This is a genomic window from Bacillus sp. 9.4 (assembly GCF_055486415.1).
This window is the reverse complement of the sequence record NZ_JBVFMU010000003.1, coordinates 682,769-740,439: the sequence shown is the minus strand read 5'-3', so window position 1 is coordinate 740,439 and position 57,671 is coordinate 682,769. Positions and strand designations below refer to the sequence as shown.

General features: G+C 45.6%; 56 protein-coding genes and 3 pseudogenes (2 of these 59 running past the window's edge). 38 read left to right on the top strand and 21 right to left on the bottom strand.

The genetic code is table 11. The annotated features are described in order from the left end of the window. On the top strand, window positions 1-188 hold the 3' end of the coding sequence (locus tag ACZ07B_RS15770; protein WP_015250981.1) for a YwhD family protein. Its footprint begins 331 nt before the window's first position; only the last 188 of its 519 coding nucleotides appear in the window; the start codon falls outside the window, past its left edge; its stop codon occupies window positions 186-188. A 292-nt stretch (window positions 189-480) separates the two neighbouring features. Here the strand turns inward: ACZ07B_RS15770 and ACZ07B_RS15765 are convergent, their stop codons facing one another. Next, window positions 481-2,556 (bottom strand): transglycosylase domain-containing protein, encoded by a 2,076-nt coding sequence (locus ACZ07B_RS15765; RefSeq protein WP_464877400.1) that lies wholly within the window; start codon window positions 2,554-2,556, stop codon window positions 481-483. Between the two features lie 201 nt (window positions 2,557-2,757). Here ACZ07B_RS15765 and speE point away from each other — a divergent pair, with 201 nt between their 5' ends. Together speE and speB are read left to right on the top strand one after the other, a co-directional pair. Further along, a complete protein-coding gene (gene speE, locus ACZ07B_RS15760) occupies window positions 2,758-3,588 on the top strand; it encodes a spermidine synthase (RefSeq protein WP_003227543.1) in 831 nt (276 codons plus the stop codon). Between the two features lie 60 nt (window positions 3,589-3,648). Next, on the top strand, window positions 3,649-4,521 hold the full coding sequence (gene speB, locus ACZ07B_RS15755) for an agmatinase (protein WP_185184053.1): 873 nt from the start codon (window positions 3,649-3,651) through the stop codon (window positions 4,519-4,521). 31 nt (window positions 4,522-4,552) lie between these two features. On the opposite strand, the pseudogene ACZ07B_RS15750 reads toward speB, so the two are convergent. The 3 genes and pseudogenes from ACZ07B_RS15750 to rapF all read right to left on the bottom strand — a co-directional run bounded on the left by ACZ07B_RS15750 (window position 4,553) and on the right by rapF (window position 6,365). After that, window positions 4,553-5,002 (bottom strand): annotated as a pseudogene (locus ACZ07B_RS15750) (YbaK/EbsC family protein). Between the two features lie 114 nt (window positions 5,003-5,116). After that, a complete protein-coding gene (gene phrF, locus ACZ07B_RS15745; RefSeq protein ID WP_009968329.1) occupies window positions 5,117-5,236 on the bottom strand; it encodes a phosphatase RapF inhibitor PhrF in 120 nt (39 codons plus the stop codon). Beyond that, complete coding sequence (rapF, locus tag ACZ07B_RS15740; RefSeq protein ID WP_464877399.1) at window positions 5,220-6,365, bottom strand: response regulator aspartate phosphatase RapF; 1,146 nt, start codon at window positions 6,363-6,365, stop codon at window positions 5,220-5,222. Before rapF ends, phrF begins: the two co-directional genes overlap by 17 nt. Before the next feature lie 2 nt (window positions 6,366-6,367). Here rapF and ACZ07B_RS15735 point away from each other — a divergent pair. The 3 genes and pseudogenes from ACZ07B_RS15735 (at window position 6,368) to ACZ07B_RS15725 (ending at window position 9,366) form a co-directional block, all read left to right on the top strand. Beyond that, window positions 6,368-6,598 (top strand): annotated as a pseudogene (locus ACZ07B_RS15735) (hypothetical protein). Further along, a complete protein-coding gene (locus ACZ07B_RS15730) occupies window positions 6,595-7,950 on the top strand; it encodes a YncE family protein (protein WP_217020049.1) in 1,356 nt (451 codons plus the stop codon). Before ACZ07B_RS15735 ends, ACZ07B_RS15730 begins: the two are co-directional and overlap by 4 nt. Before the next feature lie 39 nt (window positions 7,951-7,989). Continuing rightward, a complete protein-coding gene (locus ACZ07B_RS15725; RefSeq protein WP_464877398.1) occupies window positions 7,990-9,366 on the top strand; it encodes a YncE family protein in 1,377 nt (458 codons plus the stop codon). 5 nt (window positions 9,367-9,371) lie between these two features. Here ACZ07B_RS15725 and albG read toward each other — a convergent pair whose 3' ends face one another. From albG to sboA, 9 genes are read right to left on the bottom strand one after another with little or no spacing between them, the layout of a single operon-like run. Then, complete coding sequence (gene albG, locus ACZ07B_RS15720; RefSeq protein ID WP_217020052.1) at window positions 9,372-10,073, bottom strand: antilisterial bacteriocin subtilosin biosynthesis protein AlbG; 702 nt, start codon at window positions 10,071-10,073, stop codon at window positions 9,372-9,374. After that, on the bottom strand, window positions 10,070-11,350 hold the full coding sequence (locus ACZ07B_RS15715) for a M16 family metallopeptidase (RefSeq protein ID WP_464877397.1): 1,281 nt from the start codon (window positions 11,348-11,350) through the stop codon (window positions 10,070-10,072). Before ACZ07B_RS15715 ends, albG begins: the two co-directional genes overlap by 4 nt. A gap of 4 nt (window positions 11,351-11,354) precedes the next feature. Further along, window positions 11,355-12,515: an antilisterial bacteriocin subtilosin biosynthesis protein AlbE gene (gene albE / locus ACZ07B_RS15710; protein ID WP_464877410.1), complete on the bottom strand. Its 1,161-nt coding sequence runs from the start codon at window positions 12,513-12,515 to the stop codon at window positions 11,355-11,357. Further along, window positions 12,505-13,815 carry an antilisterial bacteriocin subtilosin biosynthesis protein AlbD gene (gene albD, locus ACZ07B_RS15705; RefSeq protein WP_128738344.1) on the bottom strand — a complete coding sequence of 437 codons (1,311 nt, stop codon included), beginning with the start codon at window positions 13,813-13,815 and terminating at the stop codon, window positions 12,505-12,507. Before albD ends, albE begins: the two co-directional genes overlap by 11 nt. Next, on the bottom strand, window positions 13,808-14,527 hold the full coding sequence (locus ACZ07B_RS15700; RefSeq protein ID WP_015250992.1) for an ATP-binding cassette domain-containing protein: 720 nt from the start codon (window positions 14,525-14,527) through the stop codon (window positions 13,808-13,810). Before ACZ07B_RS15700 ends, albD begins: the two co-directional genes overlap by 8 nt. After that, complete coding sequence (gene albB, locus ACZ07B_RS15695; protein WP_003222006.1) at window positions 14,524-14,685, bottom strand: antilisterial bacteriocin subtilosin biosynthesis protein AlbB; 162 nt, start codon at window positions 14,683-14,685, stop codon at window positions 14,524-14,526. Before albB ends, ACZ07B_RS15700 begins: the two co-directional genes overlap by 4 nt. Window positions 14,686-14,697: 12 nt before the next feature. After that, window positions 14,698-16,044: a subtilosin maturase AlbA gene (gene albA, locus ACZ07B_RS15690; protein WP_464877396.1), complete on the bottom strand. Its 1,347-nt coding sequence runs from the start codon at window positions 16,042-16,044 to the stop codon at window positions 14,698-14,700. Window positions 16,045-16,068: 24 nt separating this feature from the next. Beyond that, window positions 16,069-16,221 (bottom strand): bacteriocin-like protein SboX, encoded by a 153-nt coding sequence (gene sboX / locus ACZ07B_RS15685; RefSeq protein WP_010886632.1) that lies wholly within the window; start codon window positions 16,219-16,221, stop codon window positions 16,069-16,071. Continuing rightward, the gene (gene sboA / locus ACZ07B_RS15680; RefSeq protein ID WP_003222002.1) at window positions 16,178-16,309 is read right to left on the bottom strand and encodes a subtilosin A; all 132 of its coding nucleotides are present in this window, start codon (window positions 16,307-16,309) and stop codon (window positions 16,178-16,180) included. The genes sboX and sboA overlap by 44 nt, the downstream gene beginning before the upstream one ends. A 312-nt stretch (window positions 16,310-16,621) precedes the next feature. Between sboA and ACZ07B_RS15675 the strand changes: the two genes are divergently transcribed. The 4 genes from ACZ07B_RS15675 (at window position 16,622) to fnr (ending at window position 20,855) form a co-directional block, all read left to right on the top strand. Then, on the top strand, window positions 16,622-17,050 hold the full coding sequence (locus tag ACZ07B_RS15675; protein ID WP_003243604.1) for a YwiB family protein: 429 nt from the start codon (window positions 16,622-16,624) through the stop codon (window positions 17,048-17,050). Further along, window positions 17,047-18,717, top strand: coding sequence for an arginine--tRNA ligase (gene argS, locus ACZ07B_RS15670; RefSeq protein ID WP_277736772.1), 1,671 nt, complete (start codon window positions 17,047-17,049; stop codon window positions 18,715-18,717). The genes ACZ07B_RS15675 and argS overlap by 4 nt, the downstream gene beginning before the upstream one ends. 135 nt (window positions 18,718-18,852) lie before the next feature. Continuing rightward, window positions 18,853-20,040, top strand: coding sequence for a nitrate transporter NarK (gene narK / locus ACZ07B_RS15665; protein WP_010886631.1), 1,188 nt, complete (start codon window positions 18,853-18,855; stop codon window positions 20,038-20,040). 98 nt (window positions 20,041-20,138) lie between these two features. Beyond that, entirely contained in the window at window positions 20,139-20,855 is a 717-nt protein-coding gene (fnr, locus tag ACZ07B_RS15660; protein ID WP_014481215.1) for a fumarate/nitrate reduction transcriptional regulator Fnr, read from the top strand. Window positions 20,856-20,885: 30 nt separating this feature from the next. Here the strand turns inward: fnr and ACZ07B_RS15655 are convergent, their stop codons facing one another. Beyond that, window positions 20,886-21,605 (bottom strand): YwiC-like family protein, encoded by a 720-nt coding sequence (locus ACZ07B_RS15655; RefSeq protein ID WP_014481214.1) that lies wholly within the window; start codon window positions 21,603-21,605, stop codon window positions 20,886-20,888. Between the two features lie 143 nt (window positions 21,606-21,748). Between ACZ07B_RS15655 and arfM the strand changes: the two genes are divergently transcribed. From arfM to ACZ07B_RS15610, 9 genes and pseudogenes are all read left to right on the top strand, one after another. Further along, window positions 21,749-22,225: a Crp/Fnr family transcriptional regulator ArfM gene (gene arfM / locus ACZ07B_RS15650; RefSeq protein ID WP_464877395.1), complete on the top strand. Its 477-nt coding sequence runs from the start codon at window positions 21,749-21,751 to the stop codon at window positions 22,223-22,225. Window positions 22,226-22,443: 218 nt separating this feature from the next. Beyond that, complete coding sequence (locus ACZ07B_RS15645; protein WP_464877394.1) at window positions 22,444-26,130, top strand: nitrate reductase subunit alpha; 3,687 nt, start codon at window positions 22,444-22,446, stop codon at window positions 26,128-26,130. Next, on the top strand, window positions 26,120-27,583 hold the full coding sequence (narH, locus tag ACZ07B_RS15640; protein ID WP_014481212.1) for a nitrate reductase subunit beta: 1,464 nt from the start codon (window positions 26,120-26,122) through the stop codon (window positions 27,581-27,583). The genes ACZ07B_RS15645 and narH overlap by 11 nt, the downstream gene beginning before the upstream one ends. A gap of 25 nt (window positions 27,584-27,608) precedes the next feature. Next, complete coding sequence (gene narJ / locus ACZ07B_RS15635; RefSeq protein WP_087614769.1) at window positions 27,609-28,163, top strand: nitrate reductase molybdenum cofactor assembly chaperone; 555 nt, start codon at window positions 27,609-27,611, stop codon at window positions 28,161-28,163. Then, window positions 28,160-28,831, top strand: a complete 672-nt coding sequence (gene narI / locus ACZ07B_RS15630; RefSeq protein WP_024571808.1) for a respiratory nitrate reductase subunit gamma — start codon at window positions 28,160-28,162, stop codon at window positions 28,829-28,831. The genes narJ and narI overlap by 4 nt, the downstream gene beginning before the upstream one ends. Before the next feature lie 143 nt (window positions 28,832-28,974). Continuing rightward, window positions 28,975-29,206 (top strand): annotated as a pseudogene (locus ACZ07B_RS15625) (YitT family protein); the annotation flags it as partial. A 104-nt stretch (window positions 29,207-29,310) separates the two neighbouring features. Next, window positions 29,311-30,813, top strand: coding sequence for a cardiolipin synthase (gene cls, locus ACZ07B_RS15620; protein ID WP_003227591.1), 1,503 nt, complete (start codon window positions 29,311-29,313; stop codon window positions 30,811-30,813). Between the two features lie 88 nt (window positions 30,814-30,901). Continuing rightward, the gene (locus ACZ07B_RS15615; protein ID WP_076457463.1) at window positions 30,902-32,629 is read left to right on the top strand and encodes an ABC transporter ATP-binding protein; all 1,728 of its coding nucleotides are present in this window, start codon (window positions 30,902-30,904) and stop codon (window positions 32,627-32,629) included. A 9-nt stretch (window positions 32,630-32,638) separates the two neighbouring features. Beyond that, window positions 32,639-33,163, top strand: coding sequence for a dihydrofolate reductase family protein (locus tag ACZ07B_RS15610; protein ID WP_024571805.1), 525 nt, complete (start codon window positions 32,639-32,641; stop codon window positions 33,161-33,163). Window positions 33,164-33,204: 41 nt separating this feature from the next. Here the strand turns inward: ACZ07B_RS15610 and ACZ07B_RS15605 are convergent, their stop codons facing one another. From ACZ07B_RS15605 to cls (ACZ07B_RS15595), 3 genes are all read right to left on the bottom strand, one after another. Next, window positions 33,205-33,477, bottom strand: coding sequence for a hypothetical protein (locus ACZ07B_RS15605; RefSeq protein ID WP_003227597.1), 273 nt, complete (start codon window positions 33,475-33,477; stop codon window positions 33,205-33,207). 80 nt (window positions 33,478-33,557) lie between these two features. Continuing rightward, window positions 33,558-34,520: a UV DNA damage repair endonuclease UvsE gene (gene uvsE, locus ACZ07B_RS15600; RefSeq protein ID WP_017696270.1), complete on the bottom strand. Its 963-nt coding sequence runs from the start codon at window positions 34,518-34,520 to the stop codon at window positions 33,558-33,560. Between the two features lie 12 nt (window positions 34,521-34,532). Then, window positions 34,533-35,729: a cardiolipin synthase gene (gene cls, locus ACZ07B_RS15595; RefSeq protein WP_134154683.1), complete on the bottom strand. Its 1,197-nt coding sequence runs from the start codon at window positions 35,727-35,729 to the stop codon at window positions 34,533-34,535. A 154-nt stretch (window positions 35,730-35,883) separates the two neighbouring features. Between cls (ACZ07B_RS15595) and ACZ07B_RS15590 the strand changes: the two genes are divergently transcribed. The 4 genes from ACZ07B_RS15590 (at window position 35,884) to pyrG (ending at window position 41,690) form a co-directional block, all read left to right on the top strand. After that, entirely contained in the window at window positions 35,884-38,001 is a 2,118-nt protein-coding gene (locus ACZ07B_RS15590) for a heterodisulfide reductase-related iron-sulfur binding cluster (RefSeq protein ID WP_464877393.1), read from the top strand. Further along, window positions 37,998-39,137 (top strand): acyl-CoA dehydrogenase AcdA, encoded by a 1,140-nt coding sequence (acdA, locus tag ACZ07B_RS15585; protein ID WP_464877392.1) that lies wholly within the window; start codon window positions 37,998-38,000, stop codon window positions 39,135-39,137. Before ACZ07B_RS15590 ends, acdA begins: the two co-directional genes overlap by 4 nt. 182 nt (window positions 39,138-39,319) lie before the next feature. Then, window positions 39,320-39,841 carry a DNA-directed RNA polymerase subunit delta gene (rpoE, locus tag ACZ07B_RS15580; protein WP_014665742.1) on the top strand — a complete coding sequence of 174 codons (522 nt, stop codon included), beginning with the start codon at window positions 39,320-39,322 and terminating at the stop codon, window positions 39,839-39,841. A gap of 241 nt (window positions 39,842-40,082) precedes the next feature. Further along, the gene (gene pyrG / locus ACZ07B_RS15575) at window positions 40,083-41,690 is read left to right on the top strand and encodes a glutamine hydrolyzing CTP synthase (RefSeq protein WP_003227612.1); all 1,608 of its coding nucleotides are present in this window, start codon (window positions 40,083-40,085) and stop codon (window positions 41,688-41,690) included. A gap of 81 nt (window positions 41,691-41,771) precedes the next feature. Here pyrG and ACZ07B_RS15570 read toward each other — a convergent pair whose 3' ends face one another. Then, window positions 41,772-42,293, bottom strand: coding sequence for a DUF2529 domain-containing protein (locus tag ACZ07B_RS15570; RefSeq protein ID WP_464877391.1), 522 nt, complete (start codon window positions 42,291-42,293; stop codon window positions 41,772-41,774). Between the two features lie 165 nt (window positions 42,294-42,458). On the opposite strand from ACZ07B_RS15570, the gene spo0F reads away from it, so the two are divergent. From spo0F to ACZ07B_RS15515, 11 genes are all read left to right on the top strand, one after another. Continuing rightward, window positions 42,459-42,833, top strand: coding sequence for a sporulation initiation phosphotransferase Spo0F (gene spo0F / locus ACZ07B_RS15565; RefSeq protein ID WP_003227621.1), 375 nt, complete (start codon window positions 42,459-42,461; stop codon window positions 42,831-42,833). Window positions 42,834-43,013: 180 nt separating this feature from the next. Continuing rightward, window positions 43,014-43,871 carry a class II fructose-bisphosphate aldolase gene (locus ACZ07B_RS15560; RefSeq protein WP_003243339.1) on the top strand — a complete coding sequence of 286 codons (858 nt, stop codon included), beginning with the start codon at window positions 43,014-43,016 and terminating at the stop codon, window positions 43,869-43,871. Between the two features lie 119 nt (window positions 43,872-43,990). Continuing rightward, window positions 43,991-44,629 (top strand): fructose-6-phosphate aldolase, encoded by a 639-nt coding sequence (gene fsa / locus ACZ07B_RS15555; protein ID WP_003227626.1) that lies wholly within the window; start codon window positions 43,991-43,993, stop codon window positions 44,627-44,629. Window positions 44,630-45,007: 378 nt separating this feature from the next. Then, window positions 45,008-46,297: a UDP-N-acetylglucosamine 1-carboxyvinyltransferase gene (locus ACZ07B_RS15550; RefSeq protein ID WP_003227628.1), complete on the top strand. Its 1,290-nt coding sequence runs from the start codon at window positions 45,008-45,010 to the stop codon at window positions 46,295-46,297. A gap of 30 nt (window positions 46,298-46,327) precedes the next feature. Further along, window positions 46,328-47,293, top strand: a complete 966-nt coding sequence (gene glpX, locus ACZ07B_RS15545) for a class II fructose-bisphosphatase (RefSeq protein ID WP_003242962.1) — start codon at window positions 46,328-46,330, stop codon at window positions 47,291-47,293. A gap of 214 nt (window positions 47,294-47,507) precedes the next feature. Beyond that, complete coding sequence (locus ACZ07B_RS15540; RefSeq protein WP_003227632.1) at window positions 47,508-47,669, top strand: hypothetical protein; 162 nt, start codon at window positions 47,508-47,510, stop codon at window positions 47,667-47,669. Between the two features lie 30 nt (window positions 47,670-47,699). Continuing rightward, window positions 47,700-48,983, top strand: coding sequence for a transcription termination factor Rho (gene rho, locus ACZ07B_RS15535; protein ID WP_003221939.1), 1,284 nt, complete (start codon window positions 47,700-47,702; stop codon window positions 48,981-48,983). 118 nt (window positions 48,984-49,101) lie between these two features. After that, the gene (rpmE, locus tag ACZ07B_RS15530; RefSeq protein ID WP_003151132.1) at window positions 49,102-49,302 is read left to right on the top strand and encodes a 50S ribosomal protein L31; all 201 of its coding nucleotides are present in this window, start codon (window positions 49,102-49,104) and stop codon (window positions 49,300-49,302) included. An 88-nt stretch (window positions 49,303-49,390) separates the two neighbouring features. After that, window positions 49,391-49,978 (top strand): thymidine kinase, encoded by a 588-nt coding sequence (locus tag ACZ07B_RS15525; RefSeq protein WP_024572668.1) that lies wholly within the window; start codon window positions 49,391-49,393, stop codon window positions 49,976-49,978. A 289-nt stretch (window positions 49,979-50,267) separates the two neighbouring features. Continuing rightward, entirely contained in the window at window positions 50,268-51,965 is a 1,698-nt protein-coding gene (gene malS, locus ACZ07B_RS15520) for an oxaloacetate-decarboxylating malate dehydrogenase (RefSeq protein ID WP_003244309.1), read from the top strand. An 81-nt stretch (window positions 51,966-52,046) separates the two neighbouring features. Continuing rightward, a complete protein-coding gene (locus tag ACZ07B_RS15515) occupies window positions 52,047-53,006 on the top strand; it encodes an AEC family transporter (protein WP_003242497.1) in 960 nt (319 codons plus the stop codon). Window positions 53,007-53,038: 32 nt separating this feature from the next. Here the strand turns inward: ACZ07B_RS15515 and racA are convergent, their stop codons facing one another. Both racA and gloA2 read right to left on the bottom strand, forming a co-directional pair. Further along, window positions 53,039-53,593, bottom strand: coding sequence for a chromosome-anchoring protein RacA (gene racA / locus ACZ07B_RS15510; RefSeq protein WP_015251007.1), 555 nt, complete (start codon window positions 53,591-53,593; stop codon window positions 53,039-53,041). A gap of 121 nt (window positions 53,594-53,714) precedes the next feature. Further along, window positions 53,715-54,101 (bottom strand): SMU1112c/YaeR family gloxylase I-like metalloprotein, encoded by a 387-nt coding sequence (gloA2, locus tag ACZ07B_RS15505; RefSeq protein ID WP_003227644.1) that lies wholly within the window; start codon window positions 54,099-54,101, stop codon window positions 53,715-53,717. A 125-nt stretch (window positions 54,102-54,226) separates the two neighbouring features. Here gloA2 and prfA point away from each other — a divergent pair, with 125 nt between their 5' ends. From prfA to ACZ07B_RS15490, 3 genes are read left to right on the top strand one after another with little or no spacing between them, the layout of a single operon-like run. Then, window positions 54,227-55,297 (top strand): peptide chain release factor 1, encoded by a 1,071-nt coding sequence (gene prfA / locus ACZ07B_RS15500; RefSeq protein WP_003227645.1) that lies wholly within the window; start codon window positions 54,227-54,229, stop codon window positions 55,295-55,297. Window position 55,298: 1 nt separating this feature from the next. Further along, window positions 55,299-56,165: a peptide chain release factor N(5)-glutamine methyltransferase gene (gene prmC, locus ACZ07B_RS15495; RefSeq protein WP_153255443.1), complete on the top strand. Its 867-nt coding sequence runs from the start codon at window positions 55,299-55,301 to the stop codon at window positions 56,163-56,165. A gap of 59 nt (window positions 56,166-56,224) precedes the next feature. Continuing rightward, the gene (locus tag ACZ07B_RS15490) at window positions 56,225-56,512 is read left to right on the top strand and encodes a DUF5316 family protein (RefSeq protein ID WP_003244050.1); all 288 of its coding nucleotides are present in this window, start codon (window positions 56,225-56,227) and stop codon (window positions 56,510-56,512) included. A 16-nt stretch (window positions 56,513-56,528) separates the two neighbouring features. Here ACZ07B_RS15490 and ACZ07B_RS15485 read toward each other — a convergent pair whose 3' ends face one another. Further along, a complete protein-coding gene (locus ACZ07B_RS15485; RefSeq protein WP_014478265.1) occupies window positions 56,529-56,891 on the bottom strand; it encodes a UPF0715 family protein in 363 nt (120 codons plus the stop codon). 140 nt (window positions 56,892-57,031) lie between these two features. Between ACZ07B_RS15485 and spoIIR the strand changes: the two genes are divergently transcribed. Next, a protein-coding gene (gene spoIIR / locus ACZ07B_RS15480) for a stage II sporulation protein R (protein ID WP_003227654.1) crosses the window boundary here: on the top strand, window positions 57,032-57,671 show its 5' portion. It continues 35 nt past the right edge of the window; the window shows 640 of its 675 coding nt (coding positions 1-640); its start codon is at window positions 57,032-57,034; the stop codon falls past the right edge of the window.

Sequence of the window (57,671 nt, the reverse complement as noted above, 5' to 3'; positions counted from 1 at the left end):
GAGGCTACAAGTCGCTGCCTGAGCATGTGAATTTGATGGATAAATCCATGAAACGGAAAATCATCGTTGATAAAATGGACGACAGCTCGAAGCGTGTACTAGGCGAATTTCTGAAAAAGCATGATCAGGGCCTATGGGACCGTTCCTCAGATGAATTAAAAACAAGCCTGCTTCCGGAAGATAATTAATTTGTGAATTTTCTGTGAACTTTTAAAGTATTTGAGATATTTTTCGTAAACATTGAGTAAACTGGTGATACAGAAATAGGACATGGAAAATCCCGAGCCGAAACAAGACTCGGGGTTTTTCATTTTTAGGGGGATATGAGTCGGCGACTGGGAGATGAAAGCCGGCGTCGAAGAAATGAGAAATTCACCACTTTATCCCAAAACTGATTGTTCAGCTCGATTGTCTAACATTCTTCCATCGATTATGAAGGAACCATACGAATAACCCGGCCTCCGAGGAGCCGGGTTATTTTCAATGATGTCGCCCCAGCCATTTGTCCCACCATTTTTTCTCGGAAGCGGGATTTTCTTTGGATGGAAGCCGGTCTTTTGTTTGTTTTGCTGGTTCTGCCCCGTAGCACACGTTTGCTGGTTCTGTCCCTTTCACAAAATATGTGTAATGCTTAGCGGCGCAGCCGGGACCTGATGAGTAGCCTGTTTCCGGATCAATGTACACACCGGTTACGCCTTTTGGCGGCTTGAACGCGGTTTCTGGTTCGCCTTTGAGCGCGTCCTCCATGAAGTCCGCCCAAATGGTTTTAGCATAGCCTTTTTCTTCGACCGAGTCGATGGTGCTGTTTTTGTCATAGCCGGTCCAAACCCCTGCGGCCAGCTTCGGATTGAAGCCGATCATCCAGCTGTCTGCGCTGGTGGTTCCTGATTTTCCGGCATACGTTCTTGTCAGGCGGTTGGCTATCGTTCGCCCCGTAACCGACGTATATCCATTTAAATCGGTATCAAACATACCTGTCATCATACTCGCTGTGACAAAAGCGGCTTTTTCATCAAGCACCTGTTTATGCTGATTCGGGTTTTCGTACAGCACGTGGCCGGCTGCGTCCGTTACTCTTGAAATAAAAGTCGGTTCGATTTTCTTTCCGCCATTTGCGAGCATGGCATAGGCGTTGACCATCTCAATCGGACGTACGGGTTCGGTGCCGAGTGCCAGGGACGGCAGTGCTTGAAGATGGGCGGTAATGCCGAATTCCTTTGCCGTCTTTACAAGTTTGTTCGTGCCGAGAAAAAGATGTGTTTTCACAGCGTAAATATTGTCGGAAAGCGCCAGCGCCTGCAGAAGCGTAATCGGCTTGTTGGCATAGTATCCGTTATAGTTGCTTGGAGAATAGGTTTCTCCCTTTGCATCAATTTGAAACTCGGTTTCTTCGCTTTTCATCAAAGTGACTGGCGTAAATCCGCTCTGAATCGCTTTATAGTACAGCAACGGCTTGATCGTCGAAGCAGGCTGGCGCTTCGCCTGTGTCGTCCGGTCAAACGGGCTTTTTTGATAATCCCTGCCGCCGACAAGGGCGAGAACGTTTCCGGTGCGGGGATCAATGGCTGAAAACCCGACTTGAATGTCAGATCCCGCGTTAACCGTTTCGGTAATGGTCTCCTCGGCGATGCGCTGCATCCGTTTATCTACCGTTGTATAGACGTTTAACCCGCTCGTTTCAATTTGCTCCCGTGTCATGCCGAGCTTTTTCTCCAGCTCTCTCATCGCATTGTCGTAGAAATAAGGAGCCTTTCTCTTGGAAACTTGTTTATTCAAAGCCTGATAGGAAAGAGGTTCCTTGATCAATTCATCCGCTTTCTTTTGGCTGATCATCTGCTGCTTTTCCATCATCCGCACGATCGTTTTCTGGCGTTCCTTGGCCTTCGTCTCATTGACATACGGTGAATAGCCGGAAGGGCCTTTCGGGATTCCTGCCAAAAGCGCCGCCTCCGCATCCGTCAGGTTTTTGGCATGCTTGCCGAAATACAGGCGGGAAGCTGCTTCAATGCCGTAGGCGCCGTGGCCGTAGTAAATCGTATTTAAATAGCCTTCTAATATCTCGTCCTTAGAATAGTTTTGTTCCAGACGGATCGTGTAGAACGCCTCATTCCATTTCCGTTTCCACGTTTTGTCGTGTTCAAGGTATAAATTTCTGGCATATTGCTGGGTGATGGTGCTTGCACCCTGAACCTTGGCAAATGCTTTCAGGTCAGCAAGCGCCGCGCCGGCCATGCGTTTATAATCAAAGCCGTGATGATCGTAGAAATTCTGGTCTTCAATCGCCACTGTCGCTTTTACGATCGTCGGATTCATGTCCTTTAAGGGGACCCAATAGCGCTTTTCGCCGTAGTTCGTTTCCCCGAGCTTTGAGCCGTCACTCGCATACAAAATCGTGGATTGCGGCACTTGCACCGAGGGAGCGCCCTGGTATTTGGCTATCAAAATGACAGTCATAAACACGGCAGCTGCCGCCAAGGCCGCAAAAGCCCCTAAAAAGATAAAGGCGCGAACGGTTTTCAGCGTCAGTCTCAGCCGTTTATTTGTCATTGCATCCACAACGGGTTCCCCCTTTTTTTATGTTTCTACTATTATGAGAAAAAAAGATCGTTTTTAAACATCACAGAACAGGACGCATCTTTACTTTTTCCCCGCCATCCTCTATACTTTTTCCTTAGGTGAAAATGAGATTTCAACCGAGAATAAAAGCTGATAAGACGCTTACAATAAATGAATACAGCCTCGAAAGGGAGATGACAATTGAGCGAACTTTGGTACACAGAGAAGCAGACGAAAAACTTTGGCATTACGATGAAGGTTAACAAGACGTTACATACAGAACAAACGGAGTTTCAGCATTTAGAAATGGTGGAAACAGAAGAGTTCGGCAACATGCTGTTTTTAGACGGCATGGTGATGACATCTGAAAAAGACGAATTCGTTTATCACGAAATGGTGGCGCATGTGCCATTATTTACGCACCCAAATCCGGAGCACGTTCTTGTAGTCGGCGGCGGTGATGGCGGCGTTATCAGAGAAATCCTGAAGCACCCAAGCGTGAAAAAAGCGACACTTGTAGATATTGACGGCAAGGTTATCGAATACTCTAAAAAGTTCCTTCCTTCTATCGCAGGCAAACTGGATGATCCGCGCGTTGACGTGCAGGTAGATGACGGATTTATGCACATTGCAAAATCTGAAAATCAATACGACGTCATCATGGTAGATTCAACTGAACCAGTCGGACCGGCTGTAAACCTGTTTACAAAAGGATTCTACGCAGGAATCGCAAAAGCGCTGAAAGAAGACGGTATTTTCGTTGCGCAGACGGACAACCCATGGTTTACACCGGAATTAATCACAAATGTACAGCGCGACGTGAAGGAAATCTTCCCGATTACGAAGCTGTATACGGCGAACATTCCGACATATCCAAGCGGTTTGTGGACATTTACAATTGGCTCGAAAAAATATGATCCGCTTGCAGTGGAAGACAGCCGTTTCTTCGATATTGAGACGAAATATTACACAAAAGATATTCATAAAGCGGCATTTGTTCTGCCGAAATTTGTGAGTGACCTGATTAAATAATGAAGGTATGGCGCAGGAGCGAATCTTGCGCTTTTTTACAGGAAAGCGAGGGTATTATAGATGAGATTTGATGAAGCTTATTCAGGAAAAGTATTTATCGCGAGCCGTCCCGAGTGGGAAGAGGCGGACGCCATTCTTTACGGCATGCCAATGGACTGGACAGTCAGCTATCGCCCGGGCTCACGCTTTGGCCCAAGCAGAATCCGTGAGGTATCAATCGGCCTTGAAGAATACAGCCCGTATTTAGACCGTGATCTGGCCGACCTGAACTTCTTTGACGCGGGCGACATTCCGCTGCCGTTCGGAAATCCGCAGAGAAGCCTTGATATGATTGAGGAATACGTGGACAGCATTTTAGAAAAAGGGAAGTTCCCGATGGGTATGGGCGGGGAGCACCTCGTGTCATGGCCTGTCATTAAAGCGATGTACAAGAAATACCCAGACCTTGCGATTATCCATTTTGACGCACATACAGATCTTCGTGTTGATTATGAGGGAGAACCGCTTTCTCACTCCACGCCGATCCGTAAGGCGGCAGAATTGATCGGACCGCACAATGTGTATTCATTCGGAATCCGTTCCGGCATGAAAGAAGAGTTTGAATGGGCGAAGGAAAACGGCATGCACATCTCAAAATTTGAAGTGCTTGAACCGCTGAAAGAGGTGCTTCCGAAGCTGGCGGGCCGTCCGGTTTATGTCACAATTGACATTGACGTATTAGACCCTGCACACGCACCGGGTACAGGAACGGTTGACGCCGGCGGCATCACGTCTAAAGAACTGCTTGCATCCGTCCATGAAATCGCGAGTTCAGAGGTAAACGTAAAGGGCGCTGACTTAGTGGAAGTCGCGCCGGTATACGACCACTCAGAGCAAACGGCAAACACAGCCAGCAAAATCATCCGTGAGATGCTGCTTGGTTTTGTGAAATAAGTAAACATCCAGACGATGTCTGGATGTTTTTTTATTCCCAGTCTTTACAAACATCAATCCATGCTTTTAAGAAAGAAAATTCGGATAATTCTCCTCAATAGCGGAGTTTCTGCTGCCGCAGCGAGGAAAACAGTCTCAAACCGTTTCAGCGATACATCAAGATAAACCTCAGGATCATGAGCCAATCCAAATGGGCAAACTCCTCCAATTTCATGGCCTGTCTGCTCCAGTACCTCATTAGGAGAGAGCATTCTTGCTTTAAAGCCAAATGTTTGCCTGGACTTTTTGTTGTCGATCTTGGCATCGCCGGCTGCCACAATCAGAATCGCCTGATCTCCTTCCCCTCTGAAGGACAGGGTCTTGGCGATTCTAGTCGGGCTTACGCCGATCGTCTCAGCTGTCTGTTCAACACTGTCGCGCTCGACGTTTCGAACTCCGTCACATCATTTTCTCGATTCCACTGTGTAAAGTGGGTTCTCACACTTTACAGAGACATGCTGCATTTCCACTCTCTTCAAGATTATTGAAAAAAATTATAGCATGAATTGGGAGATTGGGTAAAGAGGGGACAAAAAAAACCGCCGATGGACGGCGGTTAAATCATTCCTCGTTGTGCAACTTCAATTTGGTGTGTAGGTGCATTTGCAATAGTTGTTGCCACGAACACAGTGCTTAGAGCCAGACAAGAGAGTAATAGTTTAGACTTCAATTTCATACAAACTCACTCCTCCTTGAATAAGTTGCCTTACTTGTTCCACCTTCAAAAAATAAGCAGAAGCTTTTTGAAAATTTTTACGTTCATGATAATATTTTGCCACATCAATAGCGAAATCTTCAAGATCAGCATACAACATTTTACTTTCGAGAAAATCAAAAAATCCTTGAATTGCTTCTTCATCCGGGCCTGATAAGTATAAAGATTTCAAAAATTCAAACTCTGATAAATATATTACATCTCTGGCCTTTTGTGAATAAGCCATTCCCTTACTATGATATTCATGAGCTTTATCCATTTTTCCTAATTTATAATGGATCTGTGTAATTAAAAAATACGCTTGAGGTAAGGAAGGAAGAATATTTGATTCTTCAAAAACAGCTATTGCTCTTTTGAAATAAGTTATGGCATCCTCATATTGGCTTTGGCTGTTTTTACAAAGCCCGATATTGTACAAAGTTCTTCCCATTAATTGGGGCTGCTTTTCAGCTTCTGCCATAGAATAAGCTTTTTGAAAATGTGAGACGGCATCCTCATACTGTTTTAAATCTAAAAAATTGGTGGCAAATAAAGAATGACACTGCAGCAATCTTATATTATAAGCTTCATGTTCTTTGTATATTTCATATGCTTGCCGTGCATAGTCCATTGAAAAATACGTTTGTTTCATATAGTAATAAGATTCAGACATCTTAAAGAAAAACTCAGCTTTCTCTATCCGATCCTTAACGAATATCAGCTTGCTTTCGGCCTTTTTGAAAAATTTAATAGCCGACAGATATTCCCGCTGATCCAGCTCATACATGCCTCTGAAGAAATTAAAATAGTACTCAAGCAGACCAGTTAAACGAGCCTGTTTTTTATCAATCTCAAGCAGCAGATCAGACAGTCTCGGCTGTTCCTCAATCCTCATTTTTTCTAACGGTTCAAGGTACTCAAGCATTAGGTTGTGCCGAAACTCCATCAGTGAATAGTACAAATGAAGGTCTTGATCTTCTTCCATTTGATCCAGCTCTTGCTTGATTTCTCGTCGCAAATATTCTGCATCGGGTATGCTGAATCGGCGTATGTACATATACCATTCGTTAATCTTTTCTCCGATGGAAGAAGAAGATATGACACCTGTCACGTTTGCAAATCCCTCCCTTCATAATTCTATATATGTCATATTTTATCATCAACATTCTTGTGAGAAGCGCAAAAAAACCGCAATTTTTTCTTTCGTTACACCGCATGTTTGGAGATATATTTTCAAAAAGAAGCTTTTACCCTCAGTAATTTGTACAAGCAAACACGTTACTCTTCCATATTCTGTTATATCTGCGTGAGCAGTGTATGTCTGAAAAGGAAGTGAAGGAATGAGAAAAAATAAGCTTTCCTTTAAAGAAAAAGCAGGAGCAGAACAAGAAGAGTGCTTATGTTTTTGTGAGGGAGAAGCAAGCCGAGAAGCCATGTTTCAAGCGCCGATTGAATTACCTGAAGGATTTGTCGTTGATCCGGCTGAAGCTGTTGCAAACGTGACGTGGAATGCAGACAGCCTTTCTTGTGTCAGTGACCGTTGCTTAATTCAAACGGGGCCAGAGCCTGATGAGGTCGGTGTTCAATTTGCAGTGCGCCTGCAGGGAACCGTTACGCTACTCGTCAGTGTCTCACCTGTGCGAAATCAATATGGACAAGGGGACGGGGCTGTTTCCGTCATTCACAATGCAGAAATCGATCAAGTCGTCTATTATTCCGATGAACCGGATGATTGCCCGGATATCAGTGACATCACGATTGAGAACCTTGTTGTTGTTCCGCCGTTTTACGGTAGTCCTTTATCGGTGATGGGGACGATTGTGCTTGTACCGGAGCCGGAACCCGTCTACGCGTTTACAGCGAATCCAAATGATCAATCAGTTTCTGTGATTGATACAAACACCCATACTGTTGTGACAACGATTGCTCTTCCGTACAATCCGGCAGGTATTGAAATTACGCCAGATAAAAGCGCTGTGTTTGTCTTACATCCCAACAATAATGTGATTTCTGTCATCGATTATGACACATTAACAGTGACAGCAACTATATTGCTGGATCAGCCGCCTCGATTGATTAGATTTATCCCTAATCATGAGTTTGCTTATGTTTTCACCGGTACTGCGGTTTCTGTGATTGGAATTGATACGTTAACTGTGGATAGGTCGATTCCTGTGGAAGGGTATGATGTTGCAATCGATCCCAATGGGTTATTCGCCTATGTTCTAAATTTTGGTATAGTGCAAAAAGTGGACCTAACTACCGGTGAAGTCACAGGAACAATTGAACGAGATCTTATCGTATCATCCATAGAAACAGATTCTCTGGAGAGGTATGCGTATGTGTTAGAACAAGAATTCTTATTCAATTATTTGACGGTTATTGATTTAAATACGTTTACGATCAGCAATACCCAAGAACTGGAGCCTGACGGCCAATATGTAATGTTTACGAGTGGATCAGAGGTGTATTTATATGACAGCTTCACTGGCAATTTGTATTCTGTCAGTCCGAATGGAGCAGGCGTTATAGGAAATGTTCCGCAGTCGGCAAGAGACTTTGCGTTTACCCCGAATGGCGAGTTTCTGTATGCAACTCATGTCCTAGAACAGAGCATCACTGTTTACAACACGGATGATTACTCCGTGGAGACTGTCATATCTCTTGGGGTTTCACCGGGAGCTATTGCGATTTAATCAACTATGTGTGGTGCATTTCTAAAAGGACGTGAAATCATGAAAAAGAATGATCTTTCTGCTTTACAGGAAAATTGTTTCTGTTTTTGTGATGAGGAAATTAGCCGGGAAGCGCCGTTTCAAGTGCCGATAGATATCCCTGAGGGCTTCAAGGTTGATTCGGCCGAAGCGTCAGCGGCTGTTACATGGAGTACAGACAATTTGTCCTGTATCAGTGAGCCTTGCTTAATCCAGACTGGGCCGGAACCAGAAGATATCGGTGTTCGATATGCCGTGAGAGTACAAGGGACCATTACGCTTCTTGTCAGTGTGTCGCCTGTGCGAAATCAATATGGACAAGGAGACGGGGCTGTTTCTGTGATTCATACTGAAGAGATTGATCAAGTTGTTTATTATGCAGCACAGTCTGGCCGCTGTCCTGATTTTAGTCAAATGACAGTGGAAGATCTTCTCATTGTGCCGCCTTTCTACGGCAGTCCGCTCACGGTGGACGGGATACTTGTTTTACCGCCATCGCCAGACCCTCAATCGTATGTGTTTACTGCCAATACTGGAGACAGCACGGTTTCGGTCATTGATGCAGATTTAAACACTATTGTAAAAACAATCCCGTTTTCTGCTGTCCCAACTAATCTAGGCGTTACTTTTGATAAAGCATTCACGTATATCCTCCATGGAAATACCAACCTTGTCTCAGTGATTGATAATAAAACATTAACCATCATAAATACCATTACTGTTGGAGGAGGGCCGAGAAAGATCGAATTTGATCCAACAGATGAGTTTGCATACGTGATGGCCGCCGGATCTATATATGTGATTAACACGGCCTCTCAATCGGTCATTGATGTCATTCCGATACCCGGCGCTTTAGACTTTGCTCTTGATCCGAATGGACAGTATGTCTATACCGCTAATGGAAGCAGTTGGTCGGTTGATAAATATGATGTAAATACTGGGCAGTTGGTAGAAAGTATCATAGATTCATTTGAATTTCCCAGTTTAATTGCAACTCCTTACGCTGGAAATTTTGCGTACGTGTTGAATGGTGAGCTGTGGCCGAAAGGTGTAACGGAGATTAGTTTGTCACCATTAAGCAGGGGAGGGGACTTCAGCCGTTTATTTGAAACGCTGAGGACGATTGTATTTTCTCTCGATAGCACTAGAGCTTATTTTCTAGAGCCATATAGTGAACCGTTTCTCATTAATAACTTATACGTAGTTAATACGGCCAGACAGAGGATCATTGCAAACGTGTCTCTCCCCGGCGCTTTTGACCTCGCCGTAACGCCGGACAAACAGTATATTTATGCGGCACAGCCCAACGACAATGCTGTGACCGTGTACCGCACAAGTGATTATACAGCCGTGACGGTGATTCCGGTTGGCGCGGGTCCGTCTGCGATTGCGATGTAGCTATTTTATAGATCAAGAGAAGCGGTGCTGCGATAAGAGAATCGTTTATAAATAAATGATCCGATTTGCTGAATGGCAGCCAGGATAATCAGAAACAGCAGTTCACTTATAGAGAAACTGAGCATCCACCAAATCCCGGCTGCTGCCAGCGCTCCCGCAAACACTTTTCTGAACAGGCTGCCGTGCCGGAAAAGCTGCCGCAAATAAGTTCGCATGCAAAACAATAAATACAGGATCAGTAGCATCGCAAGTCCCATTGAAAGGGCAGGGGGCGTGTGAAGGCGGAAAGGGACGGCTTTAACGATTTCGAACATGCAGCCGAATATGATGACTTGGCACAACACGGCAGCCATCACGTATGTTTGGCGGACGTTTTTATAGCTGTCACGCAGCGATTTGACGTCTTCTGCATATCGGCTGCACAAGTTGTGTTGCTGAAAGTCACAGCAGCTTTGATGAGACTGTGTGAGTTTCTGAAAAGCTGCTGTCATGTTTTTCACGGATTGGGTGACATAATGAAGATAGAGAAAAGCAGGCAGAATCAGGAGGGCAGCGGTACAAGCCAGCAGCCCGAGCCGCACAGCGTCATTGTTGATCATCTGTACATATTGGGCGGCGGCTTCGGCCACGGCCTGAACCCAGCCGAAGGAATAAGCCGCCATACCTATAAGCAGCAATAAAAGGGTAAAGACAGTGTTTTTTTTCATTGTCTGATCGCCTCTTTCTGAGAAACGTGAATGATCGCTTTGTTAGAAGATGCCATTGCATCAATGAGAGACAAGAAAACCTGCGTATCCATATCTTGAATGATGTGGTACATGTCAAGAAACGAGCAATCGCACCTGTCATACTCGGCTGCCCACTCGAAGCATTTACGCACATAATCGCTGTCATAAATGATCGCGTCTGTCAAAGAGTCCTTGCCGTATTGAAGCCAGGCGGCAACCTGTTCTTTCTTCTGTGTAACATAGTATGAAGCCACATCGATATAAGCTGAAGAATGGGTCCCTTGACTGTGAAGGATCAAGAAACCGCCATCCTCATATATATAAGTCTCGGCTGACAAGCGATCGATTTCCAGACGGTACGTTTGCTGAATCTCTTGAAAAAACGGTGAATCTAATTGAAATAGAATACGAGACGCGATATCCCAATAAAGCTTTATCGTCAACAGATCGTTTTGCCCGGGAAGTGCGCCGATCTGTAATCCGGTCCAGGTATCTTCCATCCGCTCCTCATCACCCAGCACCATTTTTTGTGAGAGGGCTGGAGGGCATGCCGGGATGATTTTTCTTTCAGTATGATAATCCGGACGCTTTTCCAGCTGGAGGTGAGGAGGCAAAAGCGTTTCTGTATTTTCTGAGCCCCCAATCAAAAACAGCGTCATCCGATGGGCTTGGTAGGCAGCCTTATAGGCTTTTTGTAAATCACTGATGTCCAGCGCCTCAATATCTTCGATTCTGCCTGCGGGGAAAACGGCAGCTGGTGAGGAGGGAGAAAGCATGCTGATCAGCTGATAATGATATGAGAGCTGATGGTTAAGGTGTGCTGTTTGAATTTCGCTTGTAATCACAGCTTTTTCCTGAGCGACAATCTTCTTGTCAAATGAGTGGTTCCATAAAGCATCAAGCAGGATGGGGATCGTTTGTCTGAGCCGATCCGGTAATGAGGTAAACATGAAATTGGTATCGGTGTAGGTAGTGAATGCGTTTAAAAGCGCGCCATGCGCAAAAAAATCACTGTACAGATTGCGGCCGTTATGCCAGAAGAGAAGATGCTCTAAAAAATGCGCTGTGCCATACGGAAGCAGTGTATCACTGGATTCTGCCCGTATACATACATCCCGGCTTCCAAAATCGATTTTTACATTGCACAGCCGCAGGTGGGCGCGGGGGAATTTCAATCTGAATATTTTTAGTCCGCTGTCTGTGTATCTGATATCGGTTCGTTCATCCAGCTGTTGAAAAAAGGCTTTCTTTTCCATCTCTTCATCCCCTTACTACATGAGCTCCGATATAATTGATGGTCGCTATGAATTGCAATACATCGCGGCATGTAACCGCTGAGATGCCATCCAGCAAGGCTTCTTTCGTGCAGGAGAAGCGGCGCAGGACCCCCATATAGGCCAATAGACCTTCGGGAGAATCGAATTGCAGCAGCAATTCATTGCGTAAAAACTGCTTTGCCTGTTCTAGTTCCCGCTCATCTGTATGAAAAGCTGAGACAGCTTCCAAAACGCGCGGGGGAATGTCTTTCTCATGAAGCTGATCTGTACATATTGAAACAAGCAGCAAATTGTTCATGACATCGTAACGGGTGATAACGTGATAGACTGCCAGATCCTTCTCTCTGAAGTGCTTGAATAAAGCGGAATGGCCGTACTTTCCCAGTAATCCGTCTATTAGCTGTATTTTGATATAATCGCTGGCATCTTTCATCTCTCCGCAGTCAAATCCGAGTGTCAAGACGGAAGGACCTGCAGCGCTGCGTGTCTCTGTTTCAAACACATGCCGGTTTACGGGTATTCTTCCGGACGTTATAGCGGACGTTTGCGGGGCATGTCCCCGAACATCACATGCATGTACTTGTCCCAATATGTTCAGCTGTTTTTGCTGGGACACTAAATCAACGATAAAGTCCGTTGCGTCGAGAAACCGTTTAGGATGAATCGCCTTTATCCTGTCTTTCCGGCCAAACATGCCTGTGCCGTACATCGGGTTTCCGAAGACCTCCTCAGCCAAGCGAGCCGCCGAGTAGGAGAAGGGATCAGTGAATTTCTTTTCGATTTTCAGCAGCAGCTCATTCCTGGCCTTTTCAACTGCTTCGAATGAAAGAGAAGCAGGGAAAGACAAGTCTGCAAAAGTTTTCATCAGGGCGTCAACATGAAAATTCCCGTTATATAATGGGTGAATCAAACGGGTCCCGCAGGTTTTCAGCTGCTGATCAAAAAAGAGATTCGCTGAGTACATGAAACGGCTGCCGGCAGCATAACCAAAAGCGTCAATGATTTGCTCCTTCAGGTATGCGGCGGCGCCGTAAAAATAAATTGTTTCTTCCTCAGGTTCCGCCGCGCTTTCGATCGGTTTCAGAAAGCTCGCGGCGATTGAAATAGTTGAAAATTGATGAGTCTTCAGCAGGTTAACTTCCAAGCCGTTCTCTTTTGCTTGTATCAAAGAAACCACCATCCTGTTTTTGCAGGTAATAGACTATGACCAGACCGGCTATCGGAATGACCGCCAAGGATACAGCGGTGCCGGCTAATGTGGCTAAGAATAGGGGAAGACAAAACAGATAAGACCGATATTTTGAGAAACCGCTCCATAGCTGCTGCTCCGTCTGCCAGCTGAAGGAGGGCCTTTTTTCATCCGCAGTTAACCTGATAAAAGCTCCCGCCAGCAGCAACTCAATGCACTGCAAAAAAGTGAGAACTGAAATCGGACGGCCGCTGATGAAACCCACAATCATCACGACAAGGAGAAATCCGCCTGCCAATAGGCCTGAATAAAAGCGATATTTCGCCCAAAACATCGTTTTCCGCTTGATCGGAAGCGTGATGAGCAGCATCCGGTCATTTTTTTCAATCGAGTACAAAAGGGCGATCGGCGAGCAGATGAGCAAAAGCGCGGAAATCACGATATAAATCACTTGCTGATTGAAGATGCCGGTATTCATCATCTGGAACGAAAAGAAGCCGCTGAACGCCGCCATTACCGCGTAATTTAACAGCATCGCTTTAGAAGAGATAAATCGGTTCCATTCTCTTTTGTAAAACGAAAATTCAGATCGCCGCATAAATGAATGCATCTTGCCCTGCTGCGGAGGTGCCTGCAGAAAGACAGGAAAGTCAATGACCACCGCCCACAGGATATGGACCGCGCAAAGCGGAATCGTGGCGGCCGGCATCAAAGCGGCGCTGAGACATACACAGGCGAATATCGCCGCATGCAGCAGAAACATCCAGTTCTTCTTTTTGACGAAGTGGTTGCTTAGCACAACTCCGAAAATAATGGAGTAAACGGTAAAAAACGAAAACCTGCCGAGCCAAAACAATGTTTGCGCCCCTGACAGCGTTCCGTTTCCAAATAAGAACAGCGGTAAAATAAAAAAGAATAAAGTTCTTCTCAAACAGGTATCGACAAACAAAACGACACTCTGGGCGAGCCAAAAGCTCCGTGAAGAAATCGGCAGCAGGCAGCTCAGTTTCATATAAGATTCCTTCCATTGAGATGTCACAGAAAGAAACACCATATATGCGTTCATTAAGAGAAGCGCGAGTATGATATACGTTTTGCGCAACACCGATTCATCAATGCCGGCCTGGCGGATCAGCCCGATTTCAAACACGGCCAGAATGACAAGGCCTGCGGCAATGCGGATGGCGTCCTTTTTCCCTTGCCGGCTGTAAAGCTGTTTGAACAGCAAAGACATGATGGGGATTATGTTATTCATGGCCGATCACCTCAAAAAATTCCCGCCGCAGATCGGTCTCCTCTCCAATCGGAATGACCTTTTGGATCTGTTTGTTGTGAAGAATAGCCGCATAATCACAAAATCTTTGCACGACATCGAGCAGGTGAGAAGAAAACAAAATGGTCCCGCCTGCTTCACAGTACTCGCGCATTTTCTGATAAAAAACCTCTATCGATTCCACATCCAAACCGACGAGCGGCTCATCCAAAATAAATAGGGGAGCGCGCAGCAATAAGCCTGTCATCAATACAACCTTTTGCCTGTTCCCCAAGGACAGCTCCGAAATTCTCCTGTTGATGTATTTCGAAAAATGAAAGGCCTCGGCCAAACTGGCAAACTGCTGCTCTGAAAAATCCTTTTGATAAAGCGAATGGACGAAAGACACATAGTCCTTCGCCGTAATTTCTGTAAATAGCAGCGGATAATCGGCGGCGAAGTAACGGTGAATCTTCAGCTGATCTGATGTTTTCTGCGGCATGCCGGCCTCCGCTTCAATTCCGCACAGTGTAAAGCGTCCGCTGAAATTGCGGTTCACTCCTGTCAGCGTATTAATCAGTGTCGTTTTTCCGGCGCCGTTTACCCCAAGCAACCCGTAAACGGCGCCTTTTTCTAAATGTAAATCCACTTGTTCTAAGATGACGTTGTCCCGTTCATACCAAACGGATACATCGTGTATATCCAAAATGCTCATCGCGAGTCAGCCTTCCGCGCGCGCATCCCGAACAGAATGGCAATGGCAATGAAAATCAGCGTAAACAGATAATCGCTTTTGACAAAATAGACGACTGCGCCGATGACAAAGATAAATGAAAGGATATACAGTAAAATTCTTCTTTGTGCTGGTGACAAATCGTTTCCCTCCTAAATAAGCTGGACCACGTCTTCTAATTGTTCATTTTTCGCCCAAGAGCAAATGTTTTTTCGGTGATATTTGTTAGAGTTCAGCCCTTTTAAGTAACAGCCTCCGCAATAGCCGCTGAACGGGCATTTGTCTTTCATGCAATGTTCGCTGAACCGCGGCGCTTGCGCTTGCCACAGTTTATGGACGAGAGGGGAGTTAAAGATGCTTTCATAGGAATCATGAAAAATATTTCCCAATGAAAATTCCTTTGGAAAGAGGGCGCAAGGACGTACTTCGCCGAACGGGCTGATCACAATGGACTTCCAGCCAGCGCCGCAATTTGCCGCGCGTTTTCTCTCATAGGGAATAATCGGAATCAGATCTTTAAACTCATCAATCACATTTTGCTCGTATTCCATAAACTTGCGGTGCTGCTCGGCGTCTTTCGTTGGATGGACAATATCCCTGCCTCTTCCGAAATCATCAACCCAATTGTAAGAGAACGCCATCGCCCCGAGATCCCGAACCTTTTGGGCCATATCGTGGATTTCCCACATGTTTTTTTCGAAGACAGACATGGCGACTCTGACAAATATACCGTGGTCACTCAACAATTTTATCGTTTTACAAGTTTGGGCAAAAGAGCCTTTTCTCCCTCTAAAGGAGTCATGGACCTCGGAATTGACACTATCAAGAGAAATGCCGACGATGATTTTTTGCTTGTAAGTCTTCAAAAGCTCCAGGCTCTCTTTTCGCATGAGTGTTCCGTTTGTTAAGACAGCGACTTTTTTGAACTTTTTACACACATAGTCAAGAATCTCATTGGCGTTTGGATGGACAAAAATTTCTCCACCTGTGATTTCGCATGTCAATACACCGTTATCAAACAGCATATCAGCCGTTTTTTTGAATTGCTCAATCGACACGGTGCCGAGCGCTTCAGGTGAGCTTTCCAAATAACAGTGGGCGCATTTCAAATTACAGCGGTGCGTCAGCTCAAATGTGGCGTGCAGCGGCATTGGAAATTCATTGCTTCCGCTCGTGATGATTGTATGGCGGCTTGCCCGGTTGCCAAGCTGGATGACCTGCTTGTTCTGGAGCATGTTGAGCATGTCGTAATACCAATCTTTATGGTCTTCCGGTGATTCATCATACACTGCACATTGCTCAGCTAAAATCTGCTCAGCTGTTTTTTGGCCATCCATGCGCATGCAGAGCTCGTAAGCCGTTTTGTTGAGATCCAAATACTCAAAGTTAGAAATGGAGACATTATCGCGCAAGTAGTCGATTTCTAACACGCCGCCCTCAGGAAGCTGGTGAACTCTTACACTTTCATTAATAAATGGAAACATCTGCTCTATAAACAAAATACCATCCCCTATACATATGATTCAAATGAAAAACGGTTGTGTATGTATATCCAAGAGGTAGATTTTAGTTAAAAATTGTAATTTACTTAAAAAGGGCATAGTAGAATGACTATGCCCTTTTGGGAGATCCTTACCCCCATAGACCGAATAGACCTGTTGCACCGGCAATTTCAAAATCAGGGATAGGACCGTCCACTAGACAAGCGGCTCCGATCGAGCATGTTGCACAACCTTTGTTTTCTACAATGACAGCTTTTTTCATAATTGAATCCTCCCTTTTTTTGTTTTTCTAGCAGATCTATGTTGTACTTTTATCTTAAAACTATCAAATTACTAATTCAATACATATATTTTGAAAAAAATGTGAAAAGGAAATGATAGATTTCGGAAAAATGTAACATTTCCTAAAGGTAATTAGTGATATGATTTTCTCTTCTATATAAGGAAATGCTTTTTATGAGGTTTATCTTCAAATCTGATGAGCAATGATGGTAAGATAGAAGCAGTTGAAGTTTACAAACCGAATGATTATACTATTCAAGTCAAAGTGGAATGATGAAAAGGACGTGTCAGAATGAAGCAAGAGACACCGATAACACTCCATGTGAAGTCTGTGATCGAGGATGACGGAAACCAAGAAGTCATCGAATTCCGCACCACCGGATTTTACTATGTAAAACAAAATAAAGTGTATCTATCTTATTATGAAGAACACGACTTAGGCAAAGTCAAAACGATTGTGAAAGTAAGCGAAGGCGAAGTCCTGGTCATGAGGTCAGGCGCTGTCAAAATGAATCAGCGTTTCGTAACGGGAGCTTCCACAATTGCTAAATATAAAATGTCATTTGGTGAGCTTGAGCTGAAAACAAGCACAAAATCGATTCAATCTGATCTCGATGAAGAAAAAGGCCGTATCAGCATCGCATATGACATGCATGTCGGAGACGAGCAGGAGCATTTACATAATATGACGATCACGTATGAGGGAGGAACTCACGCATGAACATTGCGGAACAAATGAAGGACGTGCTGAAAGAAGAAATCAAAGCGGCCGTTCTGAAAGCGGGACTGGCTGAAGAAAACCAGATTCCCAATGTTGTTTTAGAAACACCGAAAGATAAAACACACGGCGACTACTCAACGAATATGGCGATGCAGCTGGCAAGAGTGGCAAAAAAAGCGCCGCGTCAAATCGCTGAAGAGATTGTCGCCCATTTTGATAAAGGGAAGGCTTCGATTGAAAAACTGGATATCGCCGGCCCGGGTTTTATCAATTTCTATATGAACAATCAGTATTTAACAAAGCTGATTCCGTCTGTACTGGAAGCAGGGGAAGCATACGGGGAAACGAACATCGGAAACGGTGAACGAGTTCAGGTAGAATTCGTATCAGCGAATCCGACGGGAGACCTTCACCTCGGGCATGCGCGCGGGGCGGCTGTCGGCGATTCCTTGTGCAACGTGCTTTCAAAAGCGGGTTACGATGTAAGCCGCGAATACTACATTAACGATGCGGGAAACCAAATCAACAATCTGGCGCTCTCTGTTGAAGTCCGTTACTTTGAAGCACTCGGATTGGAAAAACCGATGCCGGAGGATGGCTACCGCGGCGAGGATATCATTGCGATCGGAAAGCGTCTCGCTGAGGAATACGGTGATCGTTTCGTTAACGAAGAGGAAAGTGAACGCCTCGCGTTTTTCCGTGAATACGGCCTGAAATACGAGCTGGAAAAGCTTCGCAAGGACTTGGAAAACTTCCGTGTGCCGTTTGATGTGTGGTATTCAGAAACTTCACTGTACCAAAATGGAAAAATTGACAAGGCGCTTGAAGCGCTCCGCGAAAAAGGCCATGTCTATGAAGAAGACGGCGCGACTTGGTTCCGTTCCACGACTTTCGGCGATGATAAAGACCGCGTATTGATCAAGAAGGACGGCACGTACACGTACCTTCTTCCTGATATCGCGTATCATAAGGACAAGCTTGACCGCGGCTTTGATAAGCTGATCAACGTTTGGGGCGCCGATCACCACGGCTACATCCCGCGTATGAAAGCGGCAATCGAAGCGCTGGGCTATGAAAAAGGAACGCTTGAAGTAGAAATCATTCAGCTCGTTCACCTTTACAAAAACGGCGAGAAAATGAAAATGAGCAAACGGACCGGTAAAGCCGTAACGATGCGTGACCTGATTGAAGAAGTCGGCTTGGATGCCGTGCGTTACTTCTTTGCAATGCGAAGTGCAGACACCCATATGGATTTTGACTTAGATCTTGCTGTATCAACATCTAACGAAAACCCCGTTTATTATGCACAATACGCGCATGCCCGTATTTGCAGCATGCTTCGCCAAGGGGAAGAGCAGGGACTTAAACCGGCGGCAGATCTTGATTTCAGCCATATTCAATCAGAAAAAGAATACGATCTGCTGAAAACGATCGGCGGCTTCCCAGAGGCAGTGGCGGAAGCAGCGGAAAAACGAATTCCGCACCGTGTCACTAACTATATTTATGATCTGGCTTCTGCTCTGCACAGCTTCTACAATGCAGAGAAAGTCATCGACCCTGAAAATGAAGAGAAAAGCCGCGCGCGCCTGGCTTTAATGAAGGCAACGCAAATTACGCTGAACAATGCGCTTCAGCTGATCGGCGTATCGGCTCCGGAAAAAATGTAATCACGATCAAAAGGACAAAGTCTTCGGGCTTTGTCCTTTTTTTATGAGAAAAACGTGTGATGTAATTCACAATCCTGTTTGGCGAGTTTTTGTATGATAAGACTGATTATTGAATCATTGAAAGGGGCAAGCCAAATGATCAACCGTCAACACATTCAATTATCGTTACAGTCATTAAGCTTGGTGGCAGGGTTTATGGTTTGGGTGCTGATTTCATCACTCATTTCCCAAATCACATTAGATATTCATTTAAGCAAGGGCGAGATTTCTTTGGTGACGGCGATTCCTGTGATCCTCGGGTCGCTTCTCCGCATTCCTTTAGGGTATTTAACGAACAGGTTTGGCGCGAGGCTCATGTTTATGGTCAGCTTCATCCTGCTTTTATTTCCTGTATTTTGGATCAGTATCGCGGACTCTCTGTTTGATTTAATCGCAGGCGGCTTTTTCTTAGGGATCGGGGGAGCGGTGTTTTCCATTGGAGTGACCTCCCTCCCGAAATATTATCCGAAAGAAAAGCACGGTGTCGTCAATGGGATTTACGGTGCAGGAAATATCGGGACAGCCGTTACGACATTTGCAGCGCCGGTTATCGCTCAAGCCGTCGGGTGGAAATCAACCGTGCAGATGTATCTGATTTTGCTGGCTGTCTTTGCCTTACTGCACGTGTTGTTTGGCGACAGGCATGAGAAGAAGGTCAAAGTTTCTGTTAAGACTCAAATCAAAGCCGTTTACCGAAATCATGTGCTATGGTTTCTGAGCCTGTTTTATTTTATTACGTTCGGTGCCTTTGTCGCCTTCACTATCTATCTGCCGAACTTTCTGGTGGAGCATTTTGGGCTGAATCCTGCAGATGCCGGCTTGAGGACGGCTGGCTTTATTGCGGTTTCTACGCTGCTCAGGCCTGCAGGCGGATTCCTGGCTGATAAAATGAGCCCGCTCCGCATCTTGATGTTTGTTTTTGCCGGGCTTACATTATCAGGCATTATCCTATCGTTCTCGCCGACAATCGGCCTTTATACGTTTGGATCATTAACCGTGGCCGTCTGCTCAGGCATAGGAAACGGGACTGTTTTTAAACTGGTGCCTTTCTATTTTTCGAAGCAAGCGGGGATTGCCAATGGGATTGTGTCTGCCATGGGCGGATTAGGCGGCTTTTTTCCTCCTCTCATATTGGCGAGTGTATTTCAGGCAACAGGCCAGTACGCGATCGGGTTTATGGCGCTTTCAGAGGTGGCGTTAGCCAGTTTTGTCCTTGTCATATGGATGTATTGGCAGGAAAGAATGAAAACACACACGGAGAGAAACAGCCAGAGCATCAACTAACACTGGGGCATTCACAAGATTGTTAGTTTTTTCTCGATGGGTACAAATCAATTCACGTTACAATAAACACACAACGTGACTTTCTTCGAGGTGAGCTCATGAATTTTCTCTCTGTTCGACCATCTGATAGTGATCTTATATCCAGCGATCTGCATGAATTGCTGGAATCGATCAGCACGAAAAGAAAAATGGAAAAACACACGTATTTGTTTCGAGAAGGAATGGATGCAGAAGAGCTTTATCTGATTCAATCAGGACTCATTGAAATCGGCAAGCTGACATCTGACGGAAAAGACCTGACGCTTAGAATCTGCCAAAAGCATGATATCGTCGGAGAATTAACACTTTTCACTGAAGAACCGAGGTATATGCTCAGTGCAAAAGTGCTAGAGGATGGCGAGGTGCTCGTCATTAATAAAAATAAGCTGGAAAAAGAATTAATCCAAAATGGCGCTTTGACATTTGAGTTCATGAAATGGATGAGCACGCACCTCCGGAAGATTCAGTCCAAAATCAGGGATCTGCTTCTTCATGGCAAAAAGGGGGCGCTCTATTCCACTCTTATCCGTTTATCAAACAGCTACGGAGTGGAGCGAAGCGACGGCATTCTGATTAACATTGTCCTGACAAATCAGGATTTGGCAAAGTTTTGCGCGGCTGCACGGGAAAGCATCAACCGTATGCTGGGAGATCTCCGCAAAAAAGGGGTTATTTCGATAGACGAATCCGGAAAAATTATTTTGCACAAGCGGGACTATTTACGATGTGAGATTGAGTGTGAAAATTGCCCGCTGGAGATTTGCAATATTGACTGAAAAAACAAGGACAGTGGTGTCCTTGTTTTTTTACCTTGTGATAAACAGGCACATGACGGCAAGAAAGAAGCAGGCATTCACGATTTCCAGAATGCCAATCGTTTTTACGGGCCAATCCCTTCCATGAAAAAACCATGCCCGCAAGCTGCTCGGGATAAAAGCGAGAAACGCCCATCCTGCTCCGAAAAGAGCGGATAAAAAGGGGAGCAGCAGGTGATATCCCCATGACCAGTATGCAAATGCCCTGTTTTTTCTCTCGCGGATCACCGATTTCACATAAAAGGAACTCCCGATAAAAAATAAAGCAGACTGCAAGAAAATAAACCAAGCCCAGCCGTCAAGGGTTCCCATCCCCAGCCAGCAGCTCGCAAACCCGCCCGAACAAAAGAACAAGACACCTGCAACATCATTCAATAAGGCTCGTTCGTTTTTTCTGCGGGCAAAATACATATGTATGAGAAACAGCGGCAGTAAAGAAACGCCCACCCAGATGAGAGGCGGCTTATGAAAGACCGAGATCATCAAAAAGCAGCAGGCGGGAAAACCGTAATAACACATCCACTTTTGATATGGTTTGCTTTGTTTCTTTTTTAAGGCAAGCGTAACGGGATAAACCGCTAAGTATAGGAAAAGCCAACCAAGGAAGAGCGGAATATGCCAAATAACGGGGCCTCCCTTGACCATGCCGAGTAAAAATGGGATCAGCAGCATCGCCCACGCCCCGTGCTGCTTCGGAATCAGCGCCTTCATCGAAATCCTCCTTTTTTCTTTCATTATAAATGCATTCACCCTCCTGATAAGTGACATTCATCATACAGGCTGTGAAATACATCACTGCTGTACAGGCTCAGTCGAGCTACACTAAAGCTATCCTTAGCACAGGAGGTTTTCCTATGAATCAGTGTGACTATTTATTATTTCTGAAACAACTTCCTATGTTTAATGAAGTGCCTCTATCCATTGTCGAAACCTTGCTGAAAAACGGCACGTTTATCCGCGGTTCATGTGATCAGTCTCCATCTTTTCTTCATTCTCAATCTGTTTATATTGTATTAAAAGGCAGTGTCCGTTTTATGGACACAAGGCTCCCTGAAGGGTCGAAAACCGTTGCGCTGTGGGAAAAAGGCGATGTGTTTCCGATTGATGAAAAAGGCGGGCTTTATTTATCGCCCTTTATCTCAGTCAATGCCACTTCAGACATTCTGATTCTCAACATCCCATATTACATATTTAAGAAAATGATGTCTTATCATCCGCAGCTGCAAATGAACTTTTTGGTTATGCTTCAGCAAAATGTTTTTTGTTCCTATCAATTATTTTTGCGGTATCTGCATACATCACAGGATGAAAACGCCGAGCCCGGTTCTTAAATAGAGCCGGTTTTTTTTGATCTTTGAATGAAAGGCGGCTAATGACCCAAGCGTCCTGCCTGAACGCAGCCTTCCTCACATCTTGTGAAAATCCTTCCTTCTCCTTTGTGTGAACATTTTGTGAAAAAAGCAGAGTGTGTGACATAGTTCACAAGGAAACGCGCTGTCTCTGTTTATAGTGAACTTAGCATCACCTGACTCGGAAGGAGTGAACTCTCATGAAGAAAAAGAAAATGAGTCCGTTGTTTAGGAGATTGAATTATTTCTCTCCTATCGAACACCATTCAAATAAACATAGCCAAACTACCCGCGAGGATCGCGATTGGGAGAATGTATACAGAAACAGATGGCAGTACGACAAAGTCGTTCGCTCCACCCACGGCGTCAACTGTACAGGGTCTTGCAGCTGGAATATTTATGTGAAAAACGGAATTGTCACGTGGGAAGGGCAAAATTTGAATTATCCATCAACAGGCCCGGATATGCCTGATTTTGAACCGAGAGGCTGCCCGCGGGGGGCCAGTTTTTCATGGTATATCTACAGCCCGCTCCGTGTGAAATATCCATACGTGCGCGGTGTGCTGATCAATTTGTGGCGGGAGGCATTGCAGACGCATCAAAATCCATTGGAAGCCTGGAAATCGATCGTCGAAAACCCTGAAAAAGCGAAGTCCTATAAACAGGCGAGAGGGAAAGGCGGTTTTGTGCGCGCTGAATGGCCGGAGGTGCTGAAGCTGATTTCAGCCTCTCTGCTGTATACAGTGATGAAATACGGGCCTGACCGAAACGTCGGTTTTTCTCCGATTCCGGCCATGTCCATGATCAGCCACGCATCAGGCTCCCGGTTTATGTCGTTAATCGGAGGCCCTATGCTCAGTTTTTATGACTGGTATGCGGATCTTCCTCCAGCATCCCCGCAAATTTGGGGTGACCAGACGGACGTTCCGGAAAGCAGTGATTGGTACAATTCCGGCTATATTATCACATGGGGCTCCAACGTTCCGTTAACGAGAACGCCTGACGCGCATTTTTTGGCGGAGGCCCGCTATAAAGGCGCTAAGGTCATTTCGATCAGTCCAGATTTTGCGGAATCCTCAAAGTTCGCGGATGACTGGCTGAGTATTCGCCAAGGGACTGACGGGGCGCTTGCGATGGCGATGGGTCACGTTATTCTGCAGGAATTTTACGTGAACCAAGAAACTGAACGTTTTATTGAGTACGCGAATCAATACACTGATTTTCCATTTCTCGTCACTCTGTCAAAAGAAAATGGCGTATACACAGCGGGACGGTTTCTGCATGCGAAGGACATCGGGCGGAAGACAAAGCATGATCAGTGGAAGCCTGCGGTTTGGGATGAACAGACAAGTTCATTTGCCATACCCCAAGGGACAATGGGCTCGCGCTGGGACGGGCAGCAGAAATGGAACCTGCACATGATTGATGAAGAAACCGGGGAACCGATTGAACCCCGTCTCTCTGTGCTGGGAATAGAGGACGAAATCGGCACGGTGCGCATCCCGTATTTTTCAAATGACGGAAACAAAGTGCTCGAGCGGGATCTTCCTATTAAAAAAATGAACCTGAACGGTGAAGAAACGTACATCACGACCGTGTTTGACTTGATACTGGCTAACTACGGCGTGAACCGGGGCATCGGCGAACGATCGGCTGTCTCCTATGATGACCCTGAGCCGTTTACGCCTGCCTGGCAGGAACAAATGACAGGAATCAAAAAAGAAGCTGTCGTTAAGATTGCCAGAGAGTTTGCCCAAAATGCGATCGATACAGACGGCCGGTCCATGATTATCGTAGGGGCCGGCATTAACCACTGGTTCAACTCCGACACGATCTACCGAGCGGTGTTAAATCTTGTTTTACTTGTAGGCGCCCAAGGCGTAAACGGCGGAGGCTGGGCCCATTACGTGGGGCAGGAAAAGCTCCGACCTGCTGAAGGGTGGCAGACGATTGCAACTGCAAAGGACTGGGAGGGCGTGCCCAAGCTGCAAAACGGCACCTCATTTTTCTACTTTGCGACAGATCAGTGGCGTTATGAGGACCAGCCGATCAGTGATTTGGCATCGCCGATTGCTGCGTCATCCCGCTACAAGCACCACGCTGATTACAATGTGCTGGCCGCGCGGCTAGGGTGGCTTCCGTCTTACCCGACTTTCAATCAAAATGGCATCGATCTGTATAAAGAAGCTGAAAAAGCAGGGGCAGCAACACCTGAAGACGTAGGTGCGTACGTGGCCTCACAGCTCCAAGAGAAAAAACTGAAATTCGCGATTGAAGATCCTGACAATGAAGTGAATTTCCCAAGGAATCTCTTTGTATGGCGGGCAAATCTGATCTCAAGCTCAGGAAAAGGGCATGAATATTTTCTCAAGCATTTGCTGGGGACAACGAACGGTTTAATGAATGACGACTGCGACAGCATCCGCCCAGAAGAAATCAAATGGCGGGAGCAGGCGCCGGAAGGAAAGCTCGACTTATTAATCAATCTTGATTTTCGAATGGCGGGTACGGCGCTGTATTCCGATATCGTGCTGCCGGCGGCGACATGGTATGAAAAACACGATCTCAGCAGCACAGATATGCATCCGTTCATTCATCCATTTGCTCCGGCGATCTCAGCTCCGTGGGAATCGAAGTCAGACTGGGATATTTTCAAGGCGCTGTCAAAAGCCGTTTCCGATCTGGCAGAAGAAGTCAATATGGAGCCGGTGAAAGAAGTGGTTGCGACGCCGCTCCTCCACGACACCATGCAGGAATTGGCCCAGCCATTCGGCAAAATCAATGACTGGAGCAAGGGCGAATGTGAAGCCATTCCGGGAAAAACGATGCCGAACATCCAAGTCGTTGAACGGGATTACAAACACATTTTTCATAAAATGACCGCACTCGGTCCTAACGCTGCTTTAAAGCCGAGCGGAACAAAAGGGATGAGCTGGTCAATAGCCGATGAATATGAATCACTCAAAAAGAGACTGGGAGAAATCACCTCAGACAGCGTGGCAAAGGGATGTCCAAATATAAGTGAAGCAAAGCAGGCGGCAGAAGCGGTTTTAACCCTATCATCCACTTCGAATGGAAAGGTCGCCGTAAAAGCATGGGAATCACTTGAAAACATCACAAACCTGAAGCTGAAAGACCTGGCGGAAGAGCGCGAGGAAGAATGCTTTACGTTCGAACAAATTACAGCCCAGCCGAAAACGGTTATCACGTCTCCGGCATTTACCGGCTCTGAAAAAGGAGGCCGCAGGTATTCGCCGTTTACGACGAATGTTGAAAAATTAATCCCGTGGCGGACACTGACAGGCAGACAATCCTATTATGTCGATCATGAACTGATGATGGAATTCGGTGAAACGATGGCGACATTTAAACCGATCCTCCAGCACCGCCCGTTTCTAAGCAAGCGGCCTGATCAAGAGGGAAAAGAAATCGTCCTTAATTATTTGACGCCGCATAACAAATGGTCCGTCCACAGCATGTATTTTGATTCCCTGCCGATGCTGACGCTGTTCCGCGGCGGGCCGACCGTATGGATGAATAAAGATGATGCAGAGGATACGGATATCAAAGACAACGATTGGATTGAATGCTTCAACCGAAATGGCGTAGTCGTCGCGAGAGCCGTTTTGTCTCATCGGATTCCTAAAGGAATGGCGTTTATGCACCATGCCCAGGACCGCCACATCAACGTGCCCGGCACGAAACTGACAAATAACCGCGGAGGCACCCATAACAGCCCGACAAGGATTCACGTCAAGCCGACACAGATGATCGGGGGCTACGCCCAGCTCAGCTACGGCTTTAACTATTACGGCCCAACGGGGAATCAGCGCGACCTGAATGTCGTCATCCGCAAGCTGAAGGAGGTCGATTGGCTTGAAGATTAAAGCGCAAATCGGTATGGTCATGAACTTGGATAAATGCATCGGCTGCCACACGTGCAGCGTCACTTGCAAAAACACGTGGACAAACCGTTCCGGTGCGGAATATATGTACTTCAATAATGTAGAAACAAAGCCGGGCATCGGCTACCCGAAGCAATGGGAGGACCAGGACAAATATAAAGGCGGCTGGACATTGAAAAAAGGAAAGCTCGAGCTGAAATCGGGCTCGAAAACCAATCGGCTTGCAGGCCTTTTCTATAATCCGAATCAGCCGTCGATTGATGATTACTATGAGCCCTGGAACTATGATTATGAAACATTAACGAACAGCCCGCAGAAAAAACACCAGCCAGTAGCACGCCCGAAATCGTCCTTGACGGGGGATTTCATGAATATCGAATGGGGACCGAACTGGGAGGATGATCTCGCGGGCGGCCACATAACGGGACTTGAAGATCCCAACGTACAAAAGATGGAGGAATCGATCAAAACAGAATTCGATGAGGTCTTTATGATGTATTTGCCCCGTATTTGCGAGCACTGCATCAACCCGGCGTGCGTCTCATCCTGTCCATCCGGCGCCATGTACAAACGCGAGGAGGACGGCATTGTGCTTGTGGATCAAAACGCATGCCGTTCATGGAGATATTGCGTCTCATCCTGTCCTTATAAAAAAGTCTATTTTAACTGGCAAACGAACAAAGCGGAAAAATGCACACTCTGCTTTCCGCGTTTGGAGGCGGGACTGCCGACCATCTGCTCTGAGACGTGTGTTGGCAGAATCCGCTACCTCGGCGTCATGCTTTACGATGCGGACAAAGTGGAGGAAGCGGCATCTGTTGAAAATGAAAAGGATCTCTACCATTCCCAATTGGACGTTTTTCTTGATCCAAATGATCCTGAGGTTGCCAAACTGGCAAAAGAACAAGGCATTCCGGCTGAATGGATAGAGGCTGCGCAGCAATCGCCGATCTATAAAATGATCATTGACTGGAAGATTGCGCTGCCGCTTCATCCTGAGTACCGCACGCTGCCAATGGTGTGGTACATTCCGCCGCTCAGTCCGATTATGAATCTCTTTGAAGGAAAAGGCAGCCGGCAATCCGCGGAAGATATTTTTCCGGCTATCGACCAAATGAGAATACCGATAGACTATTTGGCGCAGCTGTTAACGGCCGGTGATACGGATCATATTCGGTCAACGTTAAAGAAAATGTCTGTCATGCGCCAGTATATGAGAGCGATCCAGACGAATAAATCAATCGACCCGGAACTGATCTCCAGTGTCGGCTTAACAGAACAGCAAATTGAAGATATGTATCGGCTGCTTGCGATTGCCAAATATGATGACCGCTTTGTGATACCGAGCAGTCATCGAGAAGAAGTTTCAGATTTATATGCTGAACAAGGGAGCTGCGGCTTATCATTTTCAGGCGGCCCCGGCTCCTGTTTCTAACTTTTGATAAATGAGGTGTAACAAGATGAACACCACAGACCGGCAAATGACGTTCTCCGCTCTTTCCTCTCTTCTCTCTTATCCGGATGAAGAGTGGAGAGCCGAGATTCCCGAATGGAAGGCTCTTATCCATGAAATCGGCAACCGGCAAATCCGGAAGAAGCTGCTGCACTTTTTCGAGGCGTCAGCCAGCTTTTCACCGGAAGCGCTGATTGAACACTATGTCTATACATTCGACTTTGGGAAAAAAACAAATATGTATGTCACCTACTTTAACTCGGGCGAGCAAAGGGAACGCGGCGTTGAATTGCTGCATTTAAAAAACACATACGAGCAATCCGGTTTCCTGCCGACAGAGAAAGAGCTGCCTGATTATCTGCCGCTGATGCTGGAATTTGCTGCGGCTGCAGAAATTGAAGCAGCGAGAAGCGTGTTTGAGAAATATCTGTCCAATGTGAGGGAGCTGGCATCCCGTCTCGAAAAAAATGACAGTATATACGCTGAACTGCTGCACGTGCTGCTGGCAGCGCTTGAAAACATTGGCGTACGTGAAAGCGTTGAAGGGGCTGTTCAGGCATGAGCGGGCAGATCCTCTGGGGTATTATGCCATACATTGTATTGACAATCTTTATCGGCGGCCATATTTACCGCTACCAGCATGACCAATTTGGCTGGACGGCGAAATCAAGCGAGCTGTTAGAAAAGAAAAAACTCGCCGCGGGCAGCACACTTTTTCACTGGGGACTGCTGTGCGTTGTCGGCGGGCATGTCATGGGGATTCTGATCCCGGAAGGCGTGTATGCTTCCCTTGGCATTTCAGAGCATATGTATCACAAAATGGCGATTGGCGCTGGCTTGCCGGCGGGCATTGCGGCATGTACCGGACTTGTCATCCTGACGTACAGAAGGCTGTTTGACAAAAGGATCCGCAAAACCAGCTCGCCATCAGATATCCTTACGCTCCTCCTGCTGCTGTTCATGATGCTGTCAGGCGTTGCGGCCACGTTTCTCAACATTGATTCGAAAGGCTTCGATTACCGGACAACAGTCGGGCCGTGGTTCAGGGAAATCGCTTTGTTCAGGCCTGACCCCTCGTTGATGGAGAGTGTCCCGCTATGGTTTAAGTTTCATATTGTGATAGGCTACGTCGTTTTTATCCTGTGGCCGTTTACAAGATTGGTTCATGTGTTCAGTCTGCCGCTCAAGTATCTGACCCGCAGCTACGTTGTATATCGGAAACGCTCGTGAAAATCCCCCTTGCAAGAGGGGGTTTTTTCTGCCAAGGTAATGGCTGGGCGGCCGGGAATCCTGGAAATAACATCAAGAATAAAACGGATTTTACTCATTTTAAACCGGCGGAACAGCAGATTATGACTCAGCCTGACTAACTCCTTATTTTCTTTCTGATCAATATCCCGTTTTATATATTTTCTCTCATCAGAATGGGTATCAAATTTACTCTATCCACCGTATTTGCAGTCACAGCGCCGCCTTCTTTTCGGCGCTTGCCGGAGTGCTGAGCGGGTTCGGCCTGCCGCTCATGTTGTCACTCGGCGTTGCCAATAGTCTTGCTTTATTTCTGCAGAAACGATGCGGATGAACCCCTTGACAGTTAGTTTTCTCTAAACCTCTCCTCCTTTGGCGGAGAGGTTTTTTACTTACAAGGTTTATCGATTAGAAAAAAGAGGTAATACAGAGGTAATTGAATCAGATTGGAGAGAATCAGGATGCTGAAAAGGAGACTGGAATTTTTCTTTTTATATATGATGCTCATCGGGGCATATGTCATTTGGTTTTTTCCGGTTTCCAGGCTTGAGTTTTACGGAGGATTGCTTTGCTATATAAGCATTATTTTGTTCAGCATCTATTCATTAATTCTTGAAAACCGTACCTCGCAGCACACGCTGCTATGGATCCATATTCTTGTCTTTTTTCCAATCGTCGGCTACGTGTTTTATCTGTTTTCGGGACAGCTTTATGTAAAGGGAAAGCTGTTTAAGACAAAACGAATGTACAACAGGGAAAAGCTCAGGAAGCTGTTTGACAAGGAGGAAACGCCCGAAGTGACAGGGCTGAAGGACAATCAAGAGAGGTTCTTTACATATTCCATCAGGGCTGCCCATATGAATATCAATACGAAAAGCAACATCAAAGTGCTGAAAAACGGCGAAGAAACCTTCCCGGACATTTTCAAAGCGATGAGAAAAGCTGAATCTTACATACATATTGAATACTACATGTTTAAATCAGACATGCTCGGACGCGGCATGATGGACATTATGATGGAGAAAGCGCGCCAGGGTGTCGAGGTGAGGTTTTTATACGATGCGGCAGGAAGCATGAAGCTGGCAAGAAGAGATATTATGAGAATGGAACAAGCGGGGGTGGACATCGTCCCGTTTTCTCCGCTGAAATACGGGTTTTTCAACCAGAAGCTGAATTTCAGAAATCACCGGAAAATCGTGATCATCGATGGGAAAACCGGTTTTGTGGGTGGATTAAATGTCGGGAAGGAATATATCAGCAGAGATCCGTACATCGGATTTTGGAGAGATACACACCTGCGGCTTGAGGGGGAAATTGTGCAAACGCTCCACGCTATCTTTATGCTGGATTGGGAATATGTCTCCAATGAAGTGCTAATTGATCAAGAGGAGTACAATACCCCGGTTCCCGTGGAAGGAGGAGGCATTTATCAAATTGTCGCGACAGGCCCTGACATGAAAGAAAGCATGAGCGACCTTTATTATGAAATGATTTCTTCAGCGCAGAAATCAATATGGATCGCCACGCCCTATTTTGTCCCCAATGAATCCATTCGCACGGCGCTAAAAGCAGCGGCGACAAAGGGGGTAGAGGTAAGGGTTATGGTGCCGGAGAAGAACGACAGCTTTTTGACCCAATACGCGTCGAGGTCCTATTTCCCGGAGCTGCTCCTTGAGGGCATTGAAGTGTACTCCTACCAAAAAGGCTTCATGCATCAAAAAGTCATGATCATTGATGGCGATCTCGCCTCCGTCGGTACCGCGAATATGGATATGCGCAGCTTTCAGCTCAACTTTGAAGTGAATGTGTTCTTCACGGATGCCGAAGCGATCCGAACCCTTGAGGCCCATTTTGAAGAGGATATGCAGGAAAGTGAAAAGCTCAGCCCTGTCGGATTTTATAAAAGAGGTGTGGCTGACCGGACAAAAGAGTCGTTTGCCCGCCTGTTTTCAGGTGTTCTGTAAGAAAAAAGAAATCTGATCTTTCAAAACAGCCCGTGTATAGTATAATTGAGAAATATTATCAGTTATTTATACATTGGGGGAAGATAGGGTGCTGCGGCAATTTTTTTCATATTATAAACCATATAAAACGTTGTTCTTTCTCGACTTTTTCTCAGCGATCGCGGGAGGTTTAATGGAGCTGAGTTTTCCTTTGATCGTCAATTATTTTATTGATACCTTGCTGCCGGGCAGGGATTGGGGACTGATCATCGCGACCTCAATCGGGTTATTTGCGGTGTACGCGCTCAGCTCGGCTCTTCAGTATATCGTGACCTACTGGGGACACATGCTTGGTATCAATATTGAGACTGATATGAGAAAGTCGCTTTTTGACCATTTGCAAAAGCTCTCGTTCAAATTTTACGACAACAACAAGACGGGAACGCTGATGTCGAAGCTCACGAACGATTTAATGTATATCGGTGAAGTCGCCCATCACGGACCGGAAGACTTATTCATTGCGGTCATGACCATTCTCGGGGCGTTCGGAGTGATGCTGTTTATTAACTGGCAGCTTGCTTTATTAACGTTTATCATTATGCCGATCGTCATTTGGCTAGCGCTTTATTTTAACAAAAAAATGACCAAAGCATTTACCACGCTGAACAAGGATATCGGAGACTTCAGCGCGCGTGTAGAAAATAACATCGGCGGCATCCGGCTTGTGCAGGCGTTCGGAAATGAAGCATTTGAAAAAGAACGCTTCGCCGTCAACAACCAGCGTTTTCGTGTCACAAAGCTTTCTTCCTACAAAATCATGGCGAAAAACGGTTCAATCAGCTATATGCTGACCCGGTTTGTCACGCTGTTTGTCCTTTTGTGCGGGACGTGGTTTGTCATTCGCGGCTCCTTATCGTACGGGGAATTTGTGGCGTTTGTACTCTTGACGAATGTGCTGTTCAGGCCTATTGACAAAATTAATGCCATTATCGAAATGTATCCGAGGGGGATCGCGGGTTTCAAAAGCTATATGGAGCTCATGGAGACAGAGCCGGACATTCAGGACTCACCTGATTCGAAAGATGTTTCCGGCCTGAAGGGCAATATCCGCTATAAACATGTTTCGTTTGGCTATGATGGCCATCACAATGTCCTCAATGACATCAACCTATCCATTCAAGCGGGGGAAACGGTGGCGTTCGTCGGTCCGTCAGGTGCGGGGAAATCAACGCTTTGCAGTCTGCTTCCGCGTTTTTATGAAGCATCGGAGGGCGACATTACGATTGACGGCATCAGTATAAAAGACATGACGCTTTCTTCGTTGCGCGGGCAGATTGGCGTCGTGCAGCAGGACGTTTTCTTATTCTCGGGCACGCTTAGAGAAAATATCGCCTACGGCCGACTAGGCGCATCAGAAGAAGACATTTGGCAAGCTGTGAAGCAGGCGCATCTGGAAGAGCTCGTCCATAACATGCCCGATGGGTTGGATACTATGATTGGCGAACGCGGCGTGAAGCTTTCCGGCGGGCAAAAACAGCGTCTGTCAATTGCAAGGATGTTCTTGAAAAATCCGTCGATCTTGATTCTCGACGAAGCCACCTCAGCCCTTGATACAGAGACGGAAGCGGCGATCCAAAAGGCGCTTCAAGAGTTGTCTGAGGGGCGCACGACGCTTGTCATCGCCCACAGGCTGGCGACGATCAAAGACGCGGACAGAATTGTAGTCGTCACAAACAACGGTATTGAAGAACAAGGCCGTCATCAAGACCTGATCGAAGCCGGAGGCCTATACAGCAGGCTGCATCAAGCGCAATTCGGGCAAATGGTGCAGCGATAGGAGGAGAACATGGAAAGAAAAACTGTGCTGTACATTGCTGTTTCATTGGACGGGATGATCGCAAAAGAAGATGGAAGCATCGATTGGCTGGATGAATTTGAAGGTGAAGGCGACAACGGCTACAGTGATTTTTATCAGACTGTTGATACAGTCATTTTAGGCCGGAGCACATATGAGCACGTAAAAGTGCTAACACCGGTTTTCCCGTATCAGGATAAAACCTGCTATGTTTTTACAGGATCGCCCGACAGTTATCAAGATGAACATGTGACGTTTATCAATGAGGGAGCCAGAGCCTTCACTGACCGTTTGAAACAGGAAAAAGGCTCAAACATCTGGATAGCTGGCGGGGCGGAGCTGGTGAATGCCTTTATGAAAGAAGATGCCATCGACGAATTCATCATCACTGTTATTCCCGTCGTTTTAGGAAGCGGCATTCCGCTGTTTCACGAACTAACAAATGAAACAAAACTGCGGTTAAAAGGGACAAAACAATTTGGACAAGCGGTTCAGCTCCATTATGTAAGAGCATAAGAAAAAGGATAGACAGATGTCTATCCTTTGTTGTATGTAAGTTAGAGCGCTTCTCTCTCAGCAGGCTCGATGAGATTTTGGAATTTTTCAATGAGCTGCGATGCTTTTGTTCCTTCAACTACGATCAAATATTCCTTTTCATTATGAGCCATGCGGAATGTTTCAAGCTCAATTAAGCTTTTGATTTTGCACATCGTTTTCTTTGAATAAATATAAACCTCGTGGCTTCCGGAATGGCACATTTTATAAAGATGAATCAAATTTCTTAAAGTAAAGGCCTGTGCGGCTACTTTCAGAGACTTGATATTTTTCATGATCTTTCTCCTCCATCGATTGTTGTCTTATATAGCCTAAGTTCCCAAAGCTGACAAGTCGTAAACCTATTTTTGCACATTTATGACTTCCATTGCAGCGCACCGCCCCCGATGCGTTTGACACCGCGGATGGAGCTTAATTCATCCATCAAGCGGAGAAGCGCCTTGTCTTTCTGCTTTGCTTCAATCATGAAATCAATATTCGTTCCCCATTGCCTAAAGCGTTCCAACAGCGGCAGCAAAAAGTTGGCTTCAACATAATCGGCATGGCTGCGTATCGCTTGCTCCGATTTTGGGGAAGACAAGTGAACCTTTGGCTGAAGGCCGATCCGCTCCCAAGTTTTGATCATGCGGGGCAGTGCTACATTCAGGTCGGCGTGATCGTCTGGATTGGCGTAAAAATGATGAAAGTCAAAGACAAACGGAACATCCTCCTGCTCACAGACCTGAAGCGTTTCTTCCGTTGTATATGTTTTATCATCATTTTCAAGTGTCATCCGCTCTTTGATCTCCTGCGGCAGCTGTTTTATATTTTGATGAAATTGTGCAGTGGCGGTGTCTTTATTTCCGTAAGCGCCGCCAATATGAATGTTGATAACGGAGCGATCAGCAATGCCCATGGCCTCAAGCATGCGGTAGTGATACGCCATATCGGTTACCGCATTTTTTGTGACGGATTCCTTCGGGCTCGTAAACAGAGTGAATTGATTTGGATGAAAGCTTGTTCGCAGTTGATGTGTTTTAACAAGCTCTCCAATCTCCCGAAACTCTTTTTGAAACGGTGTTACAAAATCCCACATCACGTCGGGATGCGTAGCCAGCGGCACAATCGAACTGGAAAAACGGTACAAAGGAATGCCGTGGCCGATGATATAGTGAAGGGTTCTCATCGTATTGCGCAAATTGGCTTTTGTCACAGTCAGAAGCGCTTCTTTTCTTTCAGTCTTTGAAAGCTTTGAATAACGCGCGAATGTCAATGTTTTAGCGGGAGACGCATCCCAAAGGCTCATCGCATTTGAAACGAACCCGAATCTGAAAATCATAGGAACTCTCCTTTATAAGAAATAAGATAATGCCCTGCCGAGCCATTCCGCCGGGCGCTGCCTGAATGTGCGCTTGCTGAAATCCTCCATGGTCAGCCGCTCCGACTTTTTCATATCCTCCTCAATCGTGGCATAGACTTCACTTGTAAACGCTTCGTCATCAATTTCGACATTCACCTCTTCATTTAAAAACAGGCTTCGTTTATCGAAGTTGGCTGTTCCGATTATGCTGAGATGGTCGTCTATGATGAGGGCTTTTACATGATAAAACCCTTGATAATAACGATAAATAAGACAGCCGGCATCCAAGAGCTCCGAATAATACGTAAAAGCCGCTTCTCGTACCAGCGGATGGTCTGATTTCATCGGTACAATGATTCTCACGGATACGCCGTTTTTTCTTGCGTTAATAAGGGCCTCTTGAAGCGGTTTTGATGGAATGTAATAAGGCGTGCAAACCGTAAGGCGATTCTTCGCTTGGGCAATGTTGGCCAAGTATATGTTTTCAAGGGAATAACCGTCAGTCGCATATATCTTGTGAGAAATAGTCCCTTGCTGAAGATTTGGCCAAACATCCGAACCCAGAACGATTCCGGTATTACGTTTTAGATCAGAAGCAAAAAGCGTTTGAAGATCATGTACGCCTTCTCCCATCATGCGCAGATGATAATCCTCCCAATTGCCGAACTTCGCCTTCTTTCCAAGATATTCTTCGGCGATGTTAAACCCGCCGATATAACCGATTTTTCCGTCTATCACCGTAATCTTCCGGTGATTCCGTTTTTGCATGTGAAAAAAGAAAAAAGGAAAACGGGGACGATTCATCACATGGACATGGACGCCGGCATTTTTCATCGTCTGCAGCGCCGTTTTTTTAATTGCCCGGCAGCCCGCCCAATCCAGAAGCAAATAAACGGATACGCCAGCTTGGGCTTTTGTTTTCAGCAAGGTATACATATTGTGGCTGACCTCATCATTTTTCATAATAAAAAACATCATGTGAACAGAAGAGGCGGCCTGGCGAATATCATTCATCATCCGCTCAACGAGATCAGCGCCGCAGTGGATCAATTCGATGTCACTCTTCTTTTTTGAAAAAACAGGCTCGTACGCCTTTTTTCTGTATCCGGCACGGCCCATGAAGATATCAAGCAGAATCAAGGCAAAGAAAATAACGACAATGATCATAATCACGATAAATACCTTCATACCGGCACTCCTTTCCGTAGTAAAGGTAGTGTGCCCGAACAGCAGGAATTTAATTATTGACTGAACACTCATTCATTATTTATCATAAAGATAATCTTATACAGATTCGGGGGTAGGGGATCGCGGTCTTTATCAGTAAAAAGGGGGAATTGGAATGAGCGGCTTTCTCATCGCAAATGCATTATTATTTCTGATTGTAACCGCTTACGCTGTCTATTTGTTTGTGTACTTGGTCAAAACGAGACTGGCCTACATCAAGCTCGGCCAGAAAGAACAATTTGATCAACGGTTCAAGGAACGGCTTCACGCCATATGGGTGAATGTATTCGGACAGAAAAAACTGCTCAAGGACAAGAAAAGCGGAATCATTCACGTCATGTTTTTCTACGGATTTATATTGGTTCAGTTCGGAGCAATTGACTTTATCATCAAAGGACTGGCTCCCGGCCGGAATCTGCCGCTGGGCCAGGTCTACCCTGCCTTCACCTTTTTTCAGGAAATTGTTACGTTTCTCATTTTAATTGCTGTTGGGTGGGCATTCTACAGACGTTATATCGAAAAGCTCGTGAGGCTGAAACGCGGTTTCAAAGCCGGACTCGTTCTCATTTTTATCGGAGGGTTAATGCTGACCGTTCTGCTTGGGAACGGGATGAATCTGATTTGGCATGAGCATGGGCTTTCTTGGAGCGAGCCAATTGCCTCAGGTATTGCGTTTATGCTTAGCGGTGTCGGGAAAACAGGCGCGACGGTGATTTTCTATATCGCATGGTGGATCCATCTCCTATTCTTGCTTAGCTTTTTAGTGTACGTGCCTCAGTCGAAGCATGCCCATTTAATCGCCGGCCCGGCAAACGTCTTTTTCAATAGAATGGAATCTGCCGGAAAACTTGAAAAAATTGATTTTACCGACGAAACGAAAGAAAGTTACGGAGCGGGAAAAATTGAGGATTTCAGGCAGTCTCAGCTGCTTGATCTGTACGCGTGTGTCGAGTGCGGCCGCTGTACAAATATGTGTCCTGCAACAGGCACCGGAAAAATGCTGTCTCCGATGGACTTGATTTTGCGTCTCAGAGACCATCTCACTGAAAAAGGCGCTGCCGTCACCTCGCGCTCCCCATGGGTGCCCGCAGCAGCGTTTCGGCATACGAGAGGCAATCAGCTGGCTGCGGCGTCAGCGGGCAGCGGATCGCAGGAAGCCGCAGCGGCGCTTGATTACAATCCAAGCTTGATCGGCGACGTCATCACAGAGGAAGAAATTTGGGCATGCACCACTTGCCGAAACTGTGAGGATCAATGCCCGGTCATGAATGAGCACGTGGATAAAATCATCGACCTCCGCCGCTACCTCGTACTGACAGAAGGAAAAATGGACAGTGACGCCCAGCGCGCAATGACAAGTATTGAGCGGCAGGGGAATCCGTGGGGACTCAACCGCAAGGAACGTGAAAATTGGCGTGACGAGGCGCCGGATGCTGAGATTCCGACTGTAAAAGAAATGAAAAAAGAAGGAAAAGAATTTGAGTACCTTTTCTGGGTAGGCTCCATGGGGTCTTACGACAACAGAAGCCAGAAAATCGCAATTTCCTTTGCCAAGCTGCTCAATCACGCGGGCGTGTCCTTCGCGATCCTCGGCAATAAAGAAAAAAATTCAGGAGACACGCCGCGCCGCCTCGGAAATGAATTTTTGTTCCAAGAGCTGGCTGAGAAGAATATTTCTGAATTTGAAAAAAATGATGTCAAAAAAATCGTTACGATCGATCCCCATGCATACAATTTATTTAAAAACGAATATCCGGATTTCGGATTTGAAGGCGAGGTTTATCATCATACAGAAGTGCTGGCCGAGCTTGTGAAAAACGGAAAATTAAAGCCGCAGCACCCGCTTCATGAGACGATTACCTTCCATGATTCGTGCTATTTGGGCCGGTACAATGAAGTTTATGATCCGCCGAGAGAGATTTTGAAAGCCATTCCGGGCGTGCAGCTTGTTGAAATGGAGAGAAACCGGGAAACCGGCATGTGCTGCGGAGCCGGCGGGGGATTAATGTGGATGGAGGAAGAAACAGGCAACAGGATTAACGTCGCCAGGACAGAGCAAGCGCTCGCAGTCAATCCATCGGTGATCAGTTCCGGCTGTCCGTACTGTCTCACAATGCTTGGGGACGGCACAAAGGCGAAGGAAGCCGAAGACCAAGTCAAAACGTACGACGTCGTCGAGCTTCTGGCTCAATCCGTTTTAGGCGCTGATCTGAAAATGGGGGAGAAGCAATGAATTTTTCATTATCAGAAGAACATGAGATGATACGAAAATTGGTGCGCGATTTTGCGAAGCATGAGGTGGCCCCGACAGCGGCAGAACGGGACGAACAAGAACGCTTCGATCGCGAGCTGTTTCGGGAAATGGCAAATCTGGGGCTGACGGGAATTCCATGGCCTGAAGATTACGGCGGAATCGGAAGTGACTATTTGGCCTACGTCATCGCGGTGGAGGAGCTGTCAAAAGTGTGCGCCTCCACCGGTGTGACGCTTTCCGCCCATATCTCTCTTTGCAGCTGGCCGCTGTTTGCCTTTGGGACGGAGGAGCAGAAGACAGAGTACTTAACACAGCTGGCCCTCGGAGAGAAAATCGGCGCATTCGCATTGACCGAAGCAGGGTCTGGATCTGACGCCGGCAGCATGAAAACAACAGCTGAACGAATCGGCGATGACTATGTGTTGAATGGTTCCAAAGTGTTTATCACAAACGGCGGCGTTGCTGATATTTACATTGTTTTTGCCGTCACCGATCCCGAGAAAAAGAAAAAAGGCATTACCGCTTTTATAGTAGAAAAGGATTTTGAAGGATTTTTTACAGGCAAGAAAGAAAAGAAGCTGGGCATCCGTTCTTCACCGACAACGGAAATCATGTTCGAAGATTGTGTAGTGCCCGTATCAAAGCGTCTCGGACAAGAAGGAGAAGGCTTCAAAATCGCGATGAAGACGCTTGACGGAGGTAGAAACGGCATAGCTGCACAAGCCGTAGGCATCGCCCAAGGAGCGCTTGATGCGGCGCTTCAATATGCAAAAGAGCGAAAGCAATTCGGAAAATCGATCGGCGAGCAGCAGGGCATCGCTTTTAAACTCGCGGATATGGCGACAATGATAGAAGCTTCAAGGCTATTGACCTATCAGGCTGCGTGGTTAGAATCATCGGGCCTTCCATATGGAAAAGCTTCCGCTATGTCCAAACTGATGGCTGGGGATACGGCGATGAAGGTAACGACCGAAGCCGTGCAGATTTTCGGCGGCTACGGCTATACAAAAGATTATCCGGTAGAACGCTATATGCGTGATGCAAAAATCACGCAAATCTATGAAGGCACTCAAGAAATTCAAAGACTGGTCATCTCCAGAATGCTCGCGGATTAACGGAAAACATCTCTCAGTCGGATCACTCTTGTAAAATTATTTAAATTAACGCTGTTAAGGGTAGCATATTCTGTTTTATTTTGTTTATAATGAGAGGTATGGTTTGTATAAGAACGATACAAAATCGCTTTCATTATTGATAAAACAGATACATATAAGTAATAGAAAGGGAGTGTCCGACCTTGGGTATCAAACAATATTCACAGGAAGAGCTAAAGGAAATGGCTTTAGTTGAAATCGCTCACGAATTATTTGAAGAACATAAAAAACCAGTTCCTTTTCAGGAGCTTTTAAATGAAATCGCATCTTTGCTCGGCGTGAAAAAAGAAGAGCTTGGAGACCGCATCGCTCAATTTTATACAGATTTAAACATTGACGGCCGCTTCCTTGCGCTTTCTGACCAGACGTGGGGGCTTCGCAGCTGGTATCCGTATGATCAGCTTGATGAAGAAACTCAGCCGACAGTCAAGGCGAAAAAGAAAAAAGCGAAGAAAGCAGTCGAAGAAGATCTTGATCTTGACGAGTTTGAAGAGATCGACGAAGACGACCTTGATTTGGATGAAGTTGAGGAAGAACTCGATCTTGAAGCCGACGATTTTGACGATGAAGATCTTGACGAAGACGACGACGATCTTGAGATCGAAGAAGATATTGTTGATGAAGATGATGAAGACTATGATGATGAAGAAGAGGAAATTAAATAGTATCAGATTTCATCTTCAAAACGATCTTGACTTTCATAGTCGAACTATGTAGTATGTATTTTGGGCTCTTCAAAAACGAAGAGAGAACATAGTACGTTATGCTCCCTTTCAAGAAATTGAAAGGGAGCTTTCTTATTTTCACCCCTCATTTTTCTTATAAATCATTTAAAAGGCTAAATGATTTTTTATAAAATAGTACATTTTAAAAATGTAGCTAAGAGCGAAGAGAGGAGCAAACGAAATGACGAAATATATTTTTGTAACCGGGGGAGTTGTATCCTCACTTGGAAAGGGTATTGTAGCAGCTTCATTAGGGCGTTTGCTGAAAAACCGCGGACTGAACGTGACGATTCAAAAATTCGATCCATACATCAACGTTGACCCGGGAACAATGAGCCCGTACCAGCACGGTGAAGTATTTGTAACGGATGACGGCGCTGAAACAGACTTGGACCTTGGTCACTATGAGCGTTTTATCGACATTAACCTGAATAAATTCAGCAACGTGACAACAGGTAAAATCTATTCAACAGTTCTTAAAAAAGAACGCCGCGGAGATTACCTTGGAGGAACCGTACAGGTCATTCCGCACATCACAAACGAATTGAAAGACCGTGTTTACCGCGCAGGGAAAGAGACAAACGCAGATGTTGTCATTACAGAAATCGGCGGTACTGTCGGAGACATCGAATCACTGCCATTCCTTGAAGCGATCCGCCAAATGAAGAGCGACATCGGCCGTGAAAACGTAATGTACATCCACTGTACGCTCGTACCTTACATTAAAGCTGCTGGCGAATTAAAAACAAAACCGACACAGCACAGCGTAAAAGAATTGCGCAGCTTGGGCATTCAGCCAAACATCATCGTCGTTCGTACAGAAATGCCGATTTCTCAAGATATGAAAGATAAAATCGCGCTTTTCTGCGACATCGATACAAAAGCGGTTATTGAATGTGAAGATGCGGACAACCTTTACTCCATTCCGCTGGAGCTTCAAAAACAAGGGCTTGATAAGCTTGTTTGCGAGCACATGAAATTGGCATGCAAAGAAGCGGAAATGTCCGAGTGGAAAGAGCTTGTTAACAAAGTCAGCAACCTGTCTCAAACGATTACAATCGGCCTTGTCGGCAAATACGTTGAGCTTCCTGACGCATACATTTCTGTTGTCGAGTCTCTCCGCCATGCGGGCTATGCGTTTGACACAGATGTAAAAGTGAAGTGGATCAACGCGGAAGAAGTGACAGAAAACAATATCGCAGAACTCACAAGCGGAACAGACGGCATCATTGTGCCAGGCGGATTCGGAGACCGCGGTGTTGAAGGCAAAATCGTCGCGACAAAATACGCGCGCGAAAACAACATTCCGTTCTTGGGCATTTGCTTGGGCATGCAGGTGGCGTCTATTGAATACGCACGAAACGTATTGGGCTTAAAAGGCGCTCACTCAGCAGAAATTGATCCGTCAACTCAATACCCGATCATTGATCTTCTTCCTGAACAAAAGGATGTGGAGGATCTCGGGGGAACGCTTCGTCTCGGCCTTTACCCTTGTAAGCTTGAAGAAGGCACGAAAGCCTTTGAAGTGTATCAGGATGAAGTGGTGTACGAGCGCCACCGCCACCGCTATGAGTTTAACAATGAATTCAGACAGCAAATGGAAGAGCAAGGCTTCGTATTCTCAGGCACAAGCCCTGATGGACGCCTTGTTGAAATCATCGAGCTGAAAGACCACCCTTGGTTCGTGGCTTCTCAGTTCCATCCAGAGTTCAAGTCAAGACCGACAAGACCTCAGCCTCTATTCAAAGGCTTTATCGGAGCGTCTGTCGAAGCTGCAAATCAGAAGTAATAAAAAAGACTTGCCGTTTGTCAAAAGCGGGCAAGTCTTTTTTATTTGTTTCCGGCAAGTTCCAGCATGTACAATAAGATATTATGCATACTCTTGCAGAATTTCTTTTAGTGTAAACGATAAAGCGTGATAGACATACAGTGCTGTCATTAAAGAGGGAAACCCGTAACGGGTGCCGTCTTCATCGGGAACAAGCGGCATTTTTAATTTAGAATCAATATGCACATCACAATACTGTTCTATTCCCGCACTGTCTTTGGCTGCGGGCGATACGCATACGACTCCCGCACCTTTTTCATAAAGCTCTTTTGCGAGCGCCTGTTCTTCGGCTGTGCCCGTCCCTGAGCAAAACATCAGCACCCTGTCGCTTTCTGTCACTTCCTCAGCGCTTTCTGGAAAGGCTTTGACAGATGGGAAGGGTTCTTTGCTTTCGGTGGCCTCATAAAAGACGCCCTGAAGCTCATCCGCTCCGTATAAATAAATGGAATGCCCGCTGATCACCGCTTGAGCAAGCAGCCGCGCCCCATCTTCAATCGCGTCAGATTCCTTATCCTGAATGCGGGAAAAAATACCTGTTAACTGCGTCGTGAATATTTTCAACATAAGTGAATCCTCCTTTATAACGTACAATATCAGTATACAACAAAAGAGAAAATGCTCAGAAAATGTCGTAAAGTAGACTATTATAATTAAAGGAAATAGGAAAATCAAACAGAATACATACAATACTGCTTACTTTTGACGAAAATCATAATATTGGGGTGTAAAATGATGAATGAAAAAATTTTAATCGTTGATGATCAATACGGCATTCGTATTTTGCTAAATGAAGTGTTCAATAAAGAAGGCTACCAGACGTTTCAGGCTGCGAACGGCCTGCAGGCGCTTGACATTGTGACAAAAGAACGGCCCGACCTTGTGCTTTTGGACATGAAAATTCCCGGCATGGACGGAATCGAAATCTTAAAACGGATGAAGGTCATTGACGAAAACATCCGGGTCATTATCATGACGGCATACGGAGAGCTCGACATGATCCAGGAATCGAAGGAATTGGGCGCCCTGACGCACTTTGCAAAGCCGTTTGACATCGACGAAATCAGAGACGCCGTCAAAAAATATCTGCCCCTGAAGTCGAACTGACAAAAAGAAGAAACAAATGAATCATGTCATTATGTTGCCGATTTGTCGAAAAGTTGGTATCCTAGTTATGGAGAAAAAGCGATCTGAGTATTTACATATGACAGCAATATATGGGTCATGCTAGGGTGGAAAGCTTTTTTCGCTAGAAGACAATCAGGCTACATAAGGAGGACATTCGACATGCCTTTAGTTTCTATGACGGAAATGTTGAATACAGCTAAAGAAAAAGGGTACGCTGTAGGACAATTTAACTTAAACAACCTTGAGTTTACTCAAGCGATTTTACAAGCAGCTGAAGAAGAAAAATCTCCAGTGATCCTTGGTGTTTCCGAAGGTGCGGGACGCTACATGGGCGGCTTCAAAACAGTCGTTGCTATGGTAAAAGCACTTATGGAAGAGTACAAAGTGACAGTTCCTGTTGCGATTCACTTAGACCACGGTTCAAGCTTTGAATCTTGTGCGAAAGCGATTCATGCAGGTTTCACATCTGTAATGATCGACGCTTCTCACCATCCATTTGAAGAAAACGTAGCAACAACTGCTAAAGTTGTTGAGCTTGCTCATTTCCACGGAGTATCTGTAGAAGCTGAGCTTGGAACAGTAGGCGGACAAGAAGATGACGTTATCGCTGAAGGCGTAATCTACGCTGATCCTAAAGAGTGCCAAGAGCTTGTTGAGCGCACTGGCATCGACTGCCTTGCACCTGCATTAGGTTCTGTTCACGGCCCTTACAAAGGCGAACCAAACCTTGGCTTCAAAGAAATGGAAGAGATCGGAAAATCAACTGGTCTTCCATTAGTTCTTCACGGCGGTACTGGAATTCCGACTGCTGACATCAAAAAATCAATTTCACTTGGTACAGCTAAAATCAACGTGAATACTGAAAACCAAATTTCTTCTGCAAAAGCTGTTCGCGAAACATTGGCAGCTAAGCCTGACGAGTACGATCCACGTAAATACCTTGGACCAGCTCGTGAAGCGATCAAAGAAACAGTTATCGGTAAAATGCGTGAATTTGGTTCTTCAAACCAAGCTTAATTCAATTGGAACTTTTTATAGCCGCCTGACAGCTTGACAGGCGGTTTTCCGTCTATCTTTAGAAAGCGCAATCATATTCGCAGTTCAGAAAATTTCTTAATCAGGGAGGCTTTTTGAAAATGTTATTCTTTGTTGATACAGCCAATATCGATGAAATTAGAGAAGCGAATGAATTAGGAATTCTCGCCGGTGTAACGACGAATCCTAGTTTAGTAGCAAAGGAAGCTAACGTATCATTCCACGACCGTCTTCGCGAGATCACAGACGTCGTGAAAGGGTCTGTAAGCGCAGAGGTTATTTCTTTGAAAGCTGAGGAAATGATCGAGGAAGGAAAAGAACTGGCGAAAATCGCACCGAACATTACGGTGAAAATCCCGATGACGTCTGACGGTTTAAAAGCGGTAAGAGCACTTACTGACTTAGGCATCAAAACAAACGTCACATTGATCTTCAATGCAAACCAGGCGCTTCTTGCTGCCAGAGCGGGGGCAACATATGTATCTCCATTCCTGGGACGTTTAGATGACATCGGCCACAACGGGCTTGACCTGATTTCAGAAGTTAAACAGATTTTTGACATTCACGGCCTTGACACGCAAATCATTGCAGCGTCAATCCGCCACCCGCAGCACGTGACAGAAGCTGCTCTTAGAGGGGCTCATATCGGCACAATGCCGCTGAAAGTCATTCATGCTCTCACTAAACACCCGTTAACAGACAAAGGAATCGAACAATTCCTGGCAGACTGGAACAAATAATGAAAGGGGCGGCAAACAGCTTTATGCCTGTTTGCCGCGGCCTTTGTATTTCACCGACCTGATACAGCGGATCTTCAGATGCTGACGCCGCTTTACAGAGAAGGAATCATTGGGCTGCAGAAGCTGATATCGGAATGAAGGGTATGCGTACTGCTTTTGCCGGATGACGACGATGTCTCTCGAGCCGGCGGGTCTCTGTGCATCTTTTGAAACCTGTACCCCCCAAAGCTTCGCTATTTTCTTCCTGATATTTTACAATGTGTTGTATTCTTTCTCTTCGAATTGGCTAGATTTTGGACATGAGCTTTATTTGCAGAGACAGAATAAAATGACATTTTATTTAGCTCCGCAGCTATCTTCTTATGGAAGGAGACTATCATGGAAAAGTTGAATATTGCCGGCGGTGACTCGTTAAACGGTACAGTACATATCAGCGGCGCTAAAAACAGCGCTGTTGCGTTAATACCTGCAACCATTTTGGCAAATTCCGAGGTGACAATTGAAGGGCTTCCAGAGATTTCAGATATTGAAACGCTGCGTGACCTGTTAAAGGAAATCGGCGGCAACGTGCATTTTGAGAATGGGGAAATGGTTGTTGACCCTACGTCGATGATCAGCATGCCGCTTCCTAACGGGAAAGTAAAAAAGCTTCGCGCGTCATATTATTTAATGGGGGCGATGCTCGGCCGCTTCAAGCAGGCGGTCATTGGATTGCCTGGCGGCTGTCACTTAGGGCCCCGTCCGATTGATCAGCATATCAAAGGCTTTGAAGCACTCGGAGCTGAAGTAACCAATGAACAAGGCGCCATTTATTTGCGAGCTGAAAGGCTGAGAGGCGCACGGATTTATTTAGATGTCGTAAGCGTTGGGGCAACGATTAACATTATGCTCGCCGCTGTTTTGGCAGAAGGGAAAACGATCATCGAAAACGCTGCCAAGGAGCCTGAGATTATTGACGTCGCGACATTGCTTACCAGCATGGGCGCCAAAATCAAAGGTGCGGGCACCAATGTGATTCGAATCGACGGCGTGAAGGAACTGCACGGCTGCAAGCATACGATCATTCCGGACAGAATTGAGGCCGGGACATTTATGATTGCAGGGGCTGCAATGGGCAAGGAAGTCATTATCGATAACGTCATTCCCACTCATCTAGAGTCGTTAACGGCAAAGTTGAGAGAAATGGGCTATCATATCGAAACAAGCGACGACCAGCTCCTCATTGTCGGCGGGCAGAAGAACTTAAAGCCGGTTGACGTTAAAACCCTCGTATACCCGGGGTTTCCGACTGATTTACAGCAGCCGATGACGGCGCTACTGACAAGGGCGAAAGGGACGAGTGTCGTCACAGACACCATCTACTCGGCAAGATTCAAGCACATTGATGAGCTGAGACGAATGGGTGCCAATATGAAAGTAGAAGGCAGATCTGCCATCATCACAGGTCCTGTCGAGCTTCAAGGCGCAAAAGTGAAGGCGAGTGATCTGCGTGCCGGAGCCTGCTTGGTGGTAGCCGGACTGATGGCTGATGGCGTCACGGAAATTACGGGACTGGAGCATATTGACCGCGGATACAGCAGCCTTGAGAAGAAGCTTGAGGGGCTTGGAGCGACAATTTGGCGTGAAAGAATGACTGACGAAGAAATAGAACAGCTTCAAAATTCATAATGGTTTCTTGTGAGAGGAGATCGTGTTGAAATGGAAAGAAGTTTATCAATGGAATTGGTACGTGTGACCGAAGCTGCGGCATTGGCATCAGCAAGATGGATGGGCCGGGGAAAAAAAGATGAGGCTGATGAAGCGGCAACAAGTGCAATGAGAGACGTTTTTGATACAGTGCCGATGAAAGGGACTGTTGTAATCGGTGAAGGGGAAATGGACGAAGCGCCAATGCTGTATATCGGGGAAAAACTCGGAAACGGGTACGGCCCGCGCGTGGATGTCGCAGTTGACCCTCTTGAAGGCACAAACATCTTAGCAAGCGGCGGCTGGAATGCGCTGACGGTTATCGCGGTCGCAGACCATGGCACGCTTCTGAATGCTCCTGACATGTATATGCAAAAAATCGCAGTCGGTCCGGAAGCGGTGGGCTGCATTGACATCGAAGCACCTGTCATTGACAATCTTAAAGCGGTGGCAAAAGCGAAAAACAAGGACGTTGAGGACGTCGTTGCCACAATTTTAAACCGTGAAAGACACGCAAAAATCATTTCCGAGCTTCGTGAGGCCGGCGCCAGAATCAAATTGATCAATGACGGCGATGTCGCAGGCGCCATCAACACGGCTTTCGACCACACGGGCGTTGATATCCTGTTCGGATCAGGCGGCGCTCCTGAGGGTGTGCTTTCCGCTGTTGCGCTAAAAGCACTCGGCGGAGAAATCATTGGTAAACTTCTTCCGCAAAGCGAAGAAGAAATCACTCGCTGTCACAAAATGGGCCTTGATTTAAGCAAAGTCCTTCGCATGGAAGACCTTGTGAAGGGTGATGACGCGATTTTTGCAGCTACAGGGGTTACTGACGGCGAGCTGTTAAAAGGAGTTCAATTCAAAGGCTCTGTCGGTACAACTGAAAGCTTAGTTATCCGTGCAAAATCGGGCACTGTTCGTTTCGTTGACGGCAGACACAGCTTGAAAAAGAAACCAAATCTTGTAATCCGTCCATAACAAACAGAAAAAGCGGGTGTGAGCCCGCTTTAACTTTTGCAGAAAAGCGTCAACTCTATCAATTCCGTGTCAAAACCTTATTTCAGTTGAATAATTTTTTGAAATAAGGTAAAAATAAAGAGTGCTGCGAATTTTACTGCGTAATACCTTCTTTTAAGCACTAGGAAAGTTTCAATTTCTACCGCATACAGACGATATAAGTATTGATCTTCTCATGTTTTTGTCCTCGCTTCCTTCAAAACTCATTAAGACAATCCTTTTAACAAAAGCGCCGATCATGGGTGGAAGTGTTACCGATAGAAGTTCCTTTATGTTAAAAAAAGAATGTGCTTTGGCGGATGTTGTGCAAAAGCAGCAGATGACATGTTCAGAGTAAGATATTGACTATGAAAAGCGTGGTGTTTTTATGAAAGACGTATCTATTTCCTCTTTGGAAAATATGAAATTGAAAGAGCTTTATGAACTTGCAAGACATTATAAAATCTCCTATTACAGCAAACTGACAAAAAAAGAACTCATTTTCGCCATTCTGAAAGCGAATGCAGAACAGGAAGATCTGCTGTTTATGGAAGGCGTTCTTGAGATCATCCAGTCTGAAGGTTTCGGCTTCCTGAGACCGATCAACTACTCTCCAAGCTCAGAAGACATTTACATCTCAGCTTCACAAATCCGCCGTTTCGATTTGCGGAACGGAGACAAAGTATCAGGCAAGGTTCGCCCGCCAAAAGAAAATGAGCGTTACTATGGACTTTTGCACGTTGAAGCAGTAAATGGGGATGATCCCGAATCTGCAAAAGAGCGTGTGCATTTCCCGGCTCTTACGCCACTTTATCCGGATCGTCAAATGGTGCTTGAAACAAAGCCGAACTTCTTGTCTACAAGAATTATGGACATGATGGCGCCGGTTGGATTTGGACAGCGCGGATTGATTGTTGCGCCGCCGAAAGCCGGAAAAACGATGCTGCTGAAGGAAATTGCCAACAGCATTACAGCGAACCAGCCTGAAGCAGAGCTGATCGTGCTTTTAATTGACGAAAGACCTGAGGAAGTAACCGATATCGAGCGCTCTGTAGCTGGGGATGTCGTCAGCTCAACGTTTGATGAAGTGCCGGAAAACCATATCAAAGTGGCCGAACTTGTGCTTGAACGTGCGATGCGTCTCGTGGAACACAAAAAAGACGTCATTATCCTGATGGACAGCATCACACGGCTTGCCCGCGCCTACAACTTAGTGATTCCGCCAAGCGGAAGAACTCTTTCCGGGGGGATTGACCCAGCGGCGTTCCACCGTCCGAAACGCTTCTTCGGGGCTGCGAGAAATATCGAAGAGGGCGGCAGCTTAACCATCCTTGCTACGGCTCTGGTCGATACAGGTTCACGTATGGATGATGTCATTTATGAAGAATTCAAGGGAACAGGCAACATGGAACTCCATCTTGACCGCTCTCTTGCCGAGCGCCGCATCTTCCCTGCCATCGATATCCGCCGTTCAGGAACGCGCAAAGAAGAGCTGCTTGTGCCTAAAGAGCATCTTGATCGTTTATGGTCTATCCGCAAAACGATGTCTGATTCACCTGATTTCGCAGAAAAGTTCATGAGAAAAATGAAAAAAACCAAAACAAACCAGGAATTTTTCGATATTCTCAATCAAGAATGGAAACAGGCAAATCTATCATCTGCAAGAAGGTAAATTGTATTTGCAAAAGAAGTAAATCACTGATATAATTTTCTCATATGCGTTTCGGACAATGCTCCGAAATAATAACTCTGTTTCCACACGGGATTCAGGGCGGAAGGAGATGGATACAATGAAAGCAGGAATTCATCCTAATTTCAAAAAAGCAACAGTTAAATGCGCTTGCGGAAATGAATTTGAAACAGGCTCAGTAAAAGAAGAGGTACGCGTTGAGATTTGCTCTGAATGCCACCCATTCTACACTGGCCGTCAAAAATTCGCTTCTGCTGATGGTCGTGTTGATCGCTTTAACAAAAAATACGGTCTTAAGTAATAATAGATTTCTCAACAGGCAAGCAGCAGTCTTGCCTGTTTTTTATATTGTCTAAAACACAGCTGGCAGAGAGAGGGGAGCGAAGCCTATGTACATAATGAAACAAAGCGGGTGGCTTGAGCTGATTTGCGGCAGCATGTTCTCAGGGAAATCTGAAGAGCTGATCAGAAGAGTGAAGAGAGCAACTTATGCCAAGCAGGAAGTCAGGGTATTTAAGCCTGTAATTGATAACCGATACAGCGAAGCTGCTGTTGTCTCCCATAATGGAACATCGATGACGAGCTATGCCATTTCGTCTGCTGCGGACATTTGGGATCACATCAGTGAAAGTACAGATGTGGTTGCGGTTGATGAAGTGCAGTTTTTTGATCAGGAAATTGTTGAGGTTTTATCATCTCTTGCCGATAAAGGCTACCGTGTGATAGCAGCAGGCCTTGATATGGATTTTAGGGGAGAGCCGTTCGGTGTCGTCCCGAATATCATGGCGATTGCGGAAAGTGTGACAAAGCTGCAAGCCGTCTGTTCTGTTTGCGGATCACCGGCGAGCAGAACACAGCGCCTCATTGACGGCAAACCTGCTTCTTACGATGATCCGGTCATTTTGGTTGGTGCATCTGAATCATATGAAGCAAGATGCAGACATCATCACGAAGTCCCAGGAAAATCTAAAAAATAGTCCAAAACATGGGTATAAAGATAGAATGCACCGGCTAAAAACACCGGTGTTTTTTTTATATTCTGATAATATTCAATTAAAAAATTTAAATAAGTATATTAAAAAATTAAGTAATTTTCTTCCCTTGAATTTTGATTTTGACAGGCATACAATAGCTTACGTAATGTAAATAGTTTTGAGACATTGTTCGAATAATTGTCACAAAGTCGCATAAAGATCATGATCGGTCATATTTTAGATGGGTTATTACTTAACTTGGTTAACTATTTCAAGAAAGAAGGAGATTTGCTTGAATAACATAAAAAAAACGAAAGAAGGCCACTTAGAAACAACTCTTAGAGGAAAAGAAGTTTTATCTATTCCTACTTTAAATAAAGGCGTTGCTTTTTCACTAGAAGAAAGACAAGAACTCGGCTTAGAAGGGCTTCTGCCGCCAACTGTACTTTCTCTTGATCAACAAGCACAACGCGCGTACGAGCAATTCCAAGCGCAGCCTGACCGCCTTCGTCAAAATGTTTACTTAAGTGATCTTGCAAACCGTAACGAAGTTCTTTTCTATAAATTGCTGAAAAACCATCTTCGCGAAATGCTTCCTGTTGTGTACACGCCAACAGTTGGTGAAGCGATTCAGGAATACAGCCATGAATATAGAAGACCTCAAGGAATCTACTTGTCAATCGATAATATTGACGGTATTGAAAAAGCGTTTGAAAACCTTCATGCGACAGCAGGCGATATTGATCTTATCGTTGCTACTGACTCCGAAAGCATTCTCGGTATCGGTGACTGGGGTGTAGGCGGTATTAATATCGCAATCGGTAAATTGGCTGTTTACACTGCTGCAGCCGGTATTGACCCTAGCCGTGTTATCCCGGTTGTGCTTGATGTCGGTACGAACAACGAAAAACTTCTAAACGATCCTTTATATATTGGTAACAAGCATGAACGTGTTCAAGGTGAACGCTACGAAGCTTTCATTGACGCTTATGTAAAAGCTGCATTGAAATTCTTCCCTAAAGCGCTTCTTCACTGGGAAGACCTTGGCAACAAAAATGCACGCAACATCATGAAAAAATACAATCATGAAATCCTGACATTTAATGATGATATTCAAGGTACTGGCGCGATTACACTTGCAGGTGTGCTTGCCGCTATGAAGAAAACCGGCGCTTCTATTAAAGATCAGCGTGTTGTTATCTTCGGTGCTGGTTCTGCTGGTATCGGTATTGCTGATCAAATCCGTGACACAATGGTGCTAGCCGGATTATCTGAAGAAGAAGCTAACAAACGTTTCTACACACTTGATTACAGAGGCTTGCTGACTGAAGACATCGAAGGCATCCTTGATTTCCAAAAACCTTACCTTCGCAATGCGGATGAAGTGAAAGACTGGAAGCGCGATGAAAAAGGTCAAATTCCATTCGATGAAGTGGTTCGTCAAGCGAAGCCAACGATCTTGATTGGTACTTCAGGGGTTTCAGGTGCATTCACAGAGGAAATTGTAAAAGAAATGGCATCTCACGTAGACCGTCCGGTTATCATGCCGATGTCTAACCCGACTCACCTTGCTGAAGCTGTTCCTGAAGATCTGTTCAAATGGACTGACGGAAAAGTGCTTATTGCAACAGGAAGCCCATTTGACAATGTAGAATACAACGGTGTTTCTTATGAAATCGGACAATCTAACAACGCATTCGCGTTCCCTGGTCTTGGACTTGGTTCAATTGTAGCTGAAGCGCGTATCATTACACCTGCTATGTTTGCAGCAACTGCTGATGCGATTGCTGAAATGGTTGATCTTGAAACACCTGGAGCAGGATTGCTTCCAAGCATTGATAAGCTTCAAGAGGTTTCTATCCAAGTTGCGATTGCCGTTGCTGAAGCAGCAATTAAAGATGGCGTGGCAAATCGTCAGCCTGAAGATGTGAAACAAGCGGTACTTGATGCAATGTGGACACCTGAATACAAAAAAGTCATCGCGAAATAATTAGCGAGTAAATTTTTCTGTCCGAGGGAAAGCTTTTTGTAAAGCTAAAGTATACGGACATAGGATTTGGAGGAGAATATTTTGAGCATCTTAGATATCTTAATCCTCCTGGCGCCGATCTTCTTTGTTATCGTGCTGGGTTGGTTTGCAGGACATTTTGGAAGTTATGATGCCAAGTCGGCAAAAGGGGTAAGTACGTTAGTAACGAAATACGCACTTCCAGCTCACTTTATCGCTGGTATTTTGACAACTTCCAGAAGTGAATTTTTATCACAAGTACCTTTAATGATTTCTTTAATTATTGGGATTGTTGGTTTCTATATCATCATTCTTTTGGTTTGCAGATTTATTTTCAAGTATGATTTAACGAACTCATCTGTATTTTCTTTGAACTCTGCACAGCCGACATTCGCATTTATGGGTATCCCGGTATTGGGAAGCTTATTCGGAGCGAATGAAGTTGCGATTCCGATCGCGGTCACAGGTATCGTGGTTAACGCGATTCTTGATCCGCTCGCGATCATTATCGCTACTGTTGGTGAGTCTTCTAAGAAAAACGAAGAGAGTGGCGACAGCTTCTGGAAGATGACAGGAAAATCAATCCTGCATGGTCTTTGTGAGCCGCTTGCAGCTGCTCCGTTAATCAGTATGATCTTAGTGCTGGTTTTCAATTTCACTCTTCCTGAGCTGGGTGTTAAAATGCTTGATCAGCTTGGAAGTACAACATCTGGTGTTGCTCTCTTCGCTGTTGGTGTTACCGTTGGTATTCGTAAAATTAAACTCAGTATGCCGGCTATCGGTATTGCGTTACTAAAAGTTGCGGTTCAGCCTGCGTTAATGTTCTTGATTGCTCTTGCTATCGGACTTCCGGCTGACCAAACAACAAAAGCAATTCTTCTTGTTGCATTCCCTGGTTCTGCCGTTGCAGCCATGATTGCGACTCGTTTCGAGAAACAAGAAGAAGAAACTGCAACTGCGTTTGTGGTCAGTGCGATTCTGTCATTGATTTCACTTCCAATCATTATCGCGCTTACTGCGTAACAAAAAAGCTCCCTTTACGGGAGCTTTTTGCTTTAGGTTTGAAATTTGAACAGTGACAGCAGCGGTTTTTTTCTTGTTTTGGTTTTTTCAGAAGCAGCAGCAGTCTCGGGGATCGGCTGAGCGGTGAATTCTTTCATTTGTGAGGTCAGTGATTGCAGATCTGCAAGAATATCATCGATTTCTCTGCGGTGCTGAAGCAGCTGGTAAGATACACCTTCATCGGCTTTTTGTTTCAGCTGGCGTTCCAGTTCCGACATCCTTGCCATCAATTCGCTTTCGTCCTGCCTTTGCTGTAAAAGGGTGTCCAGCTTTTGTTCAAGCTGCTCGATTCTTCGTTCTGTGTCGCTACTTGTTTTTTGGACAAGGAAGCCTGTGCGCTTTTTAGCGCTTTTCGGCAGATGAATATCCTGAATCGCCGTGCCTTCAGAGATTTGTTTTTGAACGGATTTTAGAACCTTCACGTCTTCTGCCGTGAACGAATAGTGTCCGAGCTCATTGCGTTCGGCCGGAAGATTCAGCTGCTTCACCCACCGCTGCACCGTTTTTGCGGAGACGCCGAGTTCACTTGCTACCATATTTGTATTCATGATCCCATACCTCCTTTTAAGCTAGGTATTCGACCATAGAATGCGGTTCCCTTCCCGTTAGACAAAACAAGAAAAGATTCGGCAAAGAAAGTGGGTATCTCCTTTTTTTCTTCAAAAACTGTTATTGTTCATACAGTTCTAATGGAAGCTGGTCAGGATCAAAAAAGAAGGTGAAACGCTTGCCGGTCAGCGGATCTGTTCTGATTGGCTCTGTTTCGATTCCTTTTTCATGAAGCTCCTGAACCGCCTTATCCAAGCTGCCGACTGTAAAGGCGAGGTGGCGCAGGCCTGCGGCTTCAGGCCGGGTTTGTCGTTCGGGCGGATCGGGAAACGAGAACAGCTCAATGACATACGAGCCGTTAAGCGACAAATCAAGCTTATAGGAGCCACGCTCTTCGCGGTACGTTTCTTGAATCACCTGAAAACCAAGCTTATGTACGTAGAAAGCTTTCGACTTTTCGTAATCTGAACATATGATTGCAATATGATGTATGGATTTCAGCAACATCATCCCTCCTCGAATTCCAGTATAGCAGAGGGAGCTTTTCCAGCTGGGATTGAAATGCTTTTGACTGGGGTTAATCACTATACTATAATGAGAATGTTACGCACAGGAAAACAGAGGTGAAGACCGTGTTAGACCGTTTAAAATCAATTGAAGAACGATACGAGAAATTAAATGAGCTTTTGAGCGATCCAGAAGTAGTCAACGATCCGAAAAAGCTAAGAGAATATTCAAAAGAGCAATCTGATATACAAGAAACAGTTGACGTATATAGACAATACAGAGATGCGTCAGAACAGCTGGCTGATGCAAAAGCGATGCTTGAAGAGAAGCTGGATGCTGAGATGCGCGACATGGTGAAGGAAGAGATTTCTGAACTTCAGAAGGAAACGGAAACACTGTCCGAACGCCTGAAGGTGCTCCTGATCCCGAAAGATCCTAATGACGACAAAAACGTTATCATGGAGATCCGCGGGGCTGCGGGAGGCGAGGAAGCCGCTTTATTCGCGGGCAACCTGTACAGAATGTATTCCCGTTATGCTGAGCTTCAAGGCTGGAAAACAGAGGTCATGGAAGCGAATGTAACCGGAACGGGCGGCTACAAAGAGATCATCTTTATGATTACAGGAAGCGGCGCGTATTCTAAACTCAAATATGAAAACGGCGCCCACCGCGTGCAGCGTGTTCCGGAAACGGAATCCGGCGGCCGTATCCATACATCCACTGCAACAGTGGCATGTCTTCCTGAGGCAGAAGAGGTAGAGGTTGACATCCATGAGAAGGATATCCGTGTCGATACGTTTGCTTCAAGCGGACCGGGCGGACAAAGCGTTAACACAACAATGTCTGCGGTTCGTCTGACTCACTTGCCGACAGGTGTTGTTGTATCATGCCAAGACGAAAAATCTCAAATTAAGAACAAAGAAAAAGCAATGAAGGTTCTCCGTGCCAGAATCTATGATAAATTTCAGCAGGAAGCCCAGGCTGAATATGATCAAACACGGAAATCAGCAGTCGGATCTGGTGACCGCTCTGAACGTATCCGCACATACAACTTCCCGCAAAACCGTGTGACGGATCACAGAATCGGTTTGACGATTCAAAAGCTTGATCAGATTCTTGAAGGAAAACTTGACGAAGTGGTTGAAGCGCTGATTGTTGAAGATCAGGCAAGCAAGCTTCAGCAGTCGGAAGGTTAAGATGAAGACGATATTCGAAGCCCTGAAATGGGCTTCTTCTTATTTAACCGAAGCGGGAAGAGAAGAAAATGCTGCCGAGCTCCTATTGCTTTATGATACCGGAATGGAGAGAAGCAAACTGCTCGCAAGCTTACAGGAACCGATTGGTGAAGACGAACTGTATCGCTTTAAGCGTCACGTTGAGATGCATAAAGAGGGAGTGCCGGTTCAATACATTATAGGAAAAGAGTTTTTTTATGGACGGGAATTTATGGTGAATGATGATGTGCTGATCCCGCGGCCGGAAACTGAAGAAGTTGTCTTTCATTTGCTTGAAAAATATCGGAGTGTCTTTTCTGAAGACGGCAAGCTCGAAGTTGTTGACGTTGGTACAGGGAGCGGCGCAATAGCCGTCACGCTTGCGCTTGAAAACCAAAGTTTTTCTGTGTCGGCGGTCGATATTTCGAAAGAGGCGCTGCAAGTCGCCTCTGCCAATGCAGAAAAACTCGGAGCGAATGTGCGCTTTTATCAGGGCGATCTGCTTGAGCCTTTTATTAAGGCGGGAAAAAAAGCGGATATCATTGTCTCAAACCCGCCATATATTTCAGAGAAAGAAATGGCTGATCTATCGGAAATTGTCCGTTTTCATGAGCCGCTGCACGCTCTCACCGATGGTGGAGACGGGCTGAAATTTTATAAGCGGTTTATGGAAGACATTCCGCTTGTCATGAAGGATAAAGTATTTGTCGTTTTTGAAATCGGATGGAACCAGGGAGCGGCGGTCAAAGACCTGATCCTCAAGGCGTTTAAGGGAGCGGAAGTGGAAGTGCTGAAAGATATTAATGGAAAAGACAGAACCATATGCGCTCTGATTCATAAAAATAAATAAGCAGCTTGCTGGCGAGTGAATGGATCAAGCTGTTTAACACCAGCAAAGGGGATGTAAACATGAAAAAGGCCCTGACAGCAGGAATCCTGCTCATTGCGATTGAGAGCATGATTGGCACCATTTTTCCGCAGGCTCTTTCATATGAAGCGATTTTTGGCGTTGCGTCTCTCGTTTTAGTGGGGCTCGCGATCATTACATCGGGTTTGGCTGTAAGCGGAAGCGATCAGCGGGCAAACTACCATTCAGAAACCAAAGAAGGCCGTACATCTCGCATGAAAATGGCGGCCGCTTTCTTTGTTGCGGCGATACCTTCCATTCTATGTTATTTGCTGACGATATTGTTTTAATAAAAAAGGAAGCCTCTTAGGCTTCCTTTTTTTGCAGTAAAACAGAATCCCATATCCAATAGATAAGAGCTGTTAATACAGCGAAAAGATAAAAGGCTGTATTTTGAAACAGAGATTGTCCCGAAGGCTGAAGCACGCCGAAAATGATCGCGTTGGCAATAAAAGCAGCGGCAAGGTAATACAGCAGATACAAAGGGCTGAACCGTTTCGGCTTTTTATTCATCATGATTTGAAGCGGCAGTGCGAAGATCAAATAAGGAAACAGAAAATAAAATGCCATTGTGATGAGAGCGGCAATGATAAATGAATGAATATAAATTACTGAATAAAGAACGGACATCGTGAATGCTGATAACAGCACTGTATAATTGTATTTCATCTTAAACCTCCTAAAACACTATCGTACCATAAATAAGATTAACAGCTTGCTAGATTTTTTTCACCCTGCACGTTTACCCCCGGCTCTCCTTGTCCATAATAGGGCTAGAAACAAAGCACGGAGAGGAACGGTGGGGACCGATGAAAAAAACAGTAATCATTTGTATATATATCTTTCTTTTACTATCTGGAGCGCTCGTAGGGCTGGCAAAAGAAGAGACGGCACAGAAATCGGAAAATCAGCCGGTGGTCATACCGGATCAGGCGATTCGTCTGAGAATATTGGCAAACAGCGATAGTGACCAAGACCAGCAATTAAAACGTCATATAAGAGACGCGGTGAATAAAGAAATCACAACTTGGGTAAAGGATATTACTTCTATTGAAGAAGCGCGTCGCGTGATTCGTTCAAAGCTGCCTGAAATCAAAGCAATTGCAAAGGAAACAATGGAGAAAGAAGGAGCGAATCAGTCGATATCCGTTGATTTTGACAAAATCTCGTTTCCGACAAAGCTTTACGGCAACATGGTATATCCTGCCGGTGAGTATGAAGCGATTTTGATTACGCTTGGAAACGGAGACGGCGCCAACTGGTGGTGTGTGCTGTTCCCGCCCCTCTGCTTTCTCGATTTTTCTAACGGGGAAGCCGTCAAAGAACAAGAAGATAAAGAAGCCTCAAAAAAGCAGACTGAAAAAGTGCTTGAGGACGTAACCGCTAAAGCGGAAAAAGCCAAAAAAGAAGAGAACGAAGAGAAAGAAGACGGCACAGAAGTGAAATTCT

Excerpts from the sequence above, each read along its gene's own strand:
- ACZ07B_RS15700 (WP_015250992.1), bottom strand. The coding sequence starts at position 14,527 with ATGAGCATTTTGGATATACACGATGTATCCGTTTGGTATGAACGGGAC.
- sboA (WP_003222002.1), bottom strand. The coding sequence starts at position 16,309 with ATGAAAAAAGCTGTCATTGTAGAAAACAAAGGTTGTGCAACATGCTCG.
- speB (WP_185184053.1), top strand. The coding sequence starts at position 3,649 with ATGAGATTTGATGAAGCTTATTCAGGAAAAGTATTTATCGCGAGCCGT.
- ACZ07B_RS15730 (WP_217020049.1), top strand. The coding sequence starts at position 6,595 with ATGAGAAAAAATAAGCTTTCCTTTAAAGAAAAAGCAGGAGCAGAACAA.
- glpX (WP_003242962.1), top strand. The coding sequence starts at position 46,328 with ATGGAAAGAAGTTTATCAATGGAATTGGTACGTGTGACCGAAGCTGCG.
- gloA2 (WP_003227644.1), bottom strand. The coding sequence starts at position 54,101 with ATGTTGCTGAAATCCATACATCATATTGCAATCATATGTTCAGATTAC.
- ACZ07B_RS15590 (WP_464877393.1), top strand. The coding sequence starts at position 35,884 with ATGAGCGGCTTTCTCATCGCAAATGCATTATTATTTCTGATTGTAACC.
- pyrG (WP_003227612.1), top strand. The coding sequence starts at position 40,083 with ATGACGAAATATATTTTTGTAACCGGGGGAGTTGTATCCTCACTTGGA.
- narI (WP_024571808.1), top strand. The coding sequence starts at position 28,160 with ATGAGCGGGCAGATCCTCTGGGGTATTATGCCATACATTGTATTGACA.
- cls (WP_134154683.1), bottom strand. The coding sequence starts at position 35,729 with ATGAAGGTATTTATCGTGATTATGATCATTGTCGTTATTTTCTTTGCC.
- ACZ07B_RS15570 (WP_464877391.1), bottom strand. The coding sequence starts at position 42,293 with ATGTTGAAAATATTCACGACGCAGTTAACAGGTATTTTTTCCCGCATT.
- ACZ07B_RS15715 (WP_464877397.1), bottom strand. The coding sequence starts at position 11,350 with ATGGAAAAGAAAGCCTTTTTTCAACAGCTGGATGAACGAACCGATATC.
- ACZ07B_RS15605 (WP_003227597.1), bottom strand. The coding sequence starts at position 33,477 with ATGAAAAATATCAAGTCTCTGAAAGTAGCCGCACAGGCCTTTACTTTA.
- fsa (WP_003227626.1), top strand. The coding sequence starts at position 43,991 with ATGTTATTCTTTGTTGATACAGCCAATATCGATGAAATTAGAGAAGCG.
- acdA (WP_464877392.1), top strand. The coding sequence starts at position 37,998 with ATGAATTTTTCATTATCAGAAGAACATGAGATGATACGAAAATTGGTG.
- narK (WP_010886631.1), top strand. The coding sequence starts at position 18,853 with ATGATCAACCGTCAACACATTCAATTATCGTTACAGTCATTAAGCTTG.
- prmC (WP_153255443.1), top strand. The coding sequence starts at position 55,299 with ATGAAGACGATATTCGAAGCCCTGAAATGGGCTTCTTCTTATTTAACC.
- ACZ07B_RS15645 (WP_464877394.1), top strand. The coding sequence starts at position 22,444 with ATGAAGAAAAAGAAAATGAGTCCGTTGTTTAGGAGATTGAATTATTTC.
- phrF (WP_009968329.1), bottom strand. The coding sequence starts at position 5,236 with ATGAAATTGAAGTCTAAACTATTACTCTCTTGTCTGGCTCTAAGCACT.
- cls (WP_003227591.1), top strand. The coding sequence starts at position 29,311 with ATGCTGAAAAGGAGACTGGAATTTTTCTTTTTATATATGATGCTCATC.
- ACZ07B_RS15485 (WP_014478265.1), bottom strand. The coding sequence starts at position 56,891 with ATGAAATACAATTATACAGTGCTGTTATCAGCATTCACGATGTCCGTT.
- uvsE (WP_017696270.1), bottom strand. The coding sequence starts at position 34,520 with ATGATTTTCAGATTCGGGTTCGTTTCAAATGCGATGAGCCTTTGGGAT.
- arfM (WP_464877395.1), top strand. The coding sequence starts at position 21,749 with ATGAATCAGTGTGACTATTTATTATTTCTGAAACAACTTCCTATGTTT.
- rpmE (WP_003151132.1), top strand. The coding sequence starts at position 49,102 with ATGAAAGCAGGAATTCATCCTAATTTCAAAAAAGCAACAGTTAAATGC.
- narJ (WP_087614769.1), top strand. The coding sequence starts at position 27,609 with ATGAACACCACAGACCGGCAAATGACGTTCTCCGCTCTTTCCTCTCTT.
- racA (WP_015251007.1), bottom strand. The coding sequence starts at position 53,593 with ATGAATACAAATATGGTAGCAAGTGAACTCGGCGTCTCCGCAAAAACG.
- ACZ07B_RS15490 (WP_003244050.1), top strand. The coding sequence starts at position 56,225 with ATGAAAAAGGCCCTGACAGCAGGAATCCTGCTCATTGCGATTGAGAGC.
- albD (WP_128738344.1), bottom strand. The coding sequence starts at position 13,815 with ATGAATAACATAATCCCCATCATGTCTTTGCTGTTCAAACAGCTTTAC.
- ACZ07B_RS15540 (WP_003227632.1), top strand. The coding sequence starts at position 47,508 with ATGTTTTTGTCCTCGCTTCCTTCAAAACTCATTAAGACAATCCTTTTA.
- ACZ07B_RS15725 (WP_464877398.1), top strand. The coding sequence starts at position 7,990 with ATGAAAAAGAATGATCTTTCTGCTTTACAGGAAAATTGTTTCTGTTTT.
- rho (WP_003221939.1), top strand. The coding sequence starts at position 47,700 with ATGAAAGACGTATCTATTTCCTCTTTGGAAAATATGAAATTGAAAGAG.
- ACZ07B_RS15675 (WP_003243604.1), top strand. The coding sequence starts at position 16,622 with ATGAAGCAAGAGACACCGATAACACTCCATGTGAAGTCTGTGATCGAG.
- ACZ07B_RS15560 (WP_003243339.1), top strand. The coding sequence starts at position 43,014 with ATGCCTTTAGTTTCTATGACGGAAATGTTGAATACAGCTAAAGAAAAA.
- ACZ07B_RS15550 (WP_003227628.1), top strand. The coding sequence starts at position 45,008 with ATGGAAAAGTTGAATATTGCCGGCGGTGACTCGTTAAACGGTACAGTA.
- spo0F (WP_003227621.1), top strand. The coding sequence starts at position 42,459 with ATGATGAATGAAAAAATTTTAATCGTTGATGATCAATACGGCATTCGT.
- albG (WP_217020052.1), bottom strand. The coding sequence starts at position 10,073 with ATGAAAAAAAACACTGTCTTTACCCTTTTATTGCTGCTTATAGGTATG.
- ACZ07B_RS15655 (WP_014481214.1), bottom strand. The coding sequence starts at position 21,605 with ATGAAGGCGCTGATTCCGAAGCAGCACGGGGCGTGGGCGATGCTGCTG.
- ACZ07B_RS15610 (WP_024571805.1), top strand. The coding sequence starts at position 32,639 with ATGGAAAGAAAAACTGTGCTGTACATTGCTGTTTCATTGGACGGGATG.
- fnr (WP_014481215.1), top strand. The coding sequence starts at position 20,139 with ATGAATTTTCTCTCTGTTCGACCATCTGATAGTGATCTTATATCCAGC.
- ACZ07B_RS15525 (WP_024572668.1), top strand. The coding sequence starts at position 49,391 with ATGTACATAATGAAACAAAGCGGGTGGCTTGAGCTGATTTGCGGCAGC.
- argS (WP_277736772.1), top strand. The coding sequence starts at position 17,047 with ATGAACATTGCGGAACAAATGAAGGACGTGCTGAAAGAAGAAATCAAA.